The following is a 57,671-nucleotide window of genomic DNA, read 5'->3' on the forward strand; positions in this document are numbered from 1 at the left end:
TCCCCAATTCACGGTAAATCTCACGCCGAAACGCCGGCGGGACTTCAAGTAGCGTGCCATCTTCCAGTTGCAGTCGATCAGTCATCAGCATACGAACTTCATAGGCCAACACTTTATTAAACTGCTGCAAACTGGGCAAAATGGCGAAATTCAGCACCACCAAATACGTCGTGACCAAGCTGACAAACAACAAGGTCACAATCAGTAATAAGGTTCGGGCGAATGAGCTACGCGGAGAAAAGCGCCATCGCCTCATGCTTTACTGCCGTCCGGCACGAATACATAGCCCAAACCCCATACGGTTTGGATATAGCGTGGATGCGCTGGGTCTTCTTCTACCATGCGGCGCAGACGTGAAATCTGTACGTCGATAGAGCGCTCCATTGCACTGTATTCACGGCCACGCGCCAGGTTCATCAATTTATCGCGAGATAATGGCTCACGCGGGTGACTGACCAAGGCTTTCAGCACCGCAAACTCGCCGCTAGTCAATGGCATAGGCTCATCTTCACGGAACATCTCGCGAGTCCCGAGGTTCAGTTTGAACTTACCAAAGGCAATAATCGCTTCTTCTTGTGAAGGCGCGCCCGGTAATTCGTTAGCCTGACGACGCAATACTGCACGGATGCGGGCCAGCAATTCGCGGGGATTGAATGGCTTCGGAATATAGTCATCCGCACCAATCTCCAGCCCAACGATACGGTCAACTTCTTCACCTTTCGCCGTCACCATAATGATCGGCATTGGGTTGCTTTGACTGCGCAGACGGCGGCAAATAGACAGGCCATCTTCCCCTGGTAACATCAGGTCGAGCACCATCAGGTGGAAAGACTCACGGGTCAGCAAGCGATCCATCTGTTCAGCATTGGCAACACTGCGCACCTGGAAACCTTGCTCTGTCAGGTAACGTTCTAATAGCGCACGTAGGCGCATATCGTCATCAACGACCAGAATCTTGTGATTCTCTTGCATTTTATTACTCCCAAAGGCCGTATTGCCCGAATCTGCACATTGTTAGAAAAACTTACTCTATACCCTAAATAATTCGAGTTGCAGGAAGGCGGTAACTGAGTAAATCCCCAAGAGCTTACATAAGTAAGTGACTGGGGTGAACGAAAGCAGTCAACGCACATGCAGCTTGAAGTATGACGGGTATAACAGACAGCTATTAATGGTATATATTCTAGTCGAAATTGTTACAAAGCTTATTGTCGGGCTTAATTATCAACACTTTCGTCAAATGGGCGATAGCGAATTTCTAAAATCCAGTAGGTTGCTTCGCCATTGGGTGTTTGCACCGTCACTTCATCATCCACCTGTTTGCCTATTAAGGCACGGGCCACCGGCGAATCGATAGAAATCCATTTTTTCGCGGGATCAAACTCATCCGGCCCGACCAAACGAAAGATGCGTTGTTCTTCTAATTCATTTTCTACCCGCACCCAAGCACCAAAATAGACTTTTCCTTCCTGACGAGGGTCGGGATCGACAACTTTCAGCACTTCAAGGCGCTTGGTCAGAAAGCGCACCCGGCGGTCAATTTCCCGCAGTCGCTTCTTACCATAGATATATTCGGCATTTTCCGAACGGTCACCCATGGCGGCCGCTTCAGACACGGCTTGTGTCACTATCGGCCGCTCTTCTCGCCACAGATAATGCAGCTCCCGATCCAGCGCCTGCCAGCCCTCGCGGGTAATGTAGTTGCTTTTAGCCATTCGCTCATCCAATCAATATGGTTGGGTCTAATACCACGCAATATAACGTAATAACGAAACTTTCTGCCAATAAGTTTATTTCCTCATTATCCAATGGGTTGCCCCCACTCTCGCGTTGCGGCTTGTTCACAAGATATCTGTAGTTTCTCTCATTTGGAACTGGATATGTTGACTTTTTAACCAGTGAGTTTTAGAACAAGAAGTGGGTGGTCGACCACTTATCAGTATTTATTAACTGAATGTTGTATATGAATTTATTTACATAATGGAGGGTATAAAAATGGAAATAATTATTCTAGAAACCAAATTACCGGCACAAAACGTACCTCGGCCAGCCGCCGATCAATAACAACCGAAACCTCCCTGGAACATTAGGGAGGTTAGTTTATGTCTCAGTTCATATAACGTTACACAATGGAGCGAACACGTATGGAAGGTTCTAAGCCCTTACTGTAACCTCATATCACGCTATCAACCAATACAGCCTTACGAGCAGGGGTCTTGCTGACCATTGCCGATCTTGCTGAATGGGAACGTTTTAATCGCCTACTTGGGTGCTGTAATGGCAAACACACTACGGAACAAATCGCCACAATTCTTTCTCTTGATATCAATAAGTTGAATAACACTCTCGCTTCTCTGGAGGACGCTGGCTTTATCTGGTGTTTACCGGATTACCACGCCATTCCAACATCTTTATTTCTACAGGAATTTAACCGTTGGCTCCCTATATGGGTTCACCAAATGTACGACCAGCCGATGATATGGCAAGGTCTGTATGATGGTCATGAACCCGCATCGATAATGATTGGTTGGGCGCAGGAAAATATGCATTACACCCGCAGCGTAATGTCACATATGCCCCTCGCCGTCCAGTACGCGAGCACGGAAAGAGAACAGCAAGTCCAGTTCCGCCATCTCAGCGAAGAATGGGATCACTATCGGCTGTTTATGACCGCCTGTGAGGCCACAGCTATCAGTGCAGACTATCTAAATGAAAGCCGCCCACTGGCAAGCACATTAAATATCACTCTATTTATGCGCAGCGTCGCCCCTCTAGGGACACTGGTGTACAACGCTTGCGAGGCGTTACTGGAAGCCACCACGGATAATGACCAAACAGTAGTGGATTTTTACCAAACCGTCGGCCAACGACACGATTTGCCTCAGGCATTCACTGATGAACTTATTCGCCACTTGATGGTTGATAAAGAATTTGGCCATATCGATATCTTTGAACAGCTGCTGGAGAACCATCCAATGCTACCAGCAGCAACCGTAGCCGCTATTTTTTCAAGCTGCCATCGGCTGGCAGATTGGTTTGAGGTGTGGAATGACAATATTTATCATCATTACCGCCTATCAGACCCTCCCTATTTAACTAACCGTCCGCCACAACCCCCCTATCATCAGCTTCAGTCGTCAGGAGTTGGCGGCTAATATTCATTATTTGAGGTCTATTTTATGGATAACACTGTCATCGCCCCAGCCATCCCCCTTGTATCACTGCATGATTTATCTATTGCCAGAGAACTTTGGGATGTTGTTCAACCCGAAGAGATAGATGAATGTCTGACTACCACACTGCATGTATTACGCGGCTGGCTGGAGGGCGACAAGCTAAGTGAATACTATGGGCTAGCGCCACACTGCTGCAAACTGATGGTTGAAATGTGCCACTTGTTATACGGGCTGGACAAAACCCTCGCACGATGTGCAGCAGAAACTGAGGATAAACAGTTGCAGGAATTGTTTATCCGCCACGCATTCCATTCACACCACATGCATAAATACTGGGATGCTATCTGCCAGGAATTGACCCACTCCCCGATCACGGAGCTTGAGCCATTAACCTCAACTTTAATGTTCCAGTTGGCGCTGGAAAATATGGCGGTGAAAGACCCACTAGCATTCTCTTATGCCATGGGGCTTTTTGGTTCCCCAGGAGATACTGACGCGCTTAACGCCATGGCGCAATTTTTCGAACGCATCTCTAGTCATCAGAAAGTAACCCAACAACTTTCTTCATGGGTCGCCGAAGCGACCAGCAACGAAATATCATTTGCCAGTATTCCCGCGACTCAGCGCTATGGTTACCCCTATAGTGGCCGTTATGGCAAAGCCTGTGCCGATATTTTGGGGCCACGTTTACAACGGGATTTAGATACCAGTTTGATTAACCTAGCCTCGTTGGGGGATCAATTTCATCTATTTTACCGGGGAATAAACATTTTTTATGTCAATAAAAAATTGCCTTTTCCCCGCCTAAAAATGGATTGGTTACACGGCGTGTAACTCTGGCGCATAAACCGAGCAAGGATAGGAGGAAAGTATGCTATTAAAAAACTCAATCAGCATTGAGCATGTTCAGGAACACAGGCTGCGCCTGACTTCAAGGCTACAGGTTGTCGAGTTGGTTGACACCGATATCAGCACTTTTTTTACCTCCCAGCTTTCAGCCCATAGAGATCCTGAACGGGCACTACAAGAAGCGGGTTGTTGTGAGGCATTCAGCGACGATTTTATCGAATTTCTTGACCAGAATATGATGCTTTACCCCTTTCCCCCCGATGCCGATTACATTGATGCCAGCATGGCCGCTGAAGCCATTAATAAAGAACTGAATCTTTGGGCCGACGCCCTGTATTTTGATACATTTTGGCAAAAAATGAATAATCCAGATTCGCCGAACAATCTCAATACTCTTTACGCCTGGGCAATCGAGAATTATCACCATACCCACAGTGTTATCCAACATTTGGGCACCGTATTAGCCCACACTAATGAGTTATTACTGATTAATAAGTGCATCATTCATTTATCAGAGGAATGGGATCATCCTTATTTGTTTAAAGTCAGCGCAACACGTTTTCGACATGCTCATCAATTGCCTCAATTAGAAAAAAACTTATTGCCGCTACCCAGCACCCAGGGAATTTGCCGATTCTTGCAGATGGCGGCTAAACAGCACCCGTTCGTCTATAAAAGTTGCGTGGCCGTTCTAGAGAAAACGGCGCGGCGAGTTGAGGAGACTCGCCAGTTTTATCACCATGTGGCGGCTCAGCATGCTTTGCATGACGATGTTGTCATGCCGCTGATAGCGCATGCCGAAACCGATGAAGAGTATGACCATCTCAATTCATTAAGTTTATTCTCAGCTTGCTATGGTGCCCTGCCGATAACTATTGCTGGGGCAGCATTGAGATTCGCCTATGGTTTTACTGAAGCGCTTTATCTCTGGCAATGCCACCTGCTGGATGTTTATTTGCATCAACCATTGGGTGAAGGCCACCGTAGCCGTCGATCTGCTTAGGCCACTCATTGATGCGGTTATGGAAACGCCCTCAACCGATGCAGCCAATTGCTATCATTTTTGTTGGCTCCTCTTTGGCTTATTACGTGCTGATGACGACGTTTTCCACTTATCTCCATGAACATTTACGTTTTCCTATTACCACTGTCAGCGTCATTATGTTTGGCTACATTTTAGTTTCACGGTTATCCAAAGTCGCACTGGGGCCGTGGTTTGATCGCTTGACTTTTCGTTCCGGCCTGATTTTCGCGCTAGGCATCGCCGCCAGTGGTTTTTTATTAGCATCGTCGAATGCTCTCATGGGGGAATTCGCCCCTTGGTGTCTGTGTATCGCTGGAGTGGGTGTTTCCTCGGTTGTCTTGCTGACTCAGTCATTTATTGCCAGCCAGAAACAACTTCGGTCTCACAATGCGACAACCTCGGCTGATTACTCCTTTCTCTATATCTTGATGAATGGTTCGGCGTTGATTGCCCCTATCATCGGCTTTGAAATCCTACGCTATGTACCCCAAGGGCTATATTGGATTATCGGTGGCCTCTATATATTACTGCTGGTCTATTGCCTGATATACATCTCGGGGACTGAGTGCAAACCGCCCCCAGCTCCGCGCCTGACACTCGCTGACTGGCTCAAGCCCTTTAAAAATCGCAATTACTGCCGCTTCCTACTGGTCAACAGTTTATTATGGATGCTGCATGCCCAGCTTTATTCCACCATCCCTCTCTATACCCGCGAGACCTTCGATGACGAAAGTAATCTGACACTGTTCTTTATCGTGGAAGCGCTATGCGTCATGGTGTTGCAGCATTGGGTCAGTCTCTATATTAATCAGTATATTCCATCTTATTATCCTGCTGTCGCTCTGATGTTATTCTCTGTTTCTTTTTTCCTGATTTATCTTGCTCAGGATATGGTACTGATTCTATGGGCTGCGGGGGTTTTCTCCCTGGCTCTTATGGTGTACATGCCCAGCGCAGATGCAAATAATGCTGCATTTGCTGACCATGGCAGTTTCGCGACCTATTTTGGTTTGCTATCACTGTCAGCAACATTGGGTGATTCGTTAGGCAATATTTTGGGAATGAGGTTGTTGGCTTTCCTGTTACAAAGTGGAAATGTCTCACAATACTTTTTCTGGCTCGCCGGGATAACCGCAGTGCTGGCAATTTTTTACCGCAATCCGTATAACTGTTCTCTATGATTTTTTCCCTATTCCTCTATCAAAATTGATATCAGACTTATGAATGAACAACTGAGCAGCATTATTGCAAGCGAAATACAGGCGCGACCGGAGCAAGTGATTGCTGCAATACGCCTGTTGGATGAAGGTAATACCGTGCCCTTTATTTCACGGTATCGTAAGGAAGTTACCGGCGGATTGGATGATACCCAGCTGCGCCAGTTGGAAAGCCGTTTGGGTTATCTGCGCGAACTTGAAGACCGCCGCCAAACCATTCTTAAATCAATAGAAGATCAAGGCAAGCTCACCGAGCAACTCGCCGGTGCCATTAACGGCACCATGAGTAAAACCGAGTTGGAAGATTTATACCTTCCTTATAAACCCAAGCGCCGCACCCGTGGGCAGATTGCTATTGAAGCCGGTCTGGAATCCTTGGCAGACAGCTTATGGCATGATCCACAGCAAGACCCAGAACAGGTCGCGCTCGCTTTTGTCGATGCTGAAAAAGGCGTGGCGGATACCAAAGCGGCACTGGATGGCGCGCGCTATATCCTGATGGAGCGTTTTGCGGAAGATGCAACATTGCTGGCGAAAGTGCGCCAATACTTGTGGAAAAACGCCCATTTAGTATCAAAAGTAGTGGAAGGCAAAGAGCAGGAAGGCGCTAAATTCCGCGATTACTTTGATCACCACGAACCTATCGCCCAAGTCCCTTCTCACCGCGCCCTAGCGATGTTCCGTGGCCGTAATGAAGGTGTGCTGCAACTGGCGCTGAATCCCGATCCCCAGTTTGACGAGCCGCCTCGCGAGAGTCAGGGCGAACAGATTATTATCAATCACCTGGATCTGCGCCTGAATAATGCGCCGGCAGACAGCTGGCGCAAAGCGGTGGTCAACTGGACTTGGCGCATTAAGGTGCTGATGCATCTTGAAACCGAGTTGATGAGCACCTTGCGTGAACGGGCCGAAGACGAAGCTATCAATGTATTCGCCCGTAACATGCAAGATTTGCTGATGGCGGCCCCAGCAGGGATGCGCGCCACTATGGGCCTCGATCCGGGCCTGCGCACCGGGGTAAAAGTGGCGGTAGTTGATGCTACCGGCAAGCTGGTTGCCTTCGATACCGTTTATCCTCATACCGGGCAGACGGCAAAAGCCGCCGCTGTAGTGGCCGCCCTGTGCATCAAACATCAGGTTGAATTGGTAGCGATTGGTAACGGCACCGCATCACGGGAAACCGAGCGCTTCTTTACTGAGCTGCAACAGCAGTATCCGGCGGTGACGGCGCAGAAAGTCATTGTCAGTGAAGCCGGGGCGTCAGTTTATTCAGCCTCGGAGCTGGCGGCACTGGAATTCCCAGATCTGGATGTTTCCATCCGTGGCGCGGTCTCTATTGCCCGCCGCTTGCAAGACCCGTTAGCGGAACTGGTGAAAATCGACCCGAAATCCATCGGGGTCGGCCAATATCAGCATGATGTCAGCCAAAGCCAATTGGCGAAAAAACTGGATGCGGTGGTAGAAGACTGTGTAAACGCCGTGGGAGTCGATTTGAACACCGCGTCCGTGCCATTGCTGAACCGAGTCGCCGGTTTGACCCGCATGATGGCGCAAAATATTGTGAACTGGCGTGATGAGAATGGCCGCTTCCATAACCGCGAACAATTGCTGAAAGTCAGCCGCTTAGGGCCAAAAGCCTTTGAACAGTGCGCCGGTTTCTTGCGTATCAACCACGGGAATAACCCGCTGGATGCCTCAACAGTGCATCCAGAGGCCTATCCGATTGTCGAGCGTATTTTGGCCGCCACCGAGCAAGCTTTGCAGGATTTGATGGGCAATGCCACGGCCTTGCGTAATCTCAATGCCCGCGATTTCACCACCGAGAAATTTGGTGTGCCGACGGTCACCGATATCTTACGCGAGCTAGAAAAACCGGGCCGAGATCCCCGCCCTGAGTTTAAAACGGCGACCTTTGCCGAGGGCGTGGAAACACTGAATGACCTGACGCCGGGTATGATCCTCGAAGGCTCAGTGACTAACGTGACTAACTTTGGTGCGTTTGTCGATATCGGCGTTCATCAGGATGGTCTGGTGCATATTTCCTCACTGGCAGATAAATTTGTCGATGACCCGCATAAGGTGGTGAAAGCCGGCGATATCGTCAAAGTTAAAGTCATGGAAGTGGATTTGCAGCGCAAACGTATTGCTCTGACGATGCGCCTTGATGAGCAACCGGGTGAAAGCGGTTCACGCCGGGGTAATGGCGGTGAAAACCGTGCCAATGCCAATAATTCCAGTAATAACAGCCGACCACGGAATAATAATGAATCCAATAGCCGCCCAGCAGCCAAAGGGCGCGTAGACAGCAATTCTGGCAGCAACAACAGCGCCATGAGTGACGCGTTGGCTGCGGCGTTTAAAAAGCGCTGATATCGGAGCTGAGGGCCACATTTGTGACCCTCAGCTTGCTTTATTCACTTTCTGCATGGCATTTGTCAGTTAAAACTCATCCCTAACGGGTTATTGACCCTCTACGCTCATATTTTTTTCTTCTATAAGATTGCTGGGTTATCTTCTAAATTAATTAGCACGCAATTCTTTTATCCAGTGTTAAATCGAGTATCACCCTGGCTGATTTAACATCATAGTTAACATGCGGTTTAATTTGGTCCGCTATGGCTGTTAATTTATAAATAATTACCATAGCATTCTAATAGTTAATTAGAATGCGAATGTTATTTGATTCAAATCATAGTGAAATGATTATGTTAATAATCGGTATTTATCATTATGGATAACGGTTTATAGAAACATTCAGTTAACTGATTTAACTCATTGTTCGCATTTGCGATTGTGCTAATTTGATGGTAAAACAAGCGCAAATAAAAATCAGACTCATTAATTATAAAAATGAGATCGTAATGAATATTTACTTTTGAGTATTTAACCTGAGTTGAATATGAAAACGATTCTTACTATTATTACTTTAATTATTACGTCTTACAGACTCTAAATAATTTGAGTTGCAGGAAGGTAGCCAATGCACATGCAGCTTGAAGTATGGCGAGTAGGGTGGAATCACTCTGAATACTGGTACATCAATAACGATAATTAATTACCTACATTTCAAGAGGCTCTTATGCATTTGATCCCACAACGTTCCTACAAAATTGTTGGTTTCTCACCTGAAATTAGCCCCGCTTACCGGCAGAAATTGTTGTCTCTGGGTATGCTACCCGGCTCTTCATTTAATGTTGTTCGCCTAGCGCCCTTAGGTGACCCTATTCAGATAGAAACTCGTCGGGTCAGTCTGGTGCTCCGTAAAAAAGACTTAGATTTGCTGACTCTCGACCTGCAACCCTAAGATTTCAGGTCAATTCTTTATTTTTCAGGTCAACTTCTTGTTTTTCAGGTCAACTTCTTATTCTGGTTACGGGGTGATGCAAGATAATCGCCTTGCGCAAGCTGACTTTCATTTATTGATTATCACGTTGGATTATGAAAACACTCACCATTGGCCTAATTGGCAACCCCAATGCGGGTAAAACTACCCTTTTCAACCAGTTAACTGGCGCTCGCCAGCGAGTTGGTAACTGGGCCGGGGTCACTGTCGAGCGCAAAGAGGGCCACTTCAACACCGCGCAACACCAAGTGACTTTGGTTGACCTGCCGGGAACCTACTCACTAACGACCATTTCAGAGCAAACCTCGCTGGATGAGCAAATTGCCTGCCACTATATTTTGAGCGGCGAAGCGGACCTGCTGATTAACGTGGTGGATGCCGCCAATCTGGAGCGCAATCTCTACCTGACACTGCAACTGCTGGAGCTAGGCATCCCCTGTATCGTGGCTCTGAATATGCTGGATATCGCCAAAAGCCAGCACATTGATATTGATATTGAAGCCCTTTCTCAGCAATTGGGCTGCCCGGTTATCCCGCTGATCTCGACTCGAGGGCGCGGTATCAATGAATTAAAAACGAGCATTGATGAGTTTCAGCCCGTCACTTTTAAAGCTTTGATTAACTACCCGCCGGTGCTACTGCATGAAGTGGAGAAGCTGGTGCAGGAAATGCCGCCCTCCTTGCCGGTTCAACAACGCCGCTGGTTGTCCCTGCAAATCTTGGAAGGGGATATTTACAGCTTGGCGCGTGCGGGTATAGCTGCGCCACGCCTTGAGCTGGCACGTGAAAACCTACGGAAAAATCAGCACGAAGACTCAGAACTGGTGATCGCCGATGCCCGCTATCAGAGCATTGCCCGTATCTGCGATATCGTCGGCAACTCACAGCAAGCCGAACCCAACCGCCTGACACAAGCACTCGACAAAGTGATCCTGAACCGCTGGTTGGGCGTGCCTATCTTCTTGTTTGTCATGTATTTAATGTTCGTCTTGGCCATTAATATCGGCGGGGCGCTACAACCGATATTTGATATCGGCTCTGCGGCCATTTTTATTCAAGGAATACAATGGGTTGGCTATACACTGCATTTCCCGCAGTGGCTAACTATCTTCCTGGCCCAAGGGGTCGGGGGCGGGATAAACACCGTGCTGCCGCTGGTGCCACAAATTGGCATGATGTATTTGTTCCTCTCCTTTTTGGAAGATTCTGGCTATATGGCCCGTGCCGCGTTTGTTATGGACCGGCTGATGCAGGCGCTGGGGTTACCGGGTAAATCTTTTGTGCCGTTGATTGTTGGTTTTGGCTGCAATGTACCCTCGATTATGGGCGCACGCACCTTGGATGCTCAACGCGAGCGATTGATAACTATCATGATGGCGCCGTTTATGTCCTGTGGCGCGCGGCTAGCTATATTTGCAGTATTTGCCGCCGCATTCTTCGGCCAGGACGGGGCCAGTATCGTCTTTTCTCTCTATTTACTGGGGATTGCCGTCGCCATTCTCACCGGATTGGTTTTGAAATACACCATCATGCGCGGTGAAGCATCACCCTTTGTGATGGAATTGCCGGTTTATCATGTGCCGCATCTCAAAAGTCTGTTATTACAAACCTGGCAACGGTTGAAAGGATTTGTCCTGCGCGCCGGGAAAGTCATTGTTATCGCGAGTATTTTTATTGGCGGTTTGAACAGTTTTTCTTTCAGCGGCAAAGCCGTCGACAGTATTAATGACTCGGCGCTGGCTTCTGTTAGTAAAGTATTAACGCCATTACTGTCGCCAATGGGGATTCATGAGGATAACTGGCAAGCGACTGTGGGCTTAGTCACCGGGGCCATGGCCAAAGAAGTCGTGGTGGGGACATTGAATACCCTTTACACCGCCGAACAAATTAAAAATGAACCTTTTGATGCTGAAAGCTTTAATTTATGGGGTGAATTGGCCGGAGCGGTTGATACCACCTGGCAGGGGTTAAAAGATACTTTTAGCCTCAGTGTGTTATCCAACCCTATTGAAGCCAGTAAAGGTGACGGCGAAATGGCGGCCGGTTCGATGGGGATGATGAGTAGCAAGTTCGGCTCCAGTATTTCAGCCTACAGCTACCTGATTTTCGTCTTACTGTATGTGCCTTGTGTCTCGGTGATGGGGGCGATTGCGCGGGAAACCAGCCGCGGCTGGATGATTTTCTCAATACTGTGGGGGCTGAATGTTGCTTACTCACTGGCCACCTTGTTCTATCAAGCGGCCACTTTCCGGGATCACCCGCAACAGAGTCTTAGCATTATCGCATTGGTTATTATTATTAATGTTTTAATCTTGTTGGGTTTGCGCCGGGCGCGCAGCCGGGTCACCGTGAGATTACAAAACAATACGCCCACCAGCAAGTGTTGCCAGCGCTCTGGCAATGACTGTCATTGATGAGGAGAAGCTATGGCAAGCCTGGTGCAATTGCGCGATGCAATCGCCCTTAGCGGCAACACTGATGCCAAGCAGTTAAGCCACCAATTGGCGCTGCCTTTACCTCTGGTTGAGGCAATGCTGGAAAAGTTGACCGCAATGGGCAAGATTGAACGTATTGAGCAAGATAATAGCGGGTGCCTCAGCGGCAATTGCAAGCGTTGCCCTGAGGGAAAGAATCAATGTAACACAGTGATTTATCACTTGAAAAATTAACAGCGCACCAAATGAGATGCCCACTTGGGCATCTCTGCTAACATTATTTATAGACTTCTGCATCGGCAGCAAACTTCCCTTTCTCGCGCTCGGCAATAATCAGGTAATACTTACCGCCTTTCTCGTCTGCCAATTTTGACAGTTCATGCTTCACGTCCATTGGCGATGTTGCTTCACCCGAAGTCGAGATTGTGCCAATTTTTTCGTAATTTTTAGCTTCTTCTTTAGTAATTTCTTTAGCCGCCATCGCGCCAAAAGAAACCCCTGTCACCACCAGAGCTACCGCCAGATTTTTCAATAAATTCATACCGAATACCTCGCAAATGAATGATTAATGCTTATAAGTATTGTACTAATGCACTAACAATTATTAATTAAATTTAATATTTAGCCATTAAATCGACGATTAAATTTTATTTAGCCGCTCTTTTCAACCGGCTCTTATCGCCAGCCATGGTGCTTCGAAAGCCCAAAAAATAGAATGTCAGCGGCTATTCTGTTGCGCGAAATCGATAATTAGTTTTGAAAATTCATCAGGATGAGAAACAAATGGCGCATGGGCACATCCTTTCATCACCACCGACTGCGTGTGCGGCCATTTGCTATCTAACAATGAGGCGACATTGCGCGGCACCAGCCCATCCAGATAACCATAAATACGCAAAAAAGGCAGAGAGCAGCCGGCTAACGCTTCGCGCAAATCCGCCGTGCGCAGGATATCTAACCCACCGGTCAAGACACTCACTTCCGGCATTTGGTGTTGCAATACAACCGCTTTCAACAAACGGGCATCCTGGCGTGCGCTTTCCGTCCCCAAAGTTTGCAGCGCCAAAAAACGTTCAACGGTGCGCTGGAAATCCTCACTGAGTTGTTGTTGGAAACCCGCCAAAACCTCTGGGCGGATACCCGGCCACTCATCATGAGCCGCAAAACACGGGGAAGAAGCCACCGTGATAAGCCCACTGACCCGCTCAGGGTGCTGCAAAGCTATCTGGCTAGCAACCAACCCGCCCATTGACCAACCCAGCCATATAGCTTGCTTAGGGGCTTGTTGTAAGACTATTTCAGCCATTTCAGACAGTGACATCGCACCAAATTCATTGCTGCGGCCATAGCCAGGGAGATCGACTAAATGCAGGCGAAAATGCGGCGCGAGTCGGTCAATTATGCAATGCCATACTCCTGCATTCAGCCCCCATCCGTGCAGTAACACAAGATCGCGATCGCCTTCACCGCAGACGTTCCAATAAAGTTGTTTCATACGTTAGTATCCTGTCGCCTTAACCTGTATAGCAAGGAAGATATACATGCTAACAATCATCAGCCAATGTTGGCTATGCCAGCAACCGCTGTATCACCCAAAGCACGGTATTTGTTGCTACTGCCGCCGCCACTTACCCCCATTACCGCCTTGTTGCCCTTACTGCGGCTTACCTTGCAGCAATACAGCTTTGCCTTGTGGCCGGTGTCTTCAGCAACCACGGCCCTGGATGCGTATGATATTTGTCAGCGATTATATTCCCCCATTGAATGGGTTGATAAAAAAGCTAAAATTTAGCGGGGCGACCTCACTGGCACCGGTATTGGCTCGATTATTCTTACTGCGCTGGCTCGATGTTTGGCGTCACGGTAACGTCATCAAACCGGACAGAATTATCAGTGTACCGCTGCACCGCTGGCGTTGTTGGCGGCGCGGGTATAATCAAACAGATTTATTAGCGCGCCCATTGGCTCGCTGGCTGGGTTGCGACTACAGCAATACCACCTTACGCCGCATTCGAGCGACGCCCCCTCAGCAGCAATTAAAAGCCACCGCACGGCGGAAAAATATGCAGGGAATATTTCGCTGCATGGAGCCTATTCGCGGCCAACATATTGCTCTGCTGGATGATGTTGTGACAACAGGCAGTACACTGAATGAGATTGCCAAGTTACTATGGGCTCAGGAGATCGCCTCATTGCAGGTCTGGTGTCTCTGCCGAACCTTGTAGTCACCCTAACAATGGGCGTATTATAACCGACAAGAATAGTCAACTATTGAGCAGATGCCATGATCACAATAACAGACGCAGCACAATCTCATTTTGCCAAACTGTTGGCAAATCAAGAAGAAGGCACCCAAATCCGCGTATTTGTTATCAACCCCGGTACGCCAACCGCCGAGTGCGGTGTGTCTTACTGCCCACCGGATGCCGTTGAAGCAACAGATACCGTACTGAAATTTGAGCAGTTATCAGCTTATATTGATGAGTTGAGCAAACCTTATCTGGAAGACGCTGAAATCGATTTCGTCACTGACCAGTTAGGTTCTCAACTGACACTCAAAGCCCCTAACGCAAAAATGCGTAAAGTGGATGACAATGCTCCGCTGATGGAGCGGGTTGAGTATGTGCTGCAATCACAAATTAACCCGCAATTAGCCGGTCACGGTGGCCGTGTCACCTTGATGGAAATCACGCCAGATGCATTGGCTATCCTGCAATTCGGTGGCGGTTGTAACGGCTGTTCCATGGTCGATGTGACCTTGAAAGAAGGCATCGAAAAAGAGTTATTGCAGAAATTCCCAGAATTGAAGGGTGTGAGGGATTTGACCGAGCATCAGCGCGGCGAGCATTCTTACTACTAATTATCCTGCGTCCTTGGCGTTACAGCGGTGTTAGCGGCACTTGAAGCAATGTGACGAGTATATGTTTTGACGTTGAGCGCAATCAGGGATATTGCCGACAAAGACGATGGCCCGAGTGAGCCGCCACGGACGGCGGCGAAAAGCGCGCTTGGGCAGGGATGCCCATCGCGTTGGCTCGATAAGGCTAGCGGCTGCTGGAGGGAATGGCGCAGCCACAATATTTCGCGCAAGGCGCGGGATTGTTAAGGGTGTGCGCCCACACCCTTAACCGGTTTAAGCATCAAGAGTTAGGTGAGCGGCAATCTCATGTCAACCGAACCCATCACCTAATAACCCTTTGTACGACCTAAAAGGTCACCCCGCTGAAACATTCTTGCGGCGCTTATCCAAATCTTTCAATAAACGATTAACCTGGTCGTCGGCGAACATCTCTTCCAAAGTTGATGTCAACTTACGCCGCCAGTTTGGATACTCATCACTGGTGCCAGGAATGTTGACTGGAGCAGCCATATCCAGCCAGTCTTCCGGCTGCAAACCCAGTAACGCACTGGCACTATCAGCCACATAGCGCTGCAATCCGCGGTTGAGAACAGGGCTCATCGATAGCAACGATGCTTTATGACCCACTTTCTTTGGCACACAATCATAATGATGCAGCCCTTCCAGCAAACCTTGTTTCGCGCGCTCTCTATCAAGATAGAGCTGTTTCAACATCTGTTGGTCCGGATATAACCCCAACTTACTTCCTAACGTCAAATCATCACTTTGCCAATAACCGCGCAGAGTCGGCAAGTCATGGGTGGTGATGGTCGCCATCGCCTGTACCGGATAAGACTGTGGTGCGCGGAAGGTGTTTTCGCTGTCATGCTCAAAATAGAGCACTTTATAGGAATACACCCCGCTGTCGCGCAACTTGGCGACAATCTCGACCGGCACCGTGCCTAAATCTTCACCAATGACCATGCAGTTGTGACGCTGGCTCTCTAAAGCTAATATCGCCAGCAAATCATCGACTGGGTATTTAACATAAGCTCCTTGATCGGCGGTTTGGCCGTAAGGAATCCACCACAAACGCAATAACGCCATGACATGGTCAATACGCAGCGCGCCACAACTGGTCATATTGGCCCGCAGCAAATCAATAAAAGGCTGATAAGCGCGAGCGGCCATGACGTGCGGATCCATTGGCGGCAAGCCCCAATTTTGGCCCAGCGGCCCTAAAATATCGGGCGGTGCTCCCACAGAAGCTTTAAGACAATATAACTCGCGATCACACCAGGTTTCAGCGCCACCTTCTGCTACGCCAACCGCCAAGTCACGATACAAACCCAGCGGCATTTTTCGTGTTTGACTGATATGGAAACAATCATCAAACTGGCTGGCGGCCAACCACTGCAACCACAGATAGAAATTCACGTCATCCGCATGCTCACGGCAAAAATCAGCCACACCACTGCTGTGCCCATCACGATATTTTTCCGGCCATACCGGCCAGCCCCACATCATCGGGTCATTTTCACTCAAATGAGCATGAAGAGCATCAAAAGCGGCCTGTTGATGCAGGCTACTGCCACCTTGTTCAACAAATCGATGGAAAGCCTGCACCCGCGCATCTTTTGCTTTGCGGGCAGTAAAAAGCGGGAAAGCCAAACGCAAAGCGGCTAGTTTGAGTTGCATCACTTGCGGATAATCAACCCATTCGCTAGCGCGCGCTTTCGCCAGCGCACTTTGTGTCTCGGGCTGGTTCCACCAAGTCTGCGCGGCTTCGCTGCTGTGGAATTCATCCACGCGATTGACGTCAATATAAATCACATTCAGCCAGCGCCGTGAAGAGGGGCTGTAGGGGCTGGCACTTTGTGGATTTGCCGGATACAGCGCATGAATCGGGTTAAGGCCAATAAAGGCCCCACCGCGCTCACCCACCTGCTCCAACATCTGGGTTAAGTCGCCAAAATCACCAATACCCCAGTTGCGCTCGGAGCGCAGGGTATACAGCTGCACACAGGCTCCCCAGAGTTTTTTCCCTGCCAACAAGGCATCCGGTTCAAAACAGCGCTTCGGCGCGACGATAACCGAACACTGCCACTGTTGTAAGCCTTGTTCCAGCACCAAACGGTGATAGCCCTGCGGCAGTGAGGCTGGCAAGGTCAGCGTCTTTTTGGCACTGATACGCCCTTGATGTAAATCACCTTTTTCGGTCTGTAGCTGCCAGTGATAATCGCCTGAACCCGCCATTGGCAGCTGCATTGCGCTGCCAAAAGTAAATACTTTTACCGGTGGTAATGGTGCTTTTTCTGTCTGGGAGTCAGAGGGCACACTGGTGCGCCCCATGGCCGCCAACAACTGCTGCTTAGTTTGTGCCGAAATAGCCTGCGGCTTACCATGCGCATTAATATAGTTGGCGGCTATCCCTGCCAGTGTCGCTGCTTGATCGAGCGATTTACGATCCATGCAGTCTTCTCCTTAACGTTTGGCTTGCCAGATCCGCGTTTGATAATCGCGAATTGAACGGTCAGAACTGAACATCCCTACCCGAGCGGTGTTAAGAATGGTACGGCGGGTCCATTCATCCTTATCGCGGTAAAGGGCATCAATTTGCTTCTGTGCCTGACAATATGAAGCAAAATCAGCGAGTACCAGATAAGGGTCACCCCCTTCCAACAGGCTATGCAGCATCATGTCAAATGCGTGTTTATCACCTTGGCTGAATGCACCGCTGGCGAGCTCATCCAAGATACTTTTCAGATGTGGGTCAGATTTCAAATATGCCTGCGGCTTATAACCTTTCGCCAGAATGGCTTTTACCTGTTCAACGGTGTTGCCGAAAATAAAGATATTTTCGTCACCGACCTGTTCAGCAATCTCGACGTTAGCGCCGTCCAGTGTGCCCACCGTTAATGCGCCATTCAGCGCCAACTTCATATTGCCCGTCCCAGAAGCTTCTTTACCAGCAGTGGAAATCTGCTCGGACACATCTGCCGCCGGGATCATCAATTCTGCGACCGAAACACGGTAGTCAGGAATGAACACCACTTTCAGGCGATCTTTGACGATCGGATCATTATTGATCTTCTCCGCCGCCTGATTAATCGCATAAATAATATTCTTAGCTAAATAATAACCTGGCGCAGCTTTCGCCCCGAACAGGAATACACGCGGGGCAATATCCAGGTTCGGGTTGTCACGAATCTGGCGATACAGCGAAAGAATATGCAACAGATTCAAATGCTGACGTTTATATTCATGCAACCGCTTAATCTGTACATCAAAGATAGCATCCGGGTTAATAGTTATCCCCATAACGCGCTTAACATATGCAGCTAATTTAACTTTATTGTCATATTTGATCTGCTGATACTGTTGGCGGAAAGCTTTATCTTCGGCATAAGACTCAAGCCCGGCTAATGCATCCAGATTATTTGCCCATTCCACTTTTAATGTGTCGTCAATCAAACCTGACAAAGCCGGGTTACATTGCTTCAACCAGCGGCGCGGGGTAATACCATTAGTAACATTGTGGAATTTATTTGGCCATAATTGATAGTATTCAGGGAACAAATCTTTGATAACCAGATCTGAGTGCAACTGTGCAACGCCGTTGACGGCAAAGCCGCTCACCACGCACAGATTGGCCATCCGCACTTGTTTATTATGGTGGACTGCCAGCTTGGCCCAGACCTCTTCGTCGCCCGGCCATTGCTTATCGACCAACTTCTTAAACTGCGCATTGATTTGCTTGATGATGACAAAATGACGTGGCAGCAAGCTACGCACCAGTTTTTCATCCCAGCATTCAAGCGCTTCGGGCATCAGAGTGTGGTTGGTGTAGGCAAAAGTTTTGCTGGTAATCGCCCAAGCAGCATCCCAACTGAACTGATGCTCATCCAGCAACACGCGCAGCATTTCAGGAATGGCGATAGTCGGGTGGGTATCATTCAACTGAATGACTTCATAATCTGGCAATTCAGCCAGCTTGCGGCCCGCCAGATGGTGCTTGCGCAAGATATCGGCCACCGAACAAGCACACTGGAAATATTGCTGCATCAGCCGCAGACGTTTACCGGCCAGATGATTATCATTTGGATACAGCACTTTAGTCAGCTTTTCTGCTTCAACACCATTTTGCTCGGCAAGCAAGAACTTACCGTCATTAAAATTAGTTAAATCAAATGGATGCTGATGAGTGGCTTGCCATAAACGCAAGGGTTGAGTGACGCCATTACGAAAGCCCAGCACCGGCAAATCCCAAGCTTCGCCACGTAAGGTAAAGGCCGGACGCCATAACTGACGGCCATCCGCCTGTTTCTCCAGCTTGCCACCAAAGCCAACATCCACCGCCAGCGCGGCATTGTGGCGGAACCACGGGTAGCTTTCGCGCTGCCAATTATCCGGTGCTTCCTGCTGCTTACATTCACTGAAAGATTGGCGGAACAAACCATATTGATAATTCAGACCATAGCCAGTGGCGGGCTGCTCAACTGTCGCCATTGAATCAAGAAAACAAGCCGCCAAACGGCCCAAACCACCATTGCCCAATGCGGGGTCAGTTTCCTGTTCTAACAGGTCGCTCAAGTTAACCTGCTGCTCCGCCAACAGCGCCTCTACTTGGTCATACCACCCCAGGTTAATCAGATTATTGGCAGTTAAACGGCCAATTAAAAACTCCATCGAAATGTAGTTAACATGGCGCTGTACTTTTTTGGCTGGCTGTGGGGCGGGCTGAGCTGACAGTTGCTCGGCCAATGCCGCGCTGACCGCTTCCCACCATTGGTGTTGGGTCATTTGCTGAGCAGAAGTTAAACCAAAGCGCTGCCACTGGCGGGCCAGTGCGGCCAGGAAATCGTCCTTTTTAAGCATAAGCTGTGACATAGGGAAGTCTCTAATCCTGTGAGTGGGGTAATTTTACCCTTATCCTGCCAATGAGAATGGACAAGAGCATCATCCTGCCGGGTAGTTAGCTGGGGATGAGTCGCAGGGCGTAGCTAAAATTGTGATCCGGTGCAACTTACAGCCACAGGAAACATTAACTCTATTGCAATAAGATGGCCGTTATCAGACCTTAGCAGTGCTGATTAATTACGAGGCTAAAAATAATTACTCTTATGAATGCCTGTAACAACTCATTAAAAATGGATATGTCAAACGCCAGGACGTTTTCTCACCGGAACCCTTTTAAACCGGACACAGCATGCTTATCCCATCAAAACTGAGCCGCCCGGTACGGCTGCAAAATACCGTGATACGCGATCGCTTGTTAGTGAAGTTATCTGGCGTCGCAAATTACCGCCTGACATTAATAAATTGCCCGGCGGGATATGGTAAGACGACGTTAATCGCTCAGTGGGCAGCCGACCAATGCGATCTGGGCTGGTATTCTCTGGATGAAAGTGACAATCAACCCGAGCGTTTTGCGACCTATTTAATCGCAGCCATACAATTGGCGACCAGAGGCCATTGCAGCAAAAGTGAGGCCCTCAGCCAGAAGCATCAATATGCCAGTCTCTCTGCGCTGTTTGCGCAATTATTTATCGAGCTGTCCGATTGGGACGGCCCGCTGTATCTGGTGATTGATGATTATCATCTGATTACCAATGATGCCATTCATGAAGCCATGCGCTTTTTCCTGCGCCATCAGCCAGAAAATCTGACCCTGATTCTGCTTTCTCGCACCTTGCCACCACTGGGTATTGCTAACCTGCGGGTGCGCGACCAGTTGTTGGAATTAGGTATGCAGCAGTTGGCATTTAATCATCAGGAAGCGCAGCAATTCTTTGATTGCCGCCTCTCCGTTCCACTGGAGCAAGGTGATAGCAGCCGCCTGTGTGATGAAGTGGAAGGGTGGGCGACGGCGCTGCAATTGATCGCGTTGTCATCGCGCCAGCCCAATTCCTCAGCACAAAAATCAGCAAAACGGTTGGCCGGGTTAAATGCCAGCCATTTGTCAGATTATTTAGTCGATGAAGTGCTGGATCAGGTCGATAGCGAGGCGCGCGCTTTCCTGTTGCGCTGTTCGGTATTGCGCTCAATGAATGATGCCCTGATAGTGCGCCTGACCGGTGAAGATAACGGCCAACAACGGCTGGAAGAATTAGAGCGTCAGGGACTATTTATTCATCGAATGGATGACAGCGGTGAATGGTTCTGCTTCCATCCATTGTTCGCCACTTTCCTGCGCCAACGCTGCCAATGGGAACTGGCATTAGAATTGCCAGAATTACACCATGCGGCGGCTGAGGGCTGGCTGGCTCTGGGCTATCCAGCGGAAGCTATCCACCATGCATTGGCGGCGGGCGATGTCGGCATGCTACGTGATATCTTGCTGCAACACGCCTGGACTCTGTTTAATCACAGTGAGTTAGCCCTGCTGGAGCAATGTCTGCTCGCCCTGCCCTACTCTTTATTGGTGCAAAATCCTGAACTGGCATTGCTACAGGCATGGCTGGCGCAAAGCCAACATCGCTATGGTGAGGTCAATACCTTGCTTGAGCGCGCTGAATCAGCAATGCAGGAACGTAAAATTCCTATTGATGATATTTTGCGGGCTGAGTTTGATGCTTTACGTGCTCAAGTGGCTATCAATGCCGGTAAGCCGGAGGAAGCCGAGAAGCTGGCAACCGATGCGCTGAAATATCTACCGATGGCAAACTTCTACAGCCGCATTGTCGCGACCTCGGTCACCGGGGAAGTTCATCATTGCAAAGGCGAACTAAGCCGCGCACTGCCGATGATGCAGCAAACTGAGCAAATGGCACGCCGCCACGAAGTCTATCACTATGCTTTATGGGCGTTATTGCAGCAGAGTGAAATTCTGATTGCGCAGGGATTCCTGCAAGCAGCTTATGAAACACAAGATAAAGCCTTTGATTTAGTTCATGAACAGCATCTTGAACAGCTTCCGATGCATGAATTCCTATTGCGCATTCGCTCCCAGGTATTGTGGTCGTGGTCACGGCTGGATGAAGCTGAAGAAGCGGCGCGCAAAGGTATCGAAATTCTGGTCAACTATCAGCCACAGCAGCAATTACAGTGTCTGGCGATGTTGGCAAAATGTTCGCTGGCCCGTGGGGATTTAGATAACGCCAACATGTACATTCAGCGCTGCGAGGCGCTGCAACACGGCAGCCAATATCATCTCGATTGGATTACCAATGCCGATAAACCCCGGGTTATTCATTGGCAAATGACCGGAGATAAAGTCGCGGCGGCAAATTGGCTACGCCAGGCCGAAAAACCGGGGATGGCCGATAACCACTTTTTGCAGGGGCAATGGCGCAATATTGCACGCATCCAGATTATGTTGGGCCGGTTTAATGAAGCGGAAGTGGTGCTGGACGAACTTAATGAGAATGCCCGCCGCTTGCGTCTCACCAGTGACCTTAATCGTAATCTATTGTTAAGTAACACTCTTTACTGGCAAACCGAGCGGAAAAGTGAAGCACAAAAAGCACTGATTGAATCCCTTTCATTAGCCAATCGCACCGGTTTTATCAGCCATTTTGTGATTGAAGGCGAGGCGATGGCGCAACAGTTGCGCCAGCTAATTCAACTCAATGCATTACCCGAATTAGAGCAGCATCGCGCCCAACGAATCTTGAAAGACATTAATCAGCATCATCGGCATAAATTTGCTCATTTCGATGAGATCTTCGTCGATAAGCTGCTAACTCACCCGCAAGTTCCGGAGCTAATCCGCACCAGCCCGCTTACCCAACGCGAATGGCAGGTCTTGGGGTTGATTTACTCCGGCTACAGTAATGACCAAATAGCGGGCGAGCTAGAAGTGGCGGCCACCACCATTAAGACGCATATTCGTAATTTGTATCAAAAGTTAGGTGTCGCCCACCGGCAAGACGCAGTACAACAAGCGCAACGGTTATTACAAATGATGGGGTATGTTTAACGAAAACTCTGTCATTAAATTTAAATATCAGTGAGTTAAATTGAATTTTATCTCTCTGGCAGATTGACAATCATTGGCCTAGATATTAATGACAGACCACCATTTATCCTGAGAATCTCTCTCTGGCGGGGTAAGGCGGCTAATAACCACTCTATTTAACTGGTCTTTATTGGCGAAAAATTGATTACAATCTCGCGATTGAACATTCAATCGCGATTAAAGGTCATCAGCAGTATGGAACAGTTTGAAACAATCAGTATTGAGCAGGCCTATAACCGCCTAAAAGAAAACAAAGCAGTTTTAGTTGATATCCGCGACCCACAAAGTTTTGAAGCGGGTCATGCGCCGGAGGCGTTCCATCTGACCAACAGCAGTTTGCACACCTTTATGCAACAAACTGATTTTGAACAACCGGTGCTGGTGATGTGCTATCACGGCAACAGCAGCAAAGGCGCGGCGCAATATCTCCTTCAGCAAGGTTTTGAGGCGGTTTACAGCATTGATGGCGGTTTTGAAGCTTGGGCCAGGAGCTACCCGCAAGAAATCACTCGTGAAAATGTCTGATTCTGTTGCCTATTTGTAACCTGCTATTCGCCACAGCCAACCAGATTGTGATATTTTTAAACACTTAGATTAAAATCTCGTTAGACGGTGATAGACAAAATGGTTCGTGTGATAGCAATATCTAATCTACGTCTGGCGCAGGCCTTTGTTGATTATATGGCCACTCACAAGGTGGCGCTGGAAGTGCGGCCAGATGCTCAGGGTGCTGAGATTTGGTTAGCGGATGATGAACAATTGCCCTTGGTGCAGCATGAGCTGGAACAGTTTTTACTCGACCCCCTCAATCCGCGCTACCAAGCGGCCAGTTGGCAATCGGGCAATCTGCATTCTAATTTGCCGTACCAACGCTTTTCCTACCTCCAGACTCTCCGCAGTCAGGCTGGCCCACTGACGCTGAGTATTATGGTGCTGTGTATCGCCATCTATATTCTGATGCAAATCGTCGGTGATGCCGCAGTGATGTCTTGGTTGGCGTGGCCTCGTGACGAGAGCCAATATCTGCAAGTATGGCGTTGGGTCAGCCATGCTTTACTGCATTTTTCCCTGTTGCACATCCTGTTTAACCTGATGTGGTGGTGGTATCTGGCCGGGCAGATGGAGAAACGGCTTGGCACCGGTAAATTGCTGGTATTAACTATTGTTTCCGCCTTATTTAGTGGTTGGGGTCAATCGCTGTTTAGTGGTGTGAATTTTGGCGGCCTTTCTGGCGTGGTATATGCCTTAATGGGTTATGTTTGGCTGACTGGCGAGCGCGCACCCGAGCGCGGTATTTCGTTGCCTCGCGGCTTAATGGCTTTTTCTGTTCTCTGGTTGGTTGCTGGGTATTTCGATATTTTAGGTTTGTCGATCGCCAACGCAGCGCATGTTTCAGGCCTGATTATTGGGTTACTGATGGCATTTTGGGATACGCGCAACAGCGCAAGAACCACACAATAACTGCCTGGAACAACCAGGCGAATTAGGGGATTACCGTGAAGCAAACGCAGCGGCATGATGCGATTATTGAATTGGTACGCCAACAAGGCTACGTCAGTACTGAAGAGCTAGTGGAGCATTTTGCCGTTAGCCCGCAAACCATCCGACGCGATTTGAATGATTTGGCGGATCAAAACAAGATTCACCGCCATCATGGTGGTGCCGCATTACCCTCTAGTTCAGTCAACGCGGCTTATAACGACCGTAAAGTAATGTGGTCGGAAGAAAAGGCGCGCATTGCCCAACGTGTTGCCAGCCAGATCCCCGATGGCGCGACACTGTTTATTGATATCGGCACCACACCAGAAGCGGTCGCTCATGCTTTAATGAATCATAAAGGCTTGCGCGTGGTGACCAATAATCTGAACGTGGCGACATTGTTAACCGCCAAAGAGGATTTTCGGCTAATTCTAGCCGGTGGTGAAGTTCGTACCCGTGATGGTGGGATTATTGGTGAAGCCACGCTGGACTTTATTTCCCAGTTCCGCCTCGATTACGGCATCCTCGGCATCAGCGGTATTGATATGGACGGCTCTCTACTGGAGTTTGATTATCATGAAGTGCGGACCAAACGGGCGATTATCGAAAACTCCCGCTGCGTGATGCTGGTCACCGACCATTCCAAATTTGGCCGTAACGCGATGGTGAATCTGGGGAACATGAATCTGATTGATTATTTGTTTACCGATCAGATGCCACCAGCCAGCGTGATGAAGATTATTGAGCAGCATAATGTTCAATTAGAGTTGTGTTAGCCGTTTGTTTTGGTGATTCAGTTCAGTGATTTGATTCGGTTGTTAGAGCAACTGAGTTTACTTAACCTCCGATGAACCAACCGGCAAAGGGGCCATAAGCGTGGCCCTTGTGCAATCCCGCGCTTGCGCACGTATCGCTTGCCCACTGCGAGGGTTCCCTCACTCATCATTTCGCTGACGGATCGGGCCGATTCGCATCCATGCTCAAGCGGACCTCGCTCGGCATCCATGTCTCGCGTCCTACCTTCATTCTTCACTCGGCTGCTCAAATGTGCTTTTAACATCAAAATCTAAAGGCAGGGTTTTGACTTTCTCTTTTGACCTTGAGCGCAATTAGGGATATTACCGACAAAGACGATGGCCCGAGTGAGCGGGCATGGACGCCCGCGAAAAGCGCGCTTGGGCAGGGATGCCCATCGCGCTGGCTCGATAAGGCCAACGACTACCGGAGGGGACTGCGAATAGCAGTAATATTTCGCGCAAGCCGCAGGTGCAGGAGGGCAGGCCTGCCCTCCTGCTCGGTTGAGGCGGCGAGAGCCAGGTGATCACTGAACGAATATCAACCTAAACAATAATCCAATTTGCTCTTGACTCAAATGCTCTAACAACCAAACCAGATCAACTATTCACCAAATCCAAATCCAAACCTCCCCCCCACATCCTGATAACAAAACTGTTACTTCCATCACGCATAAATGTTTTTTTTTGGTTAAGTCTTGGCTTGTTTGTTGGTTTTTGATTACAATCATGAGCGAAAACGAACATTAAAGAGCTGTTTCGAACATCCGGAGGAGGTAAGCATGGAAACCAAAGACTTGATCGTGATCGGTGGCGGCATTAATGGTGCCGGTATCGCTGCTGACGCTGCAGGGCGTGGCCTGTCCGTTCTGCTGCTGGAAGCACAAGATTTGGCCTGCGCTACGTCTTCCGCCAGTTCCAAACTCATCCACGGTGGCCTGCGCTATCTGGAACATTATGAGTTCCGCTTGGTCAGTGAAGCATTGGCCGAACGTGAGGTTTTGCTGAAAATGGCTCCTCATATTGCTTTCCCGATGCGCTTCCGCCTACCCCATCAGCCCCATCTGCGCCCGGCTTGGATGATTCGCACCGGCTTATTCTTGTACGACCACTTGGGCAAACGCACCAGCCTGCCAGCCAGTAAAGGGCTGCGTTTTGGACCAGAATCAGTATTGAAGCCCGAATTAGTGCGCGGTTTCGAATATTCAGACTGCTGGGTCGATGATGCCCGTCTGGTGGTATTGAATGCTCAGGAAGTGGTCGAGCGCGGCGGCGAAGTGCGTACTCGCACCAAAGTGACTCGCGCCTGGCGTGAGCAAGGTTTATGGATGGTGGAAGCTGTGGATGTCGACACCGGCCAAACCTTTACCTGGCGTGCTAAAGGTTTGGTGAATGCCACCGGCCCATGGGTTAAACAGTTCTTCGATGATGGCCTGAAACTCAAATCACCTTATGGTATCCGCCTAATTAAAGGCAGCCATATTGTGGTGCCGCGAGTTCATAACCAACCACAAGCCTATATTCTACAAAACGAAGACCATCGTATTGTCTTCGTCATCCCATGGTTGGATGAATATTCCATCATCGGCACCACCGACGTGGAATATCACGGCGATCCTAAAGAGGTGAAAATAGATGACCAGGAAATTGATTATCTGTTGAAGGTCTATAACGACCACTTTAAAAAGCAGCTGGGTCGCGACGATATCGTCTGGACTTACTCTGGTGTCCGTCCGCTATGTGATGATGAATCAGATTCGCCGCAAGCGGTTACCCGCGATTACACACTGGATGTCGCGGATGAAGGCGGCAAAGCGCCGCTGCTGTCGGTATTTGGCGGCAAACTGACCACTTACCGCAAACTGGCAGAACACGCGCTGGAAAAACTGTCCGGCTATTATCCGAATGTTGGCCCGGCGTGGACAAAAACCGGCTCTTTACCGGGCGGAGATATTGGCGGCAGCCGTGATAACTATACTGTGCAGTTGCGCCATCGCTATAACTGGCTACCAGAAGGGTTAGCGCGCCGCTATACCCGTACCTATGGCAGCCACAGCGAACTAATTTTGGCGGAAGCCACCAGCCTCGACAGCTTGGGCGAACATTTTGGCCATGGTTTGTATGAAGCAGAATTGCGCTATCTGGTTGAAAAAGAGTGGGTTATTGAACTCGATGATGCCATCTGGCGGCGCACCAAGTTAGGTATGATGCTAGATGAAGCGCAAAAACAGCGGATTTCCGAATGGCTAGCGCACGTTCAGGCGAAGAAACAACAGACATTGTCCTTAGTTTCCTGATAGCAAATACTCATCATTAATCTGTTAAAAAAACCTCTTCACAGTTCGCTGCTGAAGAGGTTTTTTGTTATTAACTCACCGAATATTTAGAGCTTGATTGGCTTAATATGCCAAATATCATCGGCATACTCTTCAATGGTCCGGTCTGACGAGAAATAGCCCATATTGGCGATATTGAGTAAGGTTTTACGTGTCCATTCATCCGGATGGCGATAGAGTGTATCGACTTGCTCTTGGGTATCCACGTAGCTGCGATAATCTGCCAGTAATTGATAGTGATCACCCAGATTAACCAGTGAATCAAACAAGCTGGTGTATCGCTGAGGTTCTTCTGGGCTGAAAGCGCCGGTGGCAATTTGCGTCAAGACCAAATGCAGCTCCGGATCTTCGTCGTAATATTTCCGTGGGTTATAGCCACTGTTACGCAGCGCCTCAACCTGCTCGGTAGTATTACCAAAGATAAAAATATTCTCCTCGCCCACATGTTCGCGGATCTCGACATTCGCCCCATCCAGAGTGCCAATCGTCAGCGCCCCATTCAGCGCAAATTTCATATTACTGGTTCCTGATGCCTCGGTACCCGCCAATGAGATCTGTTCGGAGAGATCCGCCGCCGGAATGATCAACTGCGCCAGGCTGACACTGTAGTTCGGGATGAATACCACTTTCAGTAGATTATTAATCCGTGGATCATTATTGATCACTTTCGCTACATCATTGATCAAGCGAATGATTTGCTTCGCACTATAGTAGGCTGATGCCGCTTTCCCGGCAAAAATCACCACGCGCGGCACCCATTTCTCATCAGGAGCTTCGAGAATGCGGTTATAGCGAGTTATCACATGCAGCACATTCAATAACTGCCGTTTGTATTCATGAATGCGCTTGATTTGCACATCAAACAGCGCCGCAGGATTCACCACAATATTCAGTTTTTCAGCAATATAGACAGCCAGCCGCTTCTTGTTCTCCAGCTTGGCTTTCTGTAGCGCCTGCAAGAAACTCGGGTAATCGAGATTCTTTTCCAGCTCGCTGAGTTGGCTCAAATCAGTGCGCCAGTTGTGGCCGATGCTGTCATCCAACACCGCCGCCAATGGCCGGTTAGCCAGCCCCAGCCAGCGCCGTGGGGTGACGCCATTAGTTTTATTACAGAAACGATTAGGGAAAATACGGGCAAAATCGGCAAACAGCGATTGCACCATTAATTCTGAATGCAGGGCCGACACGCCGTTCACTTTATGGCTGGCGATCACCGCAAGCCAGGCCATACGAACTCGCCGGCCATCATGCTCATTAATAATTGATACACGCGGCAGCAATTCTGGCTCATTCGGATATTGTTCCTGCACCAGTTTGAGGAAATGGTCATTGATATCAAAGATAATTTGCAGATGGCGCGGCAGGATCTTGCCAATCATGTCGATGGGCCAAGTCTCCAGCGCCTCACTCATCAGGGTGTGGTTGGTGTAGGAAAACACTTGCTGCACCACATCCCAGGCGTCCATCCAACTAAATTTATGCTCATCAATCAGCAAACGCATCATCTCAGGGATAGAGAGCACCGGATGAGTATCATTGAGGTGAATAGCAATCTTATCAGCCAAATTATCGAAGGTTTGATGCATCGCCCAATGGCGGCTGAGAATATCCTGCACAGTGGCGGAGACTAAAAAGTATTCTTGCCGCAGGCGCAGTTCGCGCCCGGAGTAGGTCGAGTCATCGGGGTAAAGCACCCGAGAGACGTTTTCTGAATGGTTTTTATCTTCAACCGCCGCGAAGTAATCGCCCTGATTGAATTTCCCCAGATTGATTTCATTACTGGCCTGCGCAGACCATAAGCGAAGTGTATTTGTGGCGTCGGTATCAAAACCGGGGATGATTTGATCATAAGCGCAGGCGAGGATTTCTTCAGTTTCCAGCCAGCGGACTTTGCTGCCTTCTTGCTGAATCCGGCCACCAAAACGCACTTTATAGCGGGTATTGTGCCGCGGGAACTCCCAGGCGTTACCATATTCCAGCCAGTTATCCGGCGATTCCATCTGTTGGCCATTGACGATTTTCTGGCTGAACATGCCATATTCGTAGCGAATGCCGTAGCCGCGCCCCGGCAGTGCCAATGTGGCCAGTGAGTCCAGAAAACACGCCGCCAATCGCCCTAATCCGCCATTGCCGAGACCGGGGTCATTTTCTTCTTGCAACAGCTCAGATAGATTGAGGCCCATTTCATCCAGCGCCTGCTCGATATCCTCATAAATTCCCATCGATAACAGGGCATTAGAGAGCGTTCGCCCCAAGAGAAACTCCATCGACAGATAATAAACCTGCCGAACATCCTGTGATAATTGTGCGCGATTAGAACGCAGCCAGCGTTCAACCATCCGGTCGCGCACGGCAAATAAGGTCGCATTCAGCCAATCGTGCTGAGTCGCAATAGTGGGATCTTTACCCACAATAAACATCAATTTGTAGGCAATGGAGTGTTTCAGCGCGTCCACACTGACAACAGGTGAGGTATAACTGAACGGTGATGTCATAGCGTTTTTCCCAATTCGTGGTTACAACAAATCGACAATTAAAGACGCCGATAAAGTGACAGATAATCTGCCGCTGCTACTTGCCAACCAAAGTCCAACCCCATCGCGTGGCGCTGAACATGACGCCAATGTTTTGGTCGACTCCACAGCACAAAAGCACGGCGAATCGCCCGCACCAATGCCTGTGCATCGCATTCATCAAACACAAACCCCGAGGCGCTGCCATCAGCCAGATTTTCTAGCGCGCAATCCACCACGGTATCTGCCAACCCGCCCGTATGCCGGACCAGCGGCAATGTGCCATACTTCAAACCATACAACTGTGTTAGCCCACAGGGTTCAAAACGGCTGGGTACCAGAATCACATCCGCACCAGCAATGATTCGGTGCGAGAATGCTTCGTGATAACCTATTTGTACCCCAACCTGGCCGGAATAGTCTGCCGCAGCCGCCAAAAACGCCTCTTGCAAAATGGCATCCCCCGCGCCCAGAACAGCCAATTGTCCGCCCAATTTCAGTAAATCAGGCAGCGCCTCCAGCACTAAATCTAACCCTTTTTGCTCCGTCAGCCTGCTGACTACGGAAAAAATAGGTTTCTTTTCAGTGACTTCCAAGCCCATAGTGGTTTGCAAGTGTGCTTTATTCACCGCTTTCTTTTGCAGGTTTTCTGCATCATAGCGAGCATGGAGCAAAGCATCTGTTTGGGGGGCCCAAATATTGCTGTCTACGCCATTGAGGATCCCGGTCAATCGTCCCTGACTGGCCCGCTCTTGTAGCAACCCCTCCATGCCGTAGCCAAAAGCGGGTTGGGTAATTTCCTTAGCATAGGTCGGGCTGACTGTGGTGACATGGTCAGCAAAAAACAGCCCGGCTTTCAGATAGGAAATTTGGCCGTAAAACTCCAGCCCGTACATTTGGAAGAATGCAGCGGGTAGTTGTATTTCAGCCAAATGATGACCAGAAAACAACCCTTGATAAGCCAAATTATGGACGGTAAATACCGATCGCGCAGGGCGACCGCGTGCGGCGAGATAAGCACAGGCTAGCCCAGCATGCCAGTCATGGGCATGTACCACTTCAGGACGCCAGTAACCATCCAGACCACAAGCCAGTTCGCAAGCCATCCATCCCAGTAATGCAAAACGACGATAGTTATCGGCATAAGCATGTAAAGATTGGTCGTGATACGGGCTACCTGCCCGGTCATAGAGACCCGGAGCATCAATCAGGTAAATACCAATACCCTGATAATGCCCATAACGTAATGAAACACGGCCTGCAAAGGTATCAATCTCCCTGACCAAAACCGTGTCTGGAATGCCCCGGCGCAAATCAGGAAAAGCCGGCAGCATGACCCGAACATCGGCCCCCTCAGCAATTTGGGCGGCAGGTAAAGCACCAACAACGTCGGCCAATCCCCCGGTTTTTAACAATGGGAATAGCTCAGAACATACGTGTAGAACCCGCATCATTTTTCCTATTCACTTTTAAGTTTAGCGAGCATTGCCCGCGTCACTAACACCACCCCACCTTCCGAGCGGTAAAAACGCTTACTGTCTTCTTCGGCGTTTTCCCCAATAACCGTCCCCTCGGGTATTTGGCAGGCACGGTCAATAATGCAGCGGCGTAGCCGGCAGGAACGGCCAACATTGACATCCGGTAGCAGTAATGTGGAATCAATGGTGCAGAACGAATTGACCCGCACTCGTGGGAATAACACCGAATGCACCACTACCGAGCCGGAAACAATACAACCACCGGAAACCAAGGAGTTCATGGTCATACCATGGCTACCGGAGCGGTCTTGCACAAACTTGGCCGGCGGCAGTGGTTCCATATGGGTACGAATCGGCCAATCGCGGTCATACATATCCAGCTCTGGAGTGACCGACGCCAAATCGAGGTTGGCTCGCCAATAGGCGTCCAGCGTCCCGACATCACGCCAATAAGGGGGCAATTCAGCATTCGAGGTCACACAGGAAAGGTCAAACGGATGCGCCCAGGCCACTTTTTGTTCCGTCAATTTCGGAATGATATCTTGACCAAAATCATGGTTAGAGCCGGGGGTACTCTGGTCGTCTTCTAAGAGTTTAAACAGATAATCGGCATTGAAAATGTAGATGCCCATACTGGCGAGCGCCATATCCGGGCGGCCTGGCATCGCGGGAGGATTAGCCGGTTTTTCATAGAAAGCGGTTATCTGATAATCCTCGGCAACTTCCATGACACCAAACTCAGTGGCTTCTTTAATTGGCACCGGGATACACGCCACAGTGCATTGCGCCCCTTTTTCGGCATGGTCGAGCAACATGCGGGAGTAGTCCATTTTGTAGATATGGTCACCCGCTAGAATGACGATGTATTCCGCTTGGTAGCGGCGGATGATATCCAAGTTCTGGTAAACCGCATCAGCGGTGCCTTTGTACCACTGCTCAGTGCTCAGGCGCTGTTGAGCGGGCAATAAGTCGACAAACTCGTTCATTTCCTCATTGAGGAATGACCAACCGCGTTGAATATGCTGAACCAGACTATGGGATTGATATTGTGTTATCACGCCGATACGCCGGATACCGGAATTCAGACAGTTGGATAGCGCAAAATCAATGATGCGAAATTTGCCACCAAAATGGACAGCGGGCTTTGCACGGGTAGCTGTTAAATCTTTCAGCCGTGAACCACGACCACCCGCCAAGATTAGTGCCACCGATTTATTCGGTAATAATCTGGCTAACATCAGCGGGTCTTTGCTCTCAAACTTAACCATCGAGACTCCTTAAAATTTCTGTGCGAGCACGCAAACGGCATGTGCAGAGCCGTTCCACACGGTTAATAATTCCGTATGCTCTGACGGCTCAAAAGGAGGAACCACCACCCATTCCCCCGCAGGTAAATGCATTTCACACTGTTGATCCGTGGCATTTATCACCACCAACCAGCGCTGAGATAACAGGATTTGCAGTTGTTTCTGGCAGCCATGCTCCCAAGCCGAATCACTCAACGCTTGTCCCCGGCTATCCAACCATTGCACATTGCCATCGCCGTCCTCCCACCATGTGTCTTTAATCAGCGCAGGAATTTGCTGGCGTAACTGAATCAGTGCGGCGGTAAATGCTGTTAATTCACGATCGCGACTCCCCCAATCAAGCCAAGTGAGAATGTTATTTTGACAGTACGCATTGTTGTTGCCTTGCTGACTATGACCATGTTCATCGCCAGCAAGTAGCATTGGCGTTCCCTGCGAAAGCAACAAAGTCGCCAGCAATGCCCGCTGGCAAGCTTTGCGCCGTTGCCAGATAGCGTCATCCGCGACTAAACCCTCACTACCAAAATTATTGCTAAGATTGTTATCACTGCCATCACGGTTCTCTTCGCCATTGATTTGATTGTGTTTTTTGTTAAAGCACAGCAAATCCTGCAAGGTAAAACCATCATGGGCGGTAATTTGATTAATACTGGCGGAAGGCAAACGCTCCCGATGTCTGAATAAATGGCTGGAAGCGGCAAAATGCTGGGCGAATTGCCCTAAAGGTAAATCGCCGCGTAACCAGAAGCGGCGCATGGCATCGCGATATTGGTCATTCCATTCGCTAAAACCAGTCGGGAAGTTCCCCAGTTGATAGCCTCCCCAGCCGATATCCCAGGGTTCCGCAATCATCTTGCAGGCACTGAGTTTTTCATCCGCGGCCAGTGCGGCAAACAAGGGCGCATGCTGATCAAAATCCGGTGTGCGGCCCAAAACTGTGCCCAAGTCAAAACGGAAACCATCAATGTGGCAGCAATCAACCCAGTAACGCAGGCAGTCAAGCACCCACTGCATCACATAAGGCTGACTAAGACGCAGCGCATTGCCACAGCCGGTCATGTTGTCGTATTCGCCCTCGGGAGTCAGCCAGTAGTAACTGGCATTGTCGATCCCCCGCTGGCACAACGTGGGGCCGAATACATCTAGTTCAGCCGAATGGTTGAACACCACATCCAAAATGACTTCAATGCCGGCCTTATGCAGGGCTTTAACTGCATCGCGCAACTCTTGCAGCGGGGAGATGCCCTCGCGACCAGAAACATATTCTGGATCAACCGCATAGGGCGCTAATACGTTATAGCCCCAGTAATTACTCAGCCCCATTTTCTGTAACCGTGGCTCATCAACATGAAATTGCACCGGCAACAGTTCCAAGGTGGTAATACCCAGTTTTTTCAAATAGCGGATCATGGCGGGATGAGCCAAACCGGCGTAAGTACCGCGCAGGTTCGCGGGAATATCCGGGTGCAATTGGGTTAAACCGCGCACATGGGCTTCATAAATGACGGTATTGCCCCAAGGAATCGCTGGAGGACTATCCCCCTGCCAATCATATGTTTCGTGCACCACAATACACTTAGGCGCGGCGGCGGAACTGTCGCGATCGTCGGGCTGATTCACCCCGCCATTTAATCTAGGGTCATCGCCTACTTTTCGGTCTAGCGCATGGGCGCAAGGGTCTATTAATAACTTATGCGGATTAAAACGGTGGCCTTGTTGCGGGGAAAATGGCCCGCTGACACGGTAACCATAGCGCTGCCCCGGCTTTCCTCCGGGAAGATAACCATGCCAAACATCCCCACTGCGGGCCGGTAACGGAATGCGGAATTCCTGATTATCATCATCGAACAGACACAGTTCGACCTGCTCGGCATTGGCCGAAAACAGGGTGAAATTTATCCCGCTCCCATCAAAATGAGCGCCAGCCGGTGTCGGAGAGCCACTCGTCAACCTCGTCATCCTAACCCTCCCGCACCAGATAAATAGTCGACAGCGGCGGCAGAGTTAACAGTAATGAATGGGGGTGATGATAGCTGCCTACATCATGGCTATGAATACCGCCCTGATTACCCATATTGCTACCACGATAAAACTCAGAGTCAGAATTCAGCACTTCGCGATAATGCCCGCCCTGCGGGATACCTACGCGGTAGTTATAGCGCGGAACCGGTGTGAAATTGCTGATAACAATCAGTTCGTTACCATCAGCATCACGGCGCAGGAAAGCAAATACCGAGTTTTCATGGTCATCCACCACCAGCCATTCAAAACCGGCAGGTTGGTAATCCAATTCATACAATGGCGCATGTCTTTGATAACAATGATTAAGATCGCGAACCCACCGCTGCACTCCCTTATGCCAACCATTTTCATCATCCAGCAGGTGCCAGTCCAAGCTGGTATCGAAATTCCACTCGCGCCCTTGGGCAAACTCACACCCCATAAACAGCAATTTCTTGCCCGGATGCGCCCACATAAACCCATAATACGCCCGTAAGTTGGCAAATTTTTGCCATGCATCGCCGGGCATGCGGTCGAGAATCGAATGTTTGCCATGGACGACTTCATCGTGCGAAATCGGTAAAATAAAGTTCTCGGTATAGGCGTATAACATACCGAAAGTCATGAGATTATGGTGGTATTTGCGGTGAATAGGGTCACATTGTAGGTAATTGAGCGTGTCATGCATCCAGCCCATATTCCACTTATAATTAAAGCCCAATCCACCCGCATCAGGAGGTAATGTCACCCCAGGGAAGTCAGTAGACTCCTCGGCCATAGTGACGCCGCCGGGGCGCTCAACACCGATGGTGTGATTGGTGTAGCGCAGAAAGGCAATCGCCTCCAAATTTTCGCGCCCGCCGTAATAATTGGGTACCCATTGCCCTTCAGCACGGCTGTAATCGCGGTAAATCATTGAAGCAACAGCATCAATACGCAATGCATCGATGCCAAAACGCTCCATCCAATAAAATGCATTTCCCGCCAAATAGTTACGAACTTCATTGCGCCCATAGTTATAAATCAGGGTATTCCAATCCTGATGGTAGCCTTCGCGCGGATCGGCATATTCATATAAGGCGGTGCCGTCAAAAGTCGATAATCCATGTTCATCACTGGGGAAATGACCGGGAACCCAGTCAAGAATGACGTTAATTCCTGCTTCATGGAATTTGGCGACGAAATCTTTGAAATCCTGCGGCGTACCAAATCGGCGGGTCGGCGCATATAAACCTAACGGCTGATAGCCCCAACTGCCATCAAACGGATGTTCATTAATGGGCAGTAATTCCACATGGGTAAATCCCATATATTTAACGTATTCAACTAGTTGTTCAGCTAACTCGCCGTAACTGAGCCAAAAATTGTTTTCGGTATGACGTCGCCACGAACCGAGATGCACCTCATAGATAGAAATCGGTGAGCGCAAGTCATTGGCTTTTTGCCGTGCAGCAGTATTTTCCACCACCTCCGGCAATGGGCTGATTAACGAGGCGGTTTCTGGCCGCATTTGGGCTTTAAAGGCATAAGGGTCCGCTTTTAACCGCACCTGACCATGGCAATCTATTATCTCAAATTTATATAACTGCCCTGCTTGCACACCGGGCAAGAATAGCTCCCAAATACCATTTTCACGCCGTAGCCGCATAGGGTGACGGCGGCCATCCCAAAAGTTAAATTCACCGACCACAGAAACGCGCTGAGCATTAGGTGCCCAAACCGCAAAACTGACACCCGGCACGCCATCCAGACTCATCAAATGCGCCCCTAAGCGTTCATAAGGGCGTAAATGGGTGCCTTCAGCCAATAACCAAGCATCGATATCCTGCAATAAGGTGCCGAATCGGTAGGGATCGTCGAGGATTTGTGTGCTTTCTTGCCACGTAACCGCTAACTGATAGCGGAATGGCGTTTTACGGCGAGGGAGTTTGGCAAGGAAGAAGCCGCGCGGGTCTTCACTCTGAAGTTGAACCACATTACGCCCAGTGTCTGTTTCAACCAACCACACTTCTTTGGCATCCGGCAACAGCGCACAGACCTGTAACCCCGATTCAGTTTGGTGCATACCCAAAACGGCGAAAGGATCGGCATAATGGCCGGAAATAATCTGATTAATCACCTGACGGTCGGGAAGTACTGGCATATCCTCTCCCTTTGATTAACTTAATGATTTTTATACTTAATTTTAGATGCACGGCTAAAATTAAGCCTATTAATCATGTAATTTATTTAATGAATGGGGCATGATCAAGGTCAATAAATAGACTTAATGCCTTAACCTGTCTTTATGATTGCGCACTTAGCTATAGGATTTTTCGCCCCAAACTATAAGCATAGTCAATGAGTGCTAAAAAAATTGGCTTATGATTAATGAAATTTTTTCTCACGCAAATAAGTGAAAAAAAGGAGATTAAGCTGTGTAAGAAACACATATGTGATGGAAATGCTTTTATGAGTCACACAAAGAAAAAGTGACACCCACCAGATAAAATGTGCAAAACAAGAAACTGACACGCTATTTGGTCCCATAGGGCTTTTTTGCTAAAAAAAGGGGCTGGTTAACTTCTCAACAGAGAAATCTGGATACAATAGCGGCAGAAATAAATAATCGTAGTCATTACAGTGGTTATCCAACATGGGCGTTAGCCAGGTCGAACTGATTTTTTCCCTTTTACAACAGATGTGCGTCTATCTGGTCATTGCCTATCTGTTGAGTAAAACACCGCTTTTTATCCCCTTAATGCAGGTTACCATTAGGTTGCCCCACAAACTGGTGTGTTACCTCACGTTTTCCATGTTTTGTATCATGGGAACCTATTTTGGTTTGCATATTGATGACTCCATCGCCAATACCCGCGCTATTGGCGCTGTATTGGGGGGGGTTCTGGGGGGGCCATCAGTCGGGTTTCTGGTTGGGCTAACCGGCGGTTTACACCGCTATTCCATGGGGGGAATGACCGCTACCGCCTGTATGTTATCCACTGTAACAGAGGGATTATTAGGCGGGCTGCTCCACAGTTATTTGATCCGCAAAAATCGCCTTGATCTGCTCTTCCAGCCTCTGGTTGTCGCCGGTATTACCTTGGTGGCCGAAGTTCTGCAAATGCTGATTATCCTGGCGGTGGCTCGCCCATTCCATGAAGCCGTCGAGTTAGTTGAGAACATTGCCCTGCCAATGATGATAACCAACACCATCGGGGCCGCAATGTTTATGCGTATCTTATTGGATAGACGGGCTATTTTCGAAAAATATACCACGGCATTCTCGGCTAAAGCTTTACAAATTGCCGCGCGAGCGGAGGGGTTATTACGCCATGGTTTTGACCAGCAAAACAGTATGCGGGTGGCGCGTATCTTGTATGAAGAACTGGGCGTGGGCGCAGTGGCCATTACTGACCGCGAGAAGTTGCTGGCATTTATTGGCACCGGCTCTGACCACCACCTGGTGGGCGGCGCTATTACTTCCGACCATACCCACCGGGCGATTGAGCTAAATCAGGTGGTCTATGCCGACGGCAACGCCGTGCCCTATACCTGCTCAATTTCTCCGACTTGTAAACTGGGTTCCACCTTGGTTATCCCGCTGCGCGGTGAAGAACATCGGGTGGTGGGCAGCATCAAGCTGTATGAGCCGAAAAGTAAGTTATTCTCCAGTATTAACCGCACATTGGGTGAAGGTATTGCTCACTTGCTGTCGGCGCAAATTCTGGCCGGTGAATTTGAACAACAAAAGCAAATGCTGGCGCAATCAGAAATCAAACTGCTGCACGCCCAGGTCAACCCTCATTTCCTGTTTAATGCGCTTAATACTTTGTCAGTGGTGATCCGCCGTAATCCCGACCATGCCCGTAAACTGGTGCTTTCGCTGTCGACATTTTTCCGCAAAAACCTTAAACGCAGCCACGATGTGGTCACACTGAGTGATGAAATTGAGCATGTGAATGCGTATCTGGAAATCGAAAAAGCGCGCTTTGCTGATCGTCTGAGTGTCGAAATTTCATTGCCCAATGAGCTGATGGATGCGCGGTTGCCCGCATTTTCCCTGCAACCGGTGGTTGAGAATGCCATCAAGCACGGTATCTCACAGATGTTCAGTAATGGGCGCATCACCCTGCGCGGCAAGCTGGATGACCATATTCTGGTGCTGGAAGTTGAGGATAACGCCGGATTGTATCAACCGCAGCCTAATGGCGATGGGCTGGGTATGAACCTGGTGGATCGGCGGATTAAAGTGCGTTATGGCAATGAATATGGCGTGACAGTGATAAATAAATCTGAGGAATTCACCAGAATTATCATTAAGTTGCCGTTTATTACGGCAAGTGAATGAACCACTCAAGCGAATTATCCACTCAGACTAATGTAATAACCCGATCAGCCGAGGCAATAGTTGAAGGCCGGTGAGCAATAATAACTCTGGTAATAGCCAGTGCAGCAATACTGGCATTGATATAGTCTTCATTATCCAGATCCAAATGGCTGGTCGCTTCATCCATAAATAGAATTCCGGGGCGGCGGTACAGCGCGCGAGCAATCAATAAACGCTGTTTTTGGCCGCCAGATAAACTGCCGCCCAACTCCCCAAGTAAGGTTTCATAACCCATCGGCATTTGCATAATATCGTCATGGATATTGCAATGATGAGCGCAGCTAATCATGAATTCTCGATCGAGAGAAATATCAAAACTGGCAATATTCTCTGCAATCGAGCCAGCAAACAATTTATCATCCTGTAAAATACAGGCAATATATTGGCGATAATTGTTGATACCGAGGCTATGAATATCCAGCCCATTAGCGAATAAACTCCCCGCACTCGGTTCCAATAAACCACTCATCAATTTCATTAAGGTGGTTTTTCCTACACCGGACGGGCCGACAATAGCGACACTCTCTCCTGATTTAATGTCAAGATTAAGGCCATTAATAATAGGCTTAGATAAATTGTCATATTGATAAACCAGATTACATACGGAAAAAGAGAGCGGTGTATTGGGAGGAAATAATTGGCGAGCTGGCATTTCTTTTTCTGGTTCAGACAAAACAATATCTGCCACTCGCTCATTATGCAAACTGAGCATACGCAATTGCAGCACCATATCAATCAGACTGCTGGCGCGCTCTGAGAATTGACCACGATAAGCATTAAATGCGACAAACATTCCCAGTGTCATCTGATTATCAATAACTAATGATGCTCCTAACCATAAAATAATAACTTGATCGCAGGCCGCGATAAAAGCATGCACGCCACCAAATAGCATATCTAATCGAGTCATTCGAATACCCGCATTGGTCGTGTCTATATTGAGATTTAACCAGAATTGAGAGCGAGTTTTTAGCAAGCCTAATGCTTTCAAAGTGCCAATGCCGTACAGCGTTTCCATAAAATGTGAGCTGGCTTTAGCCCCCTTAACCAATAGTGCTTCTGATGCCTGCCGGTAGTGGCTATAAGTCATCAGGCGCATGAGGATATAAATAGCGGTGAACCCCAGCACCACCCAAACTAACCCACCGCCATATAGCAACATCATAATAAGCACGCCGACAGACATAATGCAGTCGATAATACTGTTAACAATACTGGCCGTAAAAGTGGAGCGAATAGTCTCCAATGAGCCAAAACGTGACTGAATATCACCTAACTTACGCTTTTCAAAATAGGCCAGCGGTAGCCTCATCAAATGGTCAAACATACCCGCTTTCCACTGCACATCTATTAATGAATCCATCACGATAGTTGTCCACGAGCGCAACATCGCCACGGCGGTACGGAATATAATAAAGAACAATAGACCCGTACAAATTAGCGCGAGCAAGTGGTGATCGCTGGCTTGAATCACATGATCTAAAACGAGTTGAGTCCCGACCGGCATCAGTAAACTCACTGCCTCAATAACCAGTGAGAGGCAAAATATTTTCGTTAATGCCCCCTTTAATCCACTGATATTGGATAATAAACGGCGTAGCTGTAACCGACTTTTGTGGGTAACCGCGGTAAAATTGCTATCAGGCCATATCTCCAATGCAATGCCAGTGAAATGCTGAGAAAATTTATTTATACCGATAACCCTACGCCCCAAAGCAGGATCGTGAATAACAATACTATTACGACGGACAGCAATCAGTACCACAAAATGATTAAGATCCCAATGCAGAATACAGGGGGTTCTAAGTGCCGATAATTCATTAATATCAAGTGATAAAGCCCGAGTTTTGAATTTGAGTGAACTGGCGATATCCATTAACGTATTCAGTGTTGCCCCACGCGCTGAAGCCCCGAATTGCTGTCGCAAATTAAACAAATCAATATTCAGACCAAAATAATGAAATACCATTGCCAAACTGGCTAACCCGCACTCCGAGGATTCAGTTTGCAAAATCTGTGGCACTCTTTTCCGCCAGACTAAATTCAGTTTGTTGGCCAGAGAGGATAAAAACGCATTATTCATGGACTGGCCCCGCCAGGCTTTTTTTCAGGTCATAGAAAGGCGAAAACATCCATTGGTAAAGAGAACGTTTTTCGAGGAAAAAAGTGGATTGTGCTTTCATACCACCGGTTAGGTACAGTATTTTTTCTTGAGACTGAAATTTGGTTTTATCCAAATTAACCAATACCTTATAATAAGATTCACTCCCCAAGTCGGCGCGCCGGAATGGTGCACTGTTATAACTGGTCATTTCCTGAATAGAAGCGGGCACGGAGGAAAGTGATTCAATTCGCCCGGCGAACTGGCCGAATTTTTCGAAAGGAAAAGCATCGTAACGCACATTAACGTGGTCGCCCGCAGTAATATAGGGCAGTGCGCCATTAGGCAGCCAAAGCACCAGATAATAGGTGGCATCAGTGCCGGGAACCAATTGCGCCAGGCTGTCCCCCGCATTCACCATTTGCCCGGTTGTCACACTGAGTGATTCTATCCGCCCATCAACTGGTGCATTGACAACCAATATTCCTGTAGCATCTGTTTCAGCTAACTGTTTTTGTAAATCACCGTACTGCAACTCATATTGTGAAATTTGGTTATCAAAATCAGCCGCTCGGGTAATAATTTCGCTGCTCAGATTAGTGATTTGCAGTGCTTCCTGCATATTCTGGCTGTACAAATTGTGGAAAGCACTTTGTTGCTGATAATAAGAATAGGTTTGGTTATGCACTTGTTCTTGGGTGATTAACCCATTGCGCTGATATTCACCATAGCTCTCTACCGTTTTACGCATGGATTCAATATTCTGTCGGCTGTTCTTCACTAATTGGCAAGATTGCTTATATACAGTTTCATATTGTTTTTTTTGCGCTAATAAATTATCCAAAGTTGCATGCTTGTTGCTCTGTAGTTTTTGGATAATACTCTCAACCTGCGCCAACTGCCGCTTAATCGCCTGCTTGTTATTTTTACTGACGGTGCCGGAATGAGTGACTTTGCTGACATCAAGCTGATACAGCGCTTGCCCTTTTACCACCTCATCGCCCACATTAACCAAACTTTGGGTAATAAAGCCTTGTTGGGCAGCAAAAATATTGATTGGACGAGGAAGTGTGGTGACTTCACCATAAACATTTATTCGGCGAGTGTAATTGCCGAATGCGATAAAAATAACCAAAGTAACAATAATCATTGCCGACATTATGGCAACAACCCAAACTGGAACACCTGAAATAAGTAGAGCTTTCCCTGTCCATTTGGCTTTCTGGTAATCAAAGGCTTCCTGCCTGAACATATATAATCCCGCTACATCTTATTAATAGTCATTTGAAAAACAAATAGAAACACACCCTACTAAGTATCAATAGAGCATAATTAATATGGTGTGCTTTTAATTTTATATCTGAGAGTTATCATATTAACCGCAATTTAGCTTGCCAGTCATTCTGCAAATATAATAACTATCAGGGCCACTCATATAAGAGGGCCGACCTAGTGTTGCGGGATCATAGCTTACTGCTGGAATCGTAATTCGCGGTGCTGAATTAATGACATGAGAAACGCCATCATAAGCTTGCCCTCCAGCAAAACCACCAAATGCAGCACCTCCTGTAGCCCCTGCGCGACCAGCTAAACGCCCTCCAATCACACCTCCAGCTATGCTACCAGACATCTGAGCTAATTCTCTCCCTCCATCGCCACCACTAACATATTTAGTTTCAACTACAGATAATCTTCTCATCTAACAACTCCCTCTATAAGATTAAATAAATAATAAAATTATTTATTTCCTATCATTAAATATTTATCGATCACCTCTTTCATAAAATCCATAGATGGAATGAATGTACATAGGATTGCCCCACCTATTGAAAGATATAACTTCATTCCAAGTTCTGGCATCACCCAATCCAATAAAAAACTAGATAAATACAAATTGCCCAAATAAAACAATGTATAAAAAACTATCTTTATCAGAACATTCAGCGATCTGATAGTACGATCTGATACTTTCATATTAACTTCCGCTGGATTAAATTAAGACCTAAAATGATTTAATAACTCTAATCTTTTCCTTATACTCATTTAATATGTTACTTTTGAAATCTATCCCATCCAAAAAGGTAAAGTATTTAACTGCTTGCTTGATATAACCATTCTCAAACAGAAGGATAGAAATAAGTAAGTCTATATGATAACCTTCACTATGAATCATTCCATATTGAGGGTTAATATTTTCTTCCCTATATATGATTGTATCATTTAGCAGTTTTTTGACTTCCTCTCTTAGCCTGATTATTTTTATAAGGCATTTATAATAATATGAATTGCTATTCTCGGGGTAAAAATCGTTCATAATTTCGGCCATTAGATTAGCATCATCAAATTTACCTTGCCTAAATAAATTATTAGCAAGAATATCTAACAATGCAAAAGTAAACTCATCATCAATAACATTGTCTGCTGAAAAATCATTTTCTTTATTTAATGAAATAGCGGATTTAATTTCAACTTCAGCATCTAATAAATCTATATTATCAATTCCATCCCGATAGTAAAAAAACTTCCACCTCAAATTATTTGACTCTAACAACATCATTCGGTTCAAAAGGTATAAGTTTCTTTCTGTTTTTCTCTTACTTTTTACAATTTCATCCATATAACCATCATGAAAAAATTTGACATCAATGGAAATATAATATGGTAAAAAATCATATATTCTTGGTTCCTCATGAACCAAGCCAAAATAGTTTATATCTGTATTATTTAAGAAAAATCGACGAACTGTCTTAATATTATATCCATTGTGATTAGAAATAAATGGACACACTACCATTTCATCTTTTATAGACATTGTTTGTAAAATACATAACTTATCTTTGATTTCGTTATCATCTATGGCCTCTAAGTATTCATCCGCATCAATAAACATGAGCCAATCTTTACTTGCTTTACTTTTCGCAAAATTGCGTGCATGAGAAAAATCATCAATCCAAATCATATTATGAATTATAATATTATGATTACCTATTCCTTTAATTATATCTAAAGTACTATCAGTAGAACCAGTATCTACAATAATAATTTCATCTACGCTGTTTATAATACTATCAATACATCTTTTAATACACCGCTCTTCATCTTTAACAATTATAATTGCAGACAAAGTTGGATTTGGTGTCTGTTCAATGTCTTCAAATAAAAAAGAGATTTTTTTTAAAACATCACCGACCGATAAATCTTCAGGTTCTATTAAATTAGTTAATCTTTTATCAATCTCTAATATAAATGAAATATTGTCAACCCAGCGATTCAACAATACCAAATCATTATATTCAAATTTAAAACTACCCCTTGTGATTCGCTCGAGGTAATCCGAATTATAATACACAATATCGTTCATGTTTATAACACCTAACAGATAAGAGACATAATGCTATGTGAAACAGCATTATGCCTTATTTTAAATATTATCGCTGTGTACTAAAGCCGCCTCCTGTATAACTTGGGTTTGGATCTCCATAGAAACCACCTGGCCATGAGCAAGAACGAACAGCATCCATTACCCCGCCCCAAGTCATACTCGGGCCTGGATTGTAATCGTTACTACCTCCTGATACTTTAGAAAAAATCACTTCATCTTTAATTTCACGCAATAACTCTTTAGATTTTTTCATAAATGTTCCTCTATTAATTTACCTGTGAATTTATAAATCTAATCACTCTATCGGTATCATTACAATAATACTCTAACGTAGTAAGATAAATGACTTTTCTTTTATCATAATCACTAAGGTAGAGTTGTTTTTGTAATCCTGGGGTGCAAATAATAAAATCAGCAATTTGCTTTAGTTCATCTACATCAGATTCTGATGGGTCAAGTATTACGTTACAGTTTATGCCCTTCTCAACCAAGTCATGATTTAATTTTTTTACATATTTATCTTCTTTATTCCAACCAAATATCACTGGAGTAAATAATGCTCTCCCCAACATTGGGCTAGAATTATAAACAAACACAGCTGTTTTTTTCATTTATTAAAATCCATACTATTAACTAGTATAATTGAACGCCATTTTTTCAAATTCTTCCTGATGGATTAAAACTAGCGTTTATAATAAAAATTGTCAAAATCTTTTAGGGTTCTGGAATGAAAATTAATTTAAAACATTATAAAAACAAATGAAAAAATTTTAATTAAAAACAAATAATATATTTCAATAATAAAATTAGAACTAAGACATTCAGAAAACAAACCATTTATTAAAGTTAACTAATAATTATGAGCAATAAAAAAGCCCTGACCATAAGATCAGAGCTTTTTTGTTATTATTCTCAATAATCGATTACAGCAGAATTCGCAGCATACGCCGCAGTGGCTCTGCCGCGCCCCACAGCAACTGATCACCGACGGTAAAGGCGGAGAGATATTCCGGCCCCATGTTCAGTTTACGCAGACGGCCCACCGGGGTGTTCAAGGTGCCGGTTACTGCCGCAGGGGTCAGTTCGCGCATGCTCAACTCACGGTCATTCGGGATAACGCGAACCCAGTCATTGTGAGTGGCCAGCAATTGCTCGATTTCAGGTAGCGGCACGTCTTTTTTCAGTTTCAGTGTGAAAGCCTGGCTGTGGCAACGCAGTGCGCCGATGCGCACACACAGACCATCAACCGGGATAACACTGCCGGTATTCAAAATTTTGTTGGTTTCGGCTTGGCCTTTCCACTCTTCACGGCTCTGGCCGTTATCCAGCGCTTTGTCGATCCAAGGGATCAAACTGCCCGCCAATGGCACGCCAAAGTTATCGGTCGGCAATTTGCCGCTGCGAGTGGCCGCCGTCACTTTGCGTTCAATATCCAGAATGGCCGAAGCCGGGTCTTGCAGCTCTTTTGCTACATCGGCGTGTAACATGCCCATTTGGGTCAGTAACTCGCGCATATGGCGCGCACCACCACCGGAAGCCGCCTGATAAGTGGCCACAGAGGCCCACTCAACCAAATCATTAGCAAACAAACCGCCCAATGACATCAGCATCAGGCTGACGGTACAGTTACCACCAGCAAAGGTTTTGATACCTTTATCCAGCCCCTGCTGAATAACACCGTGGTTTACCGGGTCCAGAATAATAATTGCGTCATCTTGCATACGCAAAGAAGAAGCGGCATCAATCCAATAACCTTGCCAACCCGCTTTACGCAGCTTTGGATAAACTTCGTTGGTATAATCTCCCCCTTGGCAAGTGATGATAATATCCAATGCACTCAGCGCATCAATATCATAAGCATCTTGCAATGTACCTTGCTGGCCGGCGAAAGACGGGGCGGCTTGGCCATGTTGAGAGGTAGAGAAAAAGACCGGGCGGATACCGTCAAAGTCGCGTTCTTCAATCATGCGCTGCATGAGTACTGAGCCGACCATACCGCGCCAGCCGATAAAACCAACGTTTTTCATGTTTACTGTCCTGCCTTGGAAGGTGACACTGATTAATGGATGTCTGTCTCGCATTACTGCTGGTGCATACAGCGCACTGACGAGGGAGACCTGATACCACCTTACGAAATATGGACAAAGTGGCAAGTTAAATTATTCGATACCAGAATGATTCAAAGCAATCTTTCTAATATGTGACTTTGACTGGCGGGAAATGCCAGTCGTTTTGATTATTTTGAGGTAATAATGACAGAGATGATTGCGGCAACCGTGCTGCTGTTTTTGATTATGGATCCGCTGGGGAATTTGCCGATTTTTATGTCGGTGCTTAAACATCTGGAACCTAAACGGCGGCGCATAGTATTGATTCGCGAATTGCTGATCGCGCTCATATTGATGCTGATTTTTCTGTTCGCAGGCGAGAAGATTCTGGCATTCTTGAATCTGCGCACTGAAACCGTCTCAATATCCGGCGGTATCATTTTGTTTTTAATCGCTATTAAGATGATTTTCCCCTCACCAGAAAGCAATGTTACCGGGCTATCGGCAGGGGAAGAACCCTTCCTGGTTCCACTGGCAATTCCCTTAGTGGCAGGCCCGTCTATTCTGGCGACCCTGATGCTGCTCTCCCATCAATATCCTAATCAGCTCAGCCATTTAGTGCTGGCGTTGATGATTGCCTGGGGTTTATCGGCGGCTATTTTACTGATGTCGAACCTGTTCCTGCGCTTGTTGGGCAATAAAGGTGTCAGTGCTTTGGAGCGGCTGATGGGGTTAATTTTGGTGATGTTATCAACGCAGATGTTTTTGGATGGCGTGCGCGCCTATCTAACTAAATGACTAAATAAGTTTACACGCCGGTTATATGACCTCAGAGGGGCAATAACCCTTTGAGGTTGCTGACAAACCTATTTTATAGCTCGGAGACTCGCGGGGCGACTGCACCGATGGGCGCTCCGGCGGCCTAAGCCGCTACGACCCATTCGGCACATTTCCCCTTCATTTGACCTTATTAGCCGTCTGAATAACCCTCTTTGGGTTTGCATCACTCACTGATTAGCCCTGTTTTTCCAGCGCTAACACACAGCGCTGCACGACTTCATCAATATCCGCATCAATATCCACACAGATAACGTCCGGTTCTTCTGACCCCGGTTCTTCCAATGCATCAAACTGGCTTTTTAATAAATCAGTGGGCATAAAATGGCCGGAACGGGCTTTTAACCGCCCCATAATGACCTCAAAACTGCCTTTCAGGTATAAAAATACCATTTCCGGATTACCTTCCCGCAGCCGATCGCGATAGCGGCGTTTCAGGGCCGAACAGACAATAATGCCAGTTTCATTTTTATGATTCAGACTGTAGGCCGCATCACTCAGGCGCTCTAGCCACGGCATGCGATCCTCATCATTAAGAGGGTGTCCGCTGCCCATTTTCTGAATATTAGCACGGGGGTGTAGGTCGTCACCGTCAATAAATTTGGCATGAATTCGCCGTGCCACTGCCTCTCCCACAGTGGTTTTACCGCTACCTGATACACCCATCACGATAATGCTACGTCCAGCCATAATGTTGATCTCTATCTCAGAATAGGAATTTTACTGCTCTCTATGGTTCCGTATTTTACCATGTTACCGGTATCATGATACCGGTAACAAATGGAGATGTGACTTTTATCACACCGGATAGAACATCGTCATTGGACTCAATCGCGCAATCACGCTGGCTCCAGCTGACTGTAACCATAATAAAAAGCGATACATATACTCTAAATAAATGGAGAAATACTATGCCATTAGTCATTGTCGCGGTTGGCGTTGCCATGCTGCTGTTACTAATGATCCGTTTCAAGCTCAACGGATTTATCTCGTTGATACTGGTCGCGCTAGCGGTGGGTGTCATGCAAGGGATGCCGGTCGATAAAGTTGTCGGCTCAATCAAAGCAGGGGTCGGTGGAACACTAGGTAGCCTAGCGCTGATTATGGGCTTCGGCGCCATGCTCGGTAAATTACTGGCGGACTGCGGTGGCGCTCAACGAATTGCCACAACCTTAATTGATAAATTTGGTAAAAAACACATTCAGTGGGCGGTGGTACTGACCGGTTTCACCGTCGGTTTTGCTCTATTCTATGAAGTCGGCTTCGTGTTGTTGTTGCCGCTAGTATTCAGTATCGCGGCATCAGCCCGCATTCCATTATTATATGTGGGTGTCCCGATGGCCGCGGCGCTGTCAGTGACTCACGGTTTCTTGCCCCCTCATCCTGGCCCAACCGCCATTGCCACCATCTTCCATGCCGACATGGGTAAGACCCTGTTATATGGGACATTATTGGCTATTCCAACCGTGATTCTGGCTGGCCCGGTATTTGCACGATTCCTGAAAGGGATTGATAAACCTGTGCCGGAGGGGCTGTATAACCCGAAAACCTTTACTGACGAAGAAATGCCAAGTTTTGGTGTCAGTGTCAGCACTGCGTTGGTGCCGGTTATTTTGATGGCATTGCGGGCTGTGGCAGAGATGATTTTGCCCAAAGGCCACCCGGTCCTCTCTTATGCTGAGTTCTTGGGCGACCCGGTGATCGCCACACTGATCGCCGTGTTAATCGCGATTTTCACCTTTGGTTTAAACCGTGGCCGCTCAATGGAGTCCGTGATGGACACCGTGACTGACTCCATCAAAATCATTGCGATGATGTTGTTGGTTATTGGCGGTGGCGGGGCTTTCAAGCAGGTTTTAGTCGACAGCGGCGTTGACCACTACATTGCCAGCATGATGAACAGCAGCGGGCTATCACCAATTCTGATGGCATGGTCAATTGCAGCCGTCCTGCGTATTGCGCTAGGTTCTGCGACTGTGGCCGCCATCACGGCCGGGGGGATTGTCGCGCCACTCATTGCCACCACTGGTGCCAGCCCTGAATTGATGGTCATTGCAGTGGGTTCGGGCAGTGTGATTTTCTCTCACGTCAACGACCCAGGCTTCTGGTTGTTTAAAGAATATTTCAACCTGACAATCGTCGAGACTTTCAAATCATGGTCAGTGCTGGAGACTATTATTTCTGTCTGCGGGTTAGTCGGCTGCCTGTTATTGGCAACCGTTATCTAATAATAACAGTGAGTTAAATACTGCCACCGGGGAGGATGGTGAAGCCCACATCGACCATTTTGGGTGTGACCACCTCTCCGCGTAGCCGCGCCAGCAAGCGCTCGGCACCAATTTGCCCCATTCTTTCGCGCGGGGTCAGTACACTGGCCAGCTTCGGCACCATCGACTGGCCAATATCATGACCATGGAACCCCGCTATCGCCATATCATGCGGAATAGAAAGCCCCTGCCGCTGACACTCGAATACTGCGCCAATCGCCAAGTCATCATTGGTACAGAAAATGCTGTCGATCTGCGGATAATTCACCTGTGCTTCGCGCAATAACTCCGCGCCAGCAGAATATGATGAAGAACGGCTAGTCATCACACTCATCGGTTCCAAACCTGACTCGCGCATCGCCTGCTCATAACCTTGCTGTTTAATCACCGTCCGCTCATCCTGACGCGCGCCAAAATACACCACGTAACGGTGGCCTTTGGCGATAATCTGCTGGGTCATTTGTCTTGCAGCTTCAAAGTTATTAAAGCCCACAGCCAAATCAATGCAGGGCGAAGAACAATCCATTAGCTCAATAACAGGAATGCCCGCGACCTCAATCATTTTCAATGTACGCGCCGTGTGGTGCCGTTCGGAGAGGATTAATCCATCAATATTGTAGGAAAGCAGAGAGGTCAACCGCTGCTCTTCACGTTCTTTCTGGTAGCCATAATGTGCCAGCATGGTTTGGTAGCCATGAGCATCCGTTACACTTTCAATCCCCCGCAGCACCTCGGCAAAAACCTGATTGGTTAATGATGGCAGCAAGATACCAATAGCATGACTGGTGGCATTGGACAGGATATCGGGAGCACGATTAGGGATATAGCCCAGTTCGTCTAGCGCCAGTGCAATTTTTTCCTGCAACATCGCAGAAACTTGCTCCGGATTGCGCAAATAGCGGCTGACCGTCATTTTAGTGACCCCAACCATATCAGCAACATCTTGTAGCACTGGCCTTTTTTTCTTCATTATCAATGAACTGAGGCAAAGTAAACGGGGTGCCATTCTAGCAAATAAAAGGGTATGACGCGATGCATACCCTTTTTTACTTAGGACGATCAAACTTAAACTGGCGGTAAATCAAACAGCAAGATTTCACTGTCTTCATCGGCATGAATAGAAAGAGCTGCTTCATCCCAGATAGCGAATGCATCGCTGGTACCCGCATGGCGGCCATTGATAGATACCTTGCCGCGCACGACCTGTATCCATATACGGCGCTCTGCCTGAATCTGATAAATTGACTGCTCTTCACGTTTCAATGCCCAGCGCCATAGCGTCATGTCCTGGAACACTTTTAGCGAGCCATCACGAGCATCCGGTGATAACACCAGTTGCCGCCCTTGCGGAATGTCGAACATTTGTTGTTCATAACGCGGCTGCAAACCGGTCTTATTCGGGATAATCCAAATCTGGTACAAATGCAGCGGCTGATCATCACGGCCATTATATTCTGAATGACGGATACCCGTGCCAGCACTCATAATCTGAAACTCACCCGCATGAATTTGCTCTTTATTGCCCATGCTATCCTGATGTTCAACAGTCCCGGACAGCACATAAGTCAGAATTTCCATGTCCTTATGCGGGTGAGTACCAAAACCCTGACCAGCATCGATGACATCTTCGTTAATCACCCGTAGTGCTGAAAAACCCATAAATTCTGGATCGTGATAATCGGCGAATGAGAAAGTATGCCAGCTGTCTAGCCAACCGTGATTAGCATGGCCACGTTCTTCTGCTTTGCGTAAATAAATCATGTTCAGTTCTCCTCAACGTTTTCTTTAGTCTAGATGTCGCTGAAGAATATGAAAGCGCAAAAAACTCATCCCTCTGTTCAAAAAATTCGACTAATTAATCAGTGAAAAGACAAATGATTTAAATTTGAAGCAATTAGGCTGCAAAGGCATGCCAATCTCTGAAAAAGGTGTGTTTTGGCCGAGAATAAACAAAGACGGATGAGTAAAAACAGACAAAAAAAAAGCCAGCACCCGGCTGGCTAAGTAAACACTGGAAGCAATGTGAGCAATGTCGTGCCTTCGTAATGTGAACACCTAAACTTTGATGGCCTCACCTGAAAGCACGACAATGATAATCATTATCACTCTCACTTGTAAAGTGTTTTTTTTAACCACCACCAATATTATTGACTCAGTTAAATAAATAGTTATTTTATTAGGTAATTCAAACAGTAAGAGTAGGGGTATGTTTATGAAAAATGTGCAGATACGCCATGTGGAACTCACTGATTATCCGGCCTTGCAGCAGCTATTTTCTCATCCACAGGTTTATCGCGACACATTACAGCTCCCCCTACCGTCTCAAGATATGTGGGCGAAAAAGCTCAGAGAAGCACCCACTGGGATGCATAATCTGGTGGCATGTATTGATGACAAAATTGTTGGTCAACTTACTGTCGAGGCAAATCAGCGAGCGCGCCGTCGTCATGTGGCTACTTTCGGTATTGCTATTGATGCCGACTTTTGCAGGCAAGGTGTGGGCAGCATATTAATGGCGACCATGATCGACTTATGTGATAACTGGCTGAATATACAAAGGATTGAATTGACTGTTTTTGTCGATAACTTAGCCGCCATTGCTCTTTACCGTAAATTCGGCTTTGAAATTGAGGGCACCAGCCCATGTTTTGCTTTCCGTGATGGGCAGTTTGTTGATGCCTATCATATGGGACGAATCAAGCAATCAAGCTAACCATCGGGGGATAAGGCCTATACCCCCTACGGCGACTGTTTGCAGGTAGACGGCATACCAGAGCAGTAAAAACTCCTGCCATTGGCAAGATGACAAATATTGCTAAATACCCGCTGTTTCTTTGATATAACGGCGGGCTTTCACCGCATATTCAAATGGATTAGCAATGGCTGGATCTTGCTCTGCCTCCACCACCATCCAACCTTGATAGCCTTTTTCATCCAGTAATTTAAATACTGGACGGAAATCGATAACACCATCACCGGGTACTGTAAAAGTGCCTTTTTTCACACCATCAAGAAAGCTGAATTTTTTCGCTTTAACTTCCGCAACCACCTCATCACGAACGTCTTTCAGATGAACATGATTAATACGCGGCAAGTATTTTTCTAAAATAGCTAACATCGCCTCCTGGCTACCCTCGGAATAATAAGCATGCCCTGTATCAAATAGCAGATAAACATCATCGTTAACCATGCTCATATAACGATCAATTTCGTCACTGGTTTGAATACCGGTCCCCATATGATGATGTAAACACACTTGCATCCCTTTCGTGGCAGCGATTTTGGCTAACTCGTTATAACCATCCGCAACACGTTGCCACTCAATATCAGTAAAATAAGGCTTTTCTTCAAAAACAGATTTTGTCGTCCCTTGAATACTTTTACTTTGTTCTGAACAACCAATCACTTTGGCCCCCATTGCATGGAGAAAATTCATATGATTAGTGAATTCATCAATGGTTTTAGCGCGCTGATCATCGGCAAAAAAAGTGCTGAACCAAGCATTGCAAATCTGTATACCACGGAGTTCAAGCATAGGTTTCAATACGTTAGGATCTCGTGGATATTTACTACCAACTTCACTACCGGTAAATCCAGCCAGCGCCATTTCACTGATACATTGTTGGAAAGTATTTTCTTTGCCTAAATCTGGCATATCATCATTCGTCCAACCAATAGGAGCGATTGCCAACTTCACACGATCTTTATTCATAATAAACCTCTGCGACATATCTTACTTATCCAGATGAATACAATTAAAAGGTGATTAATTACCCATCCTGCAAAGCCAAAAATAGTCTTTATTTATGTTTTAAATGATGCTTAATACTCAGGTGGCTATAGGGTTTTATTTACCTAACAATTCGCGCTCAATATGTTCGCGAGTAGCAACAGCCTGATGCACCATTTTTTCCGGATAACCAAAAAGAGAAGTCGCAATAATTGATTCACCACCGACTTTAAAAGTACGGTTGGCGAAATCCATATCACGTAATGTCTGGAATAATGTGGAGAAATCAACTTCTCCCTCGCCAATACCCACGTGTTGATGAATAACAGCATCAACACCCGGCGGATTCACAATATAACGACAGTGTTTAGTGTGATTCATAGTATCGGCAATCAATACATGAGAAAGATCATCACCGGCATATTTCAGCATACTGGCAACATCGCCTTTGCCTTTATCATAGAAAAAGGTGTGGGGAACGCTATAAAGGTATTTCACGTTATCACTGCGTAATGATTTCACTAAATCTGCGGTTTCATTGTTTTCTTCACAGAAATCCCATGGATGAGATTGAATCTCTACCCGAATACCCTCGCGCTCAATAATTGGCAATAGATCTTCCATTGAGCGATACCACATCTCTTCGCAAATTTCTGGCTCATTCGGATCGCCAGAAAGTTCAGTGTTAATCACAGGAACACCCATCTCGACAGCAATTTCAATCATTCTCTTCCAGTTGGTAACTGCAGCCTGTCGCCGAGCTTCAAGCGGCCCAGCCCAGCGATATACCACGATAAAAGATGATATTTCGACTCCAGTTTCTTTTAATGCTTTCTTATATTCAGCAATAACTTCACGGCCCGCTTTGGGGTGCTTATAAAATGGGTTCAGCTGCGGATGCGGTGACTGCTCAATATAGTCATATCCCCATTCTGCCACTTGACGGACCATATTAGTGATACCCAGGTTTTTAATGACATCAACATCAAATGCAATCTTCATAGCCCCCCGGTTTTGCGTGAAATATGTACAAGCTTGAAATAGACCGACTCTGCAACAAAAATATGGCCACACCGCAGCTTATTGGCTAAAGCACAGACAGCAGATATTGATATTATTTGTTATAAAAAGCGGGCCGTTGTGGTAAGTCTATTGGGACAATCTCACCATTCTCCTGCGCAGCAATACAGGCATCAGCGGTGACTGCAGCCGCAAAACCATCCCAAGCAGAAGGCCCAGTGAGTTTTTCAGCCAGAACATCGTTGATAAAGGCTTGCAACTCGACATCATAGGCATCAATAAAGCGATCTTTCCAATCAGTGAGGATTTCATGTGATAGTCGAGCTTCGCTACGCAGCAATACTGAAGATGGCTCAGGTAATTTCGCAATACCAATATCACCAACCACTTCGCATTGAATATCATAGCCATACTGGCAGTTCACAAAGATTTCCACATCAATACGCGTCCCTTTTGCCGTTTCAAATAGCACGACTTGTGGGTCTCTCAGATGTGCTTTGGCATGTTTGGCTTTTCGCGGGAAAACAACCTGAACAGAGACATAATCGTCATCTAACAACCAGCGCAGTACATCAATTTCATGAATTAAGGTATCTGTGATAGCCATATTCGTGGTGTAGTTATCGCCGACTCTCGGGTTGCGATGAGCGCAATGTAGCATTAATGGCTCACCAATTTTCCCGCTGATAATCACATCTTTCAGTGCGCGATAGCCTTGGTCATAAGGCCGCATAAACCCGACTTGAACCAAGCGCTTACCTTGCGCCGCTTCAGCTTCGACAATCCGCTTGCAACCCTCTGCGGTCACAGCCAATGGTTTTTCACAGAATACATATTTACCTGCCGCAACCGCCGCCAACACGAACTCTTCGTGACTTGGCCCCCAAGAAGTCACTAACACCGCATCCACTTCTTTTGCATTAATCACTTCATAGCCATCAGTGTATATATTCGCCTCGATACCCAAATCACGAATAACTTTGGTGGCATGCTCGCGATTAATATCAGTCACAGCAACAATATGGCTCCCCTGTAAAACTTTGCTACAACGGCGAATATGATCCTGACCAATTGCACCCGTGCCAATCACACCAATATTTAACGACATATTATTTCCCTCATGAAGTTTTGGTTTGCAGGTGATTCCTGCTCGTTTTACGACTTCACATTCAGATCAAATGTACCCGTCATCTTTCAAGTTACAGGTACGTTAATAATCACGGGCTTTGGCAATATTTTGTTCCAACAGCCGAACCACTGCGTCCGTCCTTTCACTGTCAGAAACTTGAGCAACCCCGACTCGCCACCAACTCAGGTACTTATGCACCATAGTTTTTGGTAGAACTTTTATATCGATAAGGGTTGAAATCGTCTGCATACGGGCATCGGCCAATGCATCGACCAATTGCTGCTCAGTGCAAACACGATATGTCTTACAGCCATAAGCAGCGGCCAACATGGCAAAATCTACTGGAACAAAATCACCGTCTAATTGACCAGTTTCTTGATTACGGAAACGGAATTCAGTGGCATAACTGTCCATTCCATGTTCCATCTGGAGGTTATTAATGCAGCCATTTGTCATGTTATCGAACAACACAACGTTAATTTTGCAGCGCTCTTGAATGGATGTGACTAACTCAGAATGCAGCATCATGAAAGCGCCATCACCCACCAACGAATAAACTTCGCGATCAGGTTCAGCCAGTTTCACACCCAACGCAGCGCTAACTTCGTAGCCCATACACGAATAACCATATTCGACGTGATAGCCATTACTGCCTTTTGTGCGCCACACCCGCTGCAAATCACCGGGTAAACTCCCTGCAGCAGCAACAATGACGGCATCTTGAGGTAATTGGCTATTCAGTACCCCCAGCACTTGGCTTTGTGTCAGGAAAGAACCGGTTTTATTGATAAACTCAGCAAAAACCTGCTCACGATCCAAATGGTCATTTATCTCAGGGGTAAAATCATCGGCATTGTATTCCACCTGATAGACCCGCTCCGTCTCCGCTAATTGTTCAGCGCGCATCCGAGCAATTTCGCCCCCCCAACCGGCCTGGTAGCCAGAGCTATTAAGCTGTTGATGCAATGCTGACAATGCTTCACGCGCATCAGCCAGTAATTGCAAACCATCGAGTTTGCCGGCATCAAAAGTACTCACATTGATATTGAGGAATGAAACATCAGGATTCTGAAACAACCACTTAGATGATGTAGTAAAGTCGGTATAACGAGTACCAATGCCAATCACAAGATCAGCCTGTTTCGCCAATGTGTTAGCCGCCAAACACCCCGTTTCACCAATACCACCGAGATTCAGTTCATGTTCTGAGCTGAGTGTGCCTTTACCGGCTTGTGTTTCTACCCAGGGCAAACCGAAGCATTCGGCAAATCGTTGTAATGCTTGACCGGCTTGCGAGTATTTCACGCCCCCACCACAGACCAAAATCGGCTTACGTTTGGTGGTCAATAAAGCAATCGCATCAGCCAGCATTACAGCGCTGGTTGGCCTTCGGTCAAGACGATGAACGCGTTTCTGGAAGAAATAATCAGGATAGTCATAGGCTTCAGCCTGAACATCTTGCGGTAAACAAAGTGTCACAGCCCCGGTTTCTGCTGGATCAGTGAGAACTCGCATTGCATTAATACACGCGCTCATCAGTTGCTCTGGCCGCATAATGCGATCCCAGTATTTACTGACGGGTTTGAATGCATCATTGGTGCTGATACTCAGGTCATGGGATTGCTCAATTTGCTGTAGCACGGGGTCTGGTTGACGCGATGCAAATACATCACCAGGAAGCAAGAGTAGTGGGATGCGATTAGCCGTTGCGGTAGCCGCGGCAGTAACCATATTGGCACTTCCTGGCCCAACAGATGAGGTACAAGCATAAATTTGCTGGCGTAGTTTCTGTTTTGCAAAGCCCGTCGCGGCATGGGCCATTCCTTGTTCATTACGCCCTTGATGGACGACTAATTCGCCACAATCCTGTTCCAGTGCTTGCCCGATCCCCAGTACATTACCATGGCCAAAAATAGCAAAGATCCCTTTGATAAATTTGATTTCCTGACCATCAACTTGCAGGTATTGATTGTCCAAAAAACGAACTAATGCCTGTGCCGTGGTTAGCCGAATCTTATTCATTTACCCATCCTTTGC

General features: G+C 47.3%; 45 protein-coding genes (1 of these 45 only partly in view). 19 read left to right on the plus strand and 26 right to left on the minus strand.

Features of this window, described 5'->3' with window-relative positions; genetic code table 11:
* The 3 genes from envZ to greB all read right to left on the minus strand — a co-directional run.
* Positions 1 to 256, minus strand: the 5' end (the start) of a protein-coding gene (gene envZ / locus DXZ79_RS19370; protein ID WP_038637250.1) for a two-component system sensor histidine kinase EnvZ. 1,097 nt of this gene lie to the left of the window's left edge; 256 of the gene's 1,353 nt are visible here — the first part of the coding sequence; its start codon is at positions 254 to 256; the stop codon falls past the left edge of the window.
* Positions 253 to 972 carry an osmolarity response regulator transcription factor OmpR gene (gene ompR, locus DXZ79_RS19375; RefSeq protein WP_004393220.1) on the minus strand — a complete coding sequence of 240 codons (720 nt, stop codon included), beginning with the start codon at positions 970 to 972 and terminating at the stop codon, positions 253 to 255. The genes envZ and ompR overlap by 4 nt, the downstream gene beginning before the upstream one ends.
* A 245-nt stretch (positions 973 to 1,217) precedes the next feature.
* A complete protein-coding gene (gene greB, locus DXZ79_RS19385; RefSeq protein ID WP_038637253.1) occupies positions 1,218 to 1,715 on the minus strand; it encodes a transcription elongation factor GreB in 498 nt (165 codons plus the stop codon).
* Positions 1,716 to 2,216: 501 nt separating this feature from the next.
* On the opposite strand from greB, the gene DXZ79_RS19390 reads away from it, so the two are divergent.
* The 8 genes from DXZ79_RS19390 (at position 2,217) to DXZ79_RS19425 (ending at position 12,278) form a co-directional block, all read left to right on the plus strand.
* Positions 2,217 to 3,155 carry a MarR family transcriptional regulator gene (locus DXZ79_RS19390; protein ID WP_244942300.1) on the plus strand — a complete coding sequence of 313 codons (939 nt, stop codon included), beginning with the start codon at positions 2,217 to 2,219 and terminating at the stop codon, positions 3,153 to 3,155.
* 24 nt (positions 3,156 to 3,179) lie between these two features.
* Positions 3,180 to 4,010, plus strand: coding sequence for a hypothetical protein (locus DXZ79_RS19395; protein WP_120011551.1), 831 nt, complete (start codon positions 3,180 to 3,182; stop codon positions 4,008 to 4,010).
* Positions 4,011 to 4,047: 37 nt separating this feature from the next.
* Complete coding sequence (locus DXZ79_RS19400) at positions 4,048 to 5,028, plus strand: hypothetical protein (RefSeq protein WP_038637264.1); 981 nt, start codon at positions 4,048 to 4,050, stop codon at positions 5,026 to 5,028.
* 11 nt (positions 5,029 to 5,039) lie between these two features.
* Positions 5,040 to 6,230 (plus strand): MFS transporter, encoded by a 1,191-nt coding sequence (locus DXZ79_RS19405; protein WP_230852362.1) that lies wholly within the window; start codon positions 5,040 to 5,042, stop codon positions 6,228 to 6,230.
* 39 nt (positions 6,231 to 6,269) lie between these two features.
* Positions 6,270 to 8,636 (plus strand): Tex family protein, encoded by a 2,367-nt coding sequence (locus tag DXZ79_RS19410; RefSeq protein WP_120011552.1) that lies wholly within the window; start codon positions 6,270 to 6,272, stop codon positions 8,634 to 8,636.
* A 709-nt stretch (positions 8,637 to 9,345) separates the two neighbouring features.
* Positions 9,346 to 9,570, plus strand: a complete 225-nt coding sequence (gene feoA, locus DXZ79_RS19415) for a ferrous iron transporter A (RefSeq protein WP_005186094.1) — start codon at positions 9,346 to 9,348, stop codon at positions 9,568 to 9,570.
* 134 nt (positions 9,571 to 9,704) lie between these two features.
* Positions 9,705 to 12,023 (plus strand): Fe(2+) transporter permease subunit FeoB, encoded by a 2,319-nt coding sequence (gene feoB, locus DXZ79_RS19420; protein ID WP_038637275.1) that lies wholly within the window; start codon positions 9,705 to 9,707, stop codon positions 12,021 to 12,023.
* Positions 12,024 to 12,035: 12 nt separating this feature from the next.
* Entirely contained in the window at positions 12,036 to 12,278 is a 243-nt protein-coding gene (locus DXZ79_RS19425) for a FeoC-like transcriptional regulator (RefSeq protein ID WP_038637278.1), read from the plus strand.
* 43 nt (positions 12,279 to 12,321) lie between these two features.
* Here the strand turns inward: DXZ79_RS19425 and DXZ79_RS19430 are convergent, their stop codons facing one another.
* Positions 12,322 to 12,585 (minus strand): YdgH/BhsA/McbA-like domain containing protein, encoded by a 264-nt coding sequence (locus tag DXZ79_RS19430; RefSeq protein WP_038637281.1) that lies wholly within the window; start codon positions 12,583 to 12,585, stop codon positions 12,322 to 12,324.
* Between the two features lie 177 nt (positions 12,586 to 12,762).
* A complete protein-coding gene (bioH, locus tag DXZ79_RS19435) occupies positions 12,763 to 13,539 on the minus strand; it encodes a pimeloyl-ACP methyl ester esterase BioH (protein ID WP_038637283.1) in 777 nt (258 codons plus the stop codon).
* Between the two features lie 46 nt (positions 13,540 to 13,585).
* On the opposite strand from bioH, the gene gntX reads away from it, so the two are divergent.
* Positions 13,586 to 14,269, plus strand: coding sequence for a DNA utilization protein GntX (gntX, locus tag DXZ79_RS19440; protein ID WP_038637286.1), 684 nt, complete (start codon positions 13,586 to 13,588; stop codon positions 14,267 to 14,269).
* A 59-nt stretch (positions 14,270 to 14,328) separates the two neighbouring features.
* Positions 14,329 to 14,904 (plus strand): Fe-S biogenesis protein NfuA, encoded by a 576-nt coding sequence (nfuA, locus tag DXZ79_RS19445; RefSeq protein ID WP_038637289.1) that lies wholly within the window; start codon positions 14,329 to 14,331, stop codon positions 14,902 to 14,904.
* Positions 14,905 to 15,258: 354 nt separating this feature from the next.
* On the opposite strand, the gene malQ is transcribed toward nfuA, so the two are convergent.
* Both malQ and malP read right to left on the minus strand, forming a co-directional pair.
* Positions 15,259 to 17,355 carry a 4-alpha-glucanotransferase gene (malQ, locus tag DXZ79_RS19450; RefSeq protein ID WP_120011553.1) on the minus strand — a complete coding sequence of 699 codons (2,097 nt, stop codon included), beginning with the start codon at positions 17,353 to 17,355 and terminating at the stop codon, positions 15,259 to 15,261.
* A gap of 12 nt (positions 17,356 to 17,367) precedes the next feature.
* A complete protein-coding gene (gene malP / locus DXZ79_RS19455; RefSeq protein WP_038637293.1) occupies positions 17,368 to 19,773 on the minus strand; it encodes a maltodextrin phosphorylase in 2,406 nt (801 codons plus the stop codon).
* A 319-nt stretch (positions 19,774 to 20,092) separates the two neighbouring features.
* On the opposite strand from malP, the gene malT reads away from it, so the two are divergent.
* The 5 genes from malT (at position 20,093) to glpD (ending at position 27,413) form a co-directional block, all read left to right on the plus strand.
* A complete protein-coding gene (gene malT, locus DXZ79_RS19460) occupies positions 20,093 to 22,804 on the plus strand; it encodes an HTH-type transcriptional regulator MalT (RefSeq protein WP_042562529.1) in 2,712 nt (903 codons plus the stop codon).
* A 234-nt stretch (positions 22,805 to 23,038) separates the two neighbouring features.
* Positions 23,039 to 23,368, plus strand: a complete 330-nt coding sequence (gene glpE / locus DXZ79_RS19465; RefSeq protein ID WP_050291838.1) for a thiosulfate sulfurtransferase GlpE — start codon at positions 23,039 to 23,041, stop codon at positions 23,366 to 23,368.
* A gap of 99 nt (positions 23,369 to 23,467) precedes the next feature.
* Positions 23,468 to 24,304, plus strand: a complete 837-nt coding sequence (glpG, locus tag DXZ79_RS19470) for a rhomboid family intramembrane serine protease GlpG (RefSeq protein ID WP_038637301.1) — start codon at positions 23,468 to 23,470, stop codon at positions 24,302 to 24,304.
* A gap of 35 nt (positions 24,305 to 24,339) precedes the next feature.
* Complete coding sequence (locus tag DXZ79_RS19475) at positions 24,340 to 25,098, plus strand: DeoR/GlpR family transcriptional regulator (protein WP_038637305.1); 759 nt, start codon at positions 24,340 to 24,342, stop codon at positions 25,096 to 25,098.
* Between the two features lie 800 nt (positions 25,099 to 25,898).
* On the plus strand, positions 25,899 to 27,413 hold the full coding sequence (gene glpD, locus DXZ79_RS19485) for a glycerol-3-phosphate dehydrogenase (protein ID WP_038637311.1): 1,515 nt from the start codon (positions 25,899 to 25,901) through the stop codon (positions 27,411 to 27,413).
* 86 nt (positions 27,414 to 27,499) lie between these two features.
* Here the strand turns inward: glpD and glgP are convergent, their stop codons facing one another.
* Genes glgP through glgB form a run of 5 tightly spaced genes read right to left on the minus strand, consistent with a single transcriptional unit; the run spans position 27,500 to position 36,894 of the window.
* Positions 27,500 to 29,947 (minus strand): glycogen phosphorylase, encoded by a 2,448-nt coding sequence (gene glgP, locus DXZ79_RS19490; protein WP_038637313.1) that lies wholly within the window; start codon positions 29,945 to 29,947, stop codon positions 27,500 to 27,502.
* Between the two features lie 38 nt (positions 29,948 to 29,985).
* On the minus strand, positions 29,986 to 31,416 hold the full coding sequence (gene glgA, locus DXZ79_RS19495) for a glycogen synthase GlgA (RefSeq protein ID WP_120011554.1): 1,431 nt from the start codon (positions 31,414 to 31,416) through the stop codon (positions 29,986 to 29,988).
* An 8-nt stretch (positions 31,417 to 31,424) separates the two neighbouring features.
* Positions 31,425 to 32,711 carry a glucose-1-phosphate adenylyltransferase gene (gene glgC, locus DXZ79_RS19500; protein WP_038637319.1) on the minus strand — a complete coding sequence of 429 codons (1,287 nt, stop codon included), beginning with the start codon at positions 32,709 to 32,711 and terminating at the stop codon, positions 31,425 to 31,427.
* A gap of 9 nt (positions 32,712 to 32,720) precedes the next feature.
* Positions 32,721 to 34,709, minus strand: coding sequence for a glycogen debranching protein GlgX (gene glgX, locus DXZ79_RS19505; RefSeq protein WP_038637322.1), 1,989 nt, complete (start codon positions 34,707 to 34,709; stop codon positions 32,721 to 32,723).
* Between the two features lies 1 nt (position 34,710).
* Positions 34,711 to 36,894 carry a 1,4-alpha-glucan branching protein GlgB gene (gene glgB, locus DXZ79_RS19510; protein ID WP_120011555.1) on the minus strand — a complete coding sequence of 728 codons (2,184 nt, stop codon included), beginning with the start codon at positions 36,892 to 36,894 and terminating at the stop codon, positions 34,711 to 34,713.
* A 492-nt stretch (positions 36,895 to 37,386) separates the two neighbouring features.
* Here glgB and DXZ79_RS19515 point away from each other — a divergent pair, with 492 nt between their 5' ends.
* A complete protein-coding gene (locus DXZ79_RS19515; RefSeq protein ID WP_038637326.1) occupies positions 37,387 to 39,081 on the plus strand; it encodes a sensor histidine kinase in 1,695 nt (564 codons plus the stop codon).
* A 22-nt stretch (positions 39,082 to 39,103) separates the two neighbouring features.
* Here the strand turns inward: DXZ79_RS19515 and DXZ79_RS19520 are convergent, their stop codons facing one another.
* From DXZ79_RS19520 to asd, 7 genes are all read right to left on the minus strand, one after another.
* Positions 39,104 to 41,203, minus strand: a complete 2,100-nt coding sequence (locus tag DXZ79_RS19520; protein ID WP_038637329.1) for a peptidase domain-containing ABC transporter — start codon at positions 41,201 to 41,203, stop codon at positions 39,104 to 39,106.
* Positions 41,196 to 42,473, minus strand: coding sequence for an HlyD family secretion protein (locus DXZ79_RS19525; protein WP_038637332.1), 1,278 nt, complete (start codon positions 42,471 to 42,473; stop codon positions 41,196 to 41,198). The genes DXZ79_RS19520 and DXZ79_RS19525 overlap by 8 nt, the downstream gene beginning before the upstream one ends.
* 123 nt (positions 42,474 to 42,596) lie before the next feature.
* A complete protein-coding gene (locus tag DXZ79_RS19530; protein ID WP_038637335.1) occupies positions 42,597 to 42,920 on the minus strand; it encodes a hypothetical protein in 324 nt (107 codons plus the stop codon).
* Between the two features lie 303 nt (positions 42,921 to 43,223).
* A complete protein-coding gene (locus DXZ79_RS19540) occupies positions 43,224 to 44,582 on the minus strand; it encodes a glycosyltransferase family 2 protein (protein WP_120011556.1) in 1,359 nt (452 codons plus the stop codon).
* A 67-nt stretch (positions 44,583 to 44,649) separates the two neighbouring features.
* Positions 44,650 to 44,856, minus strand: a complete 207-nt coding sequence (locus DXZ79_RS19545) for a hypothetical protein (protein WP_050291844.1) — start codon at positions 44,854 to 44,856, stop codon at positions 44,650 to 44,652.
* A 13-nt stretch (positions 44,857 to 44,869) separates the two neighbouring features.
* Positions 44,870 to 45,214 carry a hypothetical protein gene (locus DXZ79_RS19550; protein ID WP_038637348.1) on the minus strand — a complete coding sequence of 115 codons (345 nt, stop codon included), beginning with the start codon at positions 45,212 to 45,214 and terminating at the stop codon, positions 44,870 to 44,872.
* Positions 45,215 to 45,526: 312 nt separating this feature from the next.
* Positions 45,527 to 46,630, minus strand: a complete 1,104-nt coding sequence (asd, locus tag DXZ79_RS19555) for an aspartate-semialdehyde dehydrogenase (protein ID WP_038637352.1) — start codon at positions 46,628 to 46,630, stop codon at positions 45,527 to 45,529.
* Between the two features lie 225 nt (positions 46,631 to 46,855).
* Between asd and DXZ79_RS19560 the strand changes: the two genes are divergently transcribed.
* On the plus strand, positions 46,856 to 47,449 hold the full coding sequence (locus DXZ79_RS19560) for a YhgN family NAAT transporter (protein ID WP_032821272.1): 594 nt from the start codon (positions 46,856 to 46,858) through the stop codon (positions 47,447 to 47,449).
* A 216-nt stretch (positions 47,450 to 47,665) separates the two neighbouring features.
* Here the strand turns inward: DXZ79_RS19560 and DXZ79_RS19565 are convergent, their stop codons facing one another.
* Entirely contained in the window at positions 47,666 to 48,178 is a 513-nt protein-coding gene (locus DXZ79_RS19565; RefSeq protein ID WP_038637355.1) for a gluconokinase, read from the minus strand.
* A gap of 221 nt (positions 48,179 to 48,399) precedes the next feature.
* On the opposite strand from DXZ79_RS19565, the gene gntT reads away from it, so the two are divergent.
* Positions 48,400 to 49,716 (plus strand): gluconate transporter, encoded by a 1,317-nt coding sequence (gntT, locus tag DXZ79_RS19570; protein WP_038637357.1) that lies wholly within the window; start codon positions 48,400 to 48,402, stop codon positions 49,714 to 49,716.
* A 13-nt stretch (positions 49,717 to 49,729) separates the two neighbouring features.
* On the opposite strand, the gene gntR is transcribed toward gntT, so the two are convergent.
* Together gntR and DXZ79_RS19580 are read right to left on the minus strand one after the other, a co-directional pair.
* Positions 49,730 to 50,725 (minus strand): gluconate operon transcriptional repressor GntR, encoded by a 996-nt coding sequence (gntR, locus tag DXZ79_RS19575; protein WP_038637360.1) that lies wholly within the window; start codon positions 50,723 to 50,725, stop codon positions 49,730 to 49,732.
* 95 nt (positions 50,726 to 50,820) lie between these two features.
* Positions 50,821 to 51,516: a pirin family protein gene (locus DXZ79_RS19580; protein WP_038637363.1), complete on the minus strand. Its 696-nt coding sequence runs from the start codon at positions 51,514 to 51,516 to the stop codon at positions 50,821 to 50,823.
* Positions 51,517 to 51,967: 451 nt separating this feature from the next.
* On the opposite strand from DXZ79_RS19580, the gene DXZ79_RS19585 reads away from it, so the two are divergent.
* Positions 51,968 to 52,468 carry a GNAT family N-acetyltransferase gene (locus DXZ79_RS19585; RefSeq protein ID WP_038637366.1) on the plus strand — a complete coding sequence of 167 codons (501 nt, stop codon included), beginning with the start codon at positions 51,968 to 51,970 and terminating at the stop codon, positions 52,466 to 52,468.
* 102 nt (positions 52,469 to 52,570) lie between these two features.
* Here the strand turns inward: DXZ79_RS19585 and iolE are convergent, their stop codons facing one another.
* The 4 genes from iolE to iolD all read right to left on the minus strand — a co-directional run bounded on the left by iolE (position 52,571) and on the right by iolD (position 57,656).
* Positions 52,571 to 53,467 carry a myo-inosose-2 dehydratase gene (gene iolE / locus DXZ79_RS19590; protein ID WP_038637370.1) on the minus strand — a complete coding sequence of 299 codons (897 nt, stop codon included), beginning with the start codon at positions 53,465 to 53,467 and terminating at the stop codon, positions 52,571 to 52,573.
* A gap of 135 nt (positions 53,468 to 53,602) precedes the next feature.
* Complete coding sequence (locus DXZ79_RS19595) at positions 53,603 to 54,487, minus strand: sugar phosphate isomerase/epimerase family protein (RefSeq protein ID WP_038637373.1); 885 nt, start codon at positions 54,485 to 54,487, stop codon at positions 53,603 to 53,605.
* A 112-nt stretch (positions 54,488 to 54,599) separates the two neighbouring features.
* Positions 54,600 to 55,613, minus strand: coding sequence for a bifunctional inositol 2-dehydrogenase/D-chiro-inositol 1-dehydrogenase (gene iolG / locus DXZ79_RS19600; protein ID WP_038637376.1), 1,014 nt, complete (start codon positions 55,611 to 55,613; stop codon positions 54,600 to 54,602).
* Positions 55,614 to 55,715: 102 nt separating this feature from the next.
* Complete coding sequence (iolD, locus tag DXZ79_RS19605; protein WP_120011557.1) at positions 55,716 to 57,656, minus strand: 3D-(3,5/4)-trihydroxycyclohexane-1,2-dione acylhydrolase (decyclizing); 1,941 nt, start codon at positions 57,654 to 57,656, stop codon at positions 55,716 to 55,718.
* Between the last annotated feature and the right edge of the window lie 15 nt (positions 57,657 to 57,671).

The organism is Yersinia rochesterensis, assembly GCF_003600645.1.
In the GTDB taxonomy this organism is placed as follows: domain Bacteria; phylum Pseudomonadota; class Gammaproteobacteria; order Enterobacterales; family Enterobacteriaceae; genus Yersinia; species Yersinia rochesterensis.

Bases quoted from the DNA above. Each gene is read 5' to 3' on its own strand.
- ompR (WP_004393220.1), bottom strand. From the start codon at position 972: ATGCAAGAGAATCACAAGATTCTGGTCGTTGATGACGATATGCGCCTA.
- greB (WP_038637253.1), bottom strand. From the start codon at position 1,715: ATGGCTAAAAGCAACTACATTACCCGCGAGGGCTGGCAGGCGCTGGAT.
- DXZ79_RS19395 (WP_120011551.1), top strand. From the start codon at position 3,180: ATGGATAACACTGTCATCGCCCCAGCCATCCCCCTTGTATCACTGCAT.
- DXZ79_RS19400 (WP_038637264.1), top strand. From the start codon at position 4,048: ATGCTATTAAAAAACTCAATCAGCATTGAGCATGTTCAGGAACACAGG.
- DXZ79_RS19405 (WP_230852362.1), top strand. From the start codon at position 5,040: ATGCGGTTATGGAAACGCCCTCAACCGATGCAGCCAATTGCTATCATT.
- DXZ79_RS19410 (WP_120011552.1), top strand. From the start codon at position 6,270: ATGAATGAACAACTGAGCAGCATTATTGCAAGCGAAATACAGGCGCGA.
- feoA (WP_005186094.1), top strand. From the start codon at position 9,346: ATGCATTTGATCCCACAACGTTCCTACAAAATTGTTGGTTTCTCACCT.
- feoB (WP_038637275.1), top strand. From the start codon at position 9,705: ATGAAAACACTCACCATTGGCCTAATTGGCAACCCCAATGCGGGTAAA.
- DXZ79_RS19425 (WP_038637278.1), top strand. From the start codon at position 12,036: ATGGCAAGCCTGGTGCAATTGCGCGATGCAATCGCCCTTAGCGGCAAC.
- DXZ79_RS19430 (WP_038637281.1), bottom strand. From the start codon at position 12,585: ATGAATTTATTGAAAAATCTGGCGGTAGCTCTGGTGGTGACAGGGGTT.
- bioH (WP_038637283.1), bottom strand. From the start codon at position 13,539: ATGAAACAACTTTATTGGAACGTCTGCGGTGAAGGCGATCGCGATCTT.
- gntX (WP_038637286.1), top strand. From the start codon at position 13,586: ATGCTAACAATCATCAGCCAATGTTGGCTATGCCAGCAACCGCTGTAT.
- nfuA (WP_038637289.1), top strand. From the start codon at position 14,329: ATGATCACAATAACAGACGCAGCACAATCTCATTTTGCCAAACTGTTG.
- malQ (WP_120011553.1), bottom strand. From the start codon at position 17,355: ATGGATCGTAAATCGCTCGATCAAGCAGCGACACTGGCAGGGATAGCC.
- malP (WP_038637293.1), bottom strand. From the start codon at position 19,773: ATGTCACAGCTTATGCTTAAAAAGGACGATTTCCTGGCCGCACTGGCC.
- malT (WP_042562529.1), top strand. From the start codon at position 20,093: ATGCTTATCCCATCAAAACTGAGCCGCCCGGTACGGCTGCAAAATACC.
- glpE (WP_050291838.1), top strand. From the start codon at position 23,039: ATGGAACAGTTTGAAACAATCAGTATTGAGCAGGCCTATAACCGCCTA.
- glpG (WP_038637301.1), top strand. From the start codon at position 23,468: ATGGTTCGTGTGATAGCAATATCTAATCTACGTCTGGCGCAGGCCTTT.
- glpD (WP_038637311.1), top strand. From the start codon at position 25,899: ATGGAAACCAAAGACTTGATCGTGATCGGTGGCGGCATTAATGGTGCC.
- glgP (WP_038637313.1), bottom strand. From the start codon at position 29,947: ATGACATCACCGTTCAGTTATACCTCACCTGTTGTCAGTGTGGACGCG.
- glgA (WP_120011554.1), bottom strand. From the start codon at position 31,416: ATGCGGGTTCTACACGTATGTTCTGAGCTATTCCCATTGTTAAAAACC.
- glgC (WP_038637319.1), bottom strand. From the start codon at position 32,711: ATGGTTAAGTTTGAGAGCAAAGACCCGCTGATGTTAGCCAGATTATTA.
- glgX (WP_038637322.1), bottom strand. From the start codon at position 34,709: ATGACGAGGTTGACGAGTGGCTCTCCGACACCGGCTGGCGCTCATTTT.
- glgB (WP_120011555.1), bottom strand. From the start codon at position 36,894: ATGCCAGTACTTCCCGACCGTCAGGTGATTAATCAGATTATTTCCGGC.
- DXZ79_RS19515 (WP_038637326.1), top strand. From the start codon at position 37,387: ATGGGCGTTAGCCAGGTCGAACTGATTTTTTCCCTTTTACAACAGATG.
- DXZ79_RS19520 (WP_038637329.1), bottom strand. From the start codon at position 41,203: ATGAATAATGCGTTTTTATCCTCTCTGGCCAACAAACTGAATTTAGTC.
- DXZ79_RS19525 (WP_038637332.1), bottom strand. From the start codon at position 42,473: ATGTTCAGGCAGGAAGCCTTTGATTACCAGAAAGCCAAATGGACAGGG.
- DXZ79_RS19530 (WP_038637335.1), bottom strand. From the start codon at position 42,920: ATGAGAAGATTATCTGTAGTTGAAACTAAATATGTTAGTGGTGGCGAT.
- DXZ79_RS19540 (WP_120011556.1), bottom strand. From the start codon at position 44,582: ATGAACGATATTGTGTATTATAATTCGGATTACCTCGAGCGAATCACA.
- DXZ79_RS19545 (WP_050291844.1), bottom strand. From the start codon at position 44,856: ATGAAAAAATCTAAAGAGTTATTGCGTGAAATTAAAGATGAAGTGATT.
- DXZ79_RS19550 (WP_038637348.1), bottom strand. From the start codon at position 45,214: ATGAAAAAAACAGCTGTGTTTGTTTATAATTCTAGCCCAATGTTGGGG.
- asd (WP_038637352.1), bottom strand. From the start codon at position 46,630: ATGAAAAACGTTGGTTTTATCGGCTGGCGCGGTATGGTCGGCTCAGTA.
- DXZ79_RS19560 (WP_032821272.1), top strand. From the start codon at position 46,856: ATGACAGAGATGATTGCGGCAACCGTGCTGCTGTTTTTGATTATGGAT.
- DXZ79_RS19565 (WP_038637355.1), bottom strand. From the start codon at position 48,178: ATGGCTGGACGTAGCATTATCGTGATGGGTGTATCAGGTAGCGGTAAA.
- gntT (WP_038637357.1), top strand. From the start codon at position 48,400: ATGCCATTAGTCATTGTCGCGGTTGGCGTTGCCATGCTGCTGTTACTA.
- gntR (WP_038637360.1), bottom strand. From the start codon at position 50,725: ATGAAGAAAAAAAGGCCAGTGCTACAAGATGTTGCTGATATGGTTGGG.
- DXZ79_RS19580 (WP_038637363.1), bottom strand. From the start codon at position 51,516: ATGATTTATTTACGCAAAGCAGAAGAACGTGGCCATGCTAATCACGGT.
- DXZ79_RS19585 (WP_038637366.1), top strand. From the start codon at position 51,968: ATGAAAAATGTGCAGATACGCCATGTGGAACTCACTGATTATCCGGCC.
- iolE (WP_038637370.1), bottom strand. From the start codon at position 53,467: ATGAATAAAGATCGTGTGAAGTTGGCAATCGCTCCTATTGGTTGGACG.
- DXZ79_RS19595 (WP_038637373.1), bottom strand. From the start codon at position 54,487: ATGAAGATTGCATTTGATGTTGATGTCATTAAAAACCTGGGTATCACT.
- iolG (WP_038637376.1), bottom strand. From the start codon at position 55,613: ATGTCGTTAAATATTGGTGTGATTGGCACGGGTGCAATTGGTCAGGAT.
- iolD (WP_120011557.1), bottom strand. From the start codon at position 57,656: ATGAATAAGATTCGGCTAACCACGGCACAGGCATTAGTTCGTTTTTTG.